Origin of the sequence: Aliidiomarina indica, assembly GCF_015354615.1 — a bacterium.
GTDB classification, from domain to species: domain Bacteria; phylum Pseudomonadota; class Gammaproteobacteria; order Enterobacterales; family Alteromonadaceae; genus Aliidiomarina; species Aliidiomarina indica.
In genome coordinates this window covers 749730-807400 of the sequence record NZ_JACAVQ010000001.1, presented here as the reverse complement: position 1 = coordinate 807400, position 57671 = coordinate 749730, and the positions used below count along the sequence as shown (strand labels likewise).

Below are 57671 nucleotides of genomic sequence, written 5' to 3'. Positions count from 1 at the left end.
CGCGCCAGAATTAGGAGCCACCGCCATTCGCGCTGCTGTGGCCTCCGCCGGAATTCAGGGTGACGATGTAAACGAAGTGATTATGGGCTGTGTATTACCAGCTGGACTGAAGCAAGCCCCTGCGCGCCAAGCGATGCTTGGCGCGGGCCTACCGCTCGGTACCGGTGCGACCACCATTAATAAAGTGTGTGGCTCAGGTTTAAAAACAGTAATGTTCGGTCACGATCTAATTAAAGCAGGTTCGGCTGATGTTGTGGTGGCAGGCGGCATGGAAAGCATGTCGAATGCTCCTTATTTGTTAGACAAGGCACGCAGCGGCTATCGGATGGGGCACGGCCAAGTCATTGACCACATGATGTATGATGGCCTGCAGGATGCCTATGAAGGCAAGGCAATGGGATGTTACGCTCAAGATACTGCAAATGAGTACGGGTTTACCCGAGAAGATATGGACGCTTTTGCGATTCGTTCATTGGAACGTGCTCAAAAAGCCATTACTGAGGGCTGGTTTGAGAAAGAAATCACAGCGGTCACTTATTCAGATCGTAAAGGCGACGTAACCGTTGCTGTGGATGAACAGCCGGGGAAAGCGCGTATCGACAAGATTCCTTCGCTGCGTTCTGCATTTGCCAAAGATGGCACAGTGACTGCCGCAAACTCGAGTTCTATTTCAGACGGTGCTGCAGCATTGGTATTGATGCGCGAGAGTGACGCTAAAGCACGCGGTTTAACGCCGTTGGCACGCATTACTGCCCATGCGACACATTCACAGAAACCTTCTGAATTTACCATGGCACCCGTGGGTGCGATGAATAAAGCGCTAGAAAAAGCCGGTTGGACAAAAGACGATGTTGATTTGTGGGAAATTAACGAAGCTTTCGCCATGGTGACTATGATTGCCTTGAAGGATATGAATCTGGATCCTGAAAAAGTAAATGTGAATGGTGGTGCTTGTGCTCTAGGTCATCCTATCGGTGCTTCAGGTGCGCGCTTGCTAGTCACGCTCATTCATGCACTAAAGCAGCGTCACTTGCACAAAGGAATGACGTCACTGTGTATTGGCGGTGGCGAGGCTGTAGCCCTAGCGGTTGAAGTTATTTAAGATTTCATTTCCGCGTCTATCCACATATTTTGGAGAAGCGAGGCATCGTTATGATGCCTCGCTTTTTTTATAAGTGAGCTATTTACTAAATTTAAGCGTATAAGTAACTGACACAAATGTTTGTGCGTCGAGCCCATGGGAAGTTTATGCAATTACACATTGATGAAAAGCAAGGACAAGGGTTTGCAGATGCTGCACGCGATGTTCTTAAATTTCTTCGGCATCGATTTGATTTTGCATTGTGGATGGTAACCCGTGTTGAGGGTGACGATTGGATTGTTCTTGATGTGGAAGATAGTCATTACGGTGTTGAGCCTGGCAATGTGATGCGCTGGGAGGATTCTTATTGTTCGCGTATGGTGCAAGGAAAGGGGCCTCAGGTTGCACCTGATGCTCGTAAAGTGCCAGCCTACGTCGAAGCGAAAATTAATGAGTTGATTCCTATTCGGGCCTATGTGGGTATTCCTTTGACCCATGAAGATGGAACTGTGTTTGGTACTTTATGTGCGGTAGACGCGCAACCGAAAGATCAAAGCCTAGAAAACGAAACAGAGATGGTGCAGATGTTTGCTCGATTGCTAAGTTCCATATTGCAATACGAACTGGCACTGGAAAAGCAGCAGCGGGAAAACGAGCGTTTGGAGTTTGAAGCACAAACGGATCTGATGACAGGTATTTTCAACCGCAATGCATGGGAAACAATGCTGGCAAGAGAGGAGAACCGATGTCGTCGATTTGGCCACGCCGCTGGAGTTTTGGTTATCGATTTAGATCGCCTGAAAGAAACTAACGATACCTATGGTCACAGTAAAGGGGATGAACTCCTAAAACGTACAGCCGAGGTATTGCAAGAGGTGAGCCGAAAAGCGGATGTAGTGGCGCGTCTTGGCGGTGATGAGTTCGGTATTATCGCGGTAGAAACTGATGCTAAGGGTTTAGACCGACTTGCTCAGCGTGTGCGGCGTAAGCTAAGTGATGCTGGCGTGTTTGCCTCCGTGGGTGTGGCGAAACGCGTGTCTGAGGTTAGAGGATTACAACATGCTTGGGACTTGGCGGATAAATATATGTATGAGGAAAAGCGGCAGAATCAAAAACGTACCGCCAGCTAATTGCGCTATCGCAGTTATTTGCGAGCGCGCTCATACAAAAAAGGCCTTAATGTGGGTTGGGACTCACAAAAAGGCCTTTTCATTGTTCGGTGTAGCGCCATCTTGTTACAACACGTATGCGTATAGATAGGCAGCTCCAACAAATACTCCAATGATCGACAAGATGCCGGGGACAATTACATTGGCTAATAAGTTTTTGCGGATTTCTTCATTCATGGCTCACTCCTTGCTCGCGCCTCTCTTGCAGCGAGCATTAATAAATAATATTAACTTGAACCAGAGCTCTGTTTTCTCTCAATCCCTTAAGGTGCGCTAATTATACCTAGACGCAATACTGAATTGGGAAAAATTCGCATGAAATCGTTTTATGGATAACCTGAGTTAGATTAGGGCAAAAATTAACCAATTTAAAAAGCGGCTCCGAAGGAGCCGCTTTTGTTTTTAGATATTCGCGGGTATTAGCGGGTGTTACATTCGGTACAGCGAAGGTAAATCCCTTGAGGATCATTGAATTCACTAAACAAAGACCAAGATGACAGGGCCTCATGCACTAATGTTTCAAGCTCCGTTGACGATGGACCGCGGCTATTAAAGAGTTGGTTAAGCAATTGATCGCGGAATGATAATTCTTGTTCTGGCCACAATACAGCATAGTTATCTAAACCGGCTTGTTCAGCGGCCCGGACAATGGCGGTGTCGATACCGGCAATTTCATCCACTAGCCCCAACTCGAACGCTTGGGCGCCAGACCATACTTGACCTTGAGCTACTGCATGTACTTGCTCAATAGTCATGCTGCGAGCGTCAGACACTAGTTCCAAGAACTCTGAATAGATTTTATCAACACCAGATTGCATCATTGATTTAAACGCAGGCGTTAATGGCTTAGTGATGGTCATAAATGGAAGTTCGGTAGTTTTCACGCCATCATAGTTAATTCCAATATCCGCCAATGCTTCATCGACGATGGGCAACATACCGAAGACGCCAATTGAACCGGTAATGGTGGTTGCCTCGGCGATAATTTTGTCAGCGCCTGCGGCAATCCAATAACCACCAGAGGCAGCAACAGAACTCATAGACGCCACCACGGGCTTGCCCGCTTCGCGCAGCAAGAGAATTTCTTGACGGATAATTTCAGATGCAAATGCGCTGCCACCGGGACTATCAATACGCAATACTACAGCTTTTACTTTGTCGTTGTGACGGGCTTCGCGAAGTTCTTGTGCGAGTCGGTCACCCCCAATTTCATGAACACTGCCGCGACCATCAACAATAACACCGGTAGCCTGAATGACAGCAACTTGGGTTGATTCCGTCAGGGTGGGTAAATTACGATTTTGCTCACGGGCAGGCAATGTCGATAGATAGTCTTTGTGACGAATACTACGGAAGCTATTGCTATCTTCGTCTAAACCGACAATATCAATTAAATATTGGGTCATTTCATGGCGATGTTTCAAGCCATCTACATAACCACCGTTGACCGCAAGCCGTGATAAGTTTTGATCACTTTCGGCAAATATATTAAGAAAATCTTGCTCAGTTCCCGATGCCACGCGCGCATCTAAGGTACGATTGCGCTGAACCGTATTTAAGTATTCTTGCCAAAGTTCTCCTAACCACAAGGAAAGGTTTTCCCGCGCTTCGTCAGACATGCCCTCAAGCATGTAGGGTTCTACTGCGGATTTGAAGTCGCCAACACGGAACACGTGAACATTAATATTGAGTTTATCGAGCAACCCTTTGTAATAGGGGCGTAGGCTTTCTAAACCGGTCGCATCGACCATGCCCAATGGGTTTAAGTATAGTTCCGACGCTTGGCTAGCTAACAAGTAAGGGCCTTGCATGTAAAAATCAGCGTAGGCGTATACCGGCTTACCCGAGGCTTTAAATGCGTCAATGGCATCGGCGACACGAATCAATTTGCTGACACCACCGCCGCCAAAATTACGTAAGTCGAGGTAGACACCGTGAATGCGATCGTCGGTTGCGGCATGCTGTAACACGCGCTCTAGCTCATGGACCGGCTGTTGGGTCGGAGGCGAACCAAAAAATAGGGTGTCTGGCAGTGAATCCAGCGGGTTGATACTCGCGGCTTCATCGACCAAAACACCGGTAGGAGCAAGTACAAGTAGGCCACCTTCAGGCACTTTTACTTTATCACTCGTAGAAAATATGGCTGTTAACACCAACACCAACACAATGATGGTTAACATATGAGCGGTGTATCGGCGAATAGCCGATAGGATAATTCCAATTCGACCAAATACTTTTTTTAGTAAGTCCATGACTAGCTCCAGAATTTAAACGCAGCGCATTTTATTATAATGAGCTCTAGTGTGCGTTAAAATTTTGTAACAAGCTATTTCATCTGTCTAGAAATATTCCGATGAAGCTACCATTTGCTGAGTTACTCGGGCTGTTTCCTATGCACATGCGAGCGCAATATTTCATGATCCTTGAACCAAAGCATGGCATGCTTACTCGAACCAACAGAAATCCCGTGAACAGCCATGGGCGAGGGTGTTTGAGCAGATGCAGCGATTTGGCAGTGTAGGAATGCAAACGATAGCCGTTGTTGGCGTTATTGCGCTTTTATTGGCGCTAAGCCTCGGTCAGGCGTATGTGTACTTAAATGCCATCGGGCTGCTATTTATTCTTAGCTTATTTGCGGTATTTGCCTTTGCTTACGTCAATGATATCCGCCTACTGCGCCGCCATGCACTGTTGGCCTATGTGTTCAGTTCCACGAGCAAAACTAAGCGCCTGCTATGGGACGGTTTCTTTACACAACTGATCCACGCCATTCTGGGTTGGGGGATCGCCCTGAGTGCCTTTATTTTAACCTTACGTCTGACGCTTTTTGAGTGGGCTGCGTTCGTCCTTACGGTACCGCTGTTTGTCTTTATTTTTAGACGATTGCGTCAGCGAGTAGGGAAGGAACTCCATGAGCGTTTTCAGATTACGCTGGTGAGCCGCGCCGCGCTTTGGTTAACGGTGTTATGCAGTGCAGCCATCCTTTCGTTGCTACAGGTGTTTTTCCTCGATGTAGCCGACACCCGCCACCTTCAATATAGTCAGATTGCATTGCAGCATTGGCAAGCGCGTCCAGACACGGCATTACCGTGGTTAGGCTATCTGGTGGCTGCACTCGATGTGATTTACGCAAGTCTATGGCACAGTTTGCAAGTCGCAAGTTCGCTTCCCACGGGATTAAATGCGGGTGGGCTATTCGCAATTTGGTTGGCCTTCTTGATTTTAAACGGACTGCAAATCGGCCTGATATTTACCTTGATCATGGGGCTTCTGGCTCTATTCAACCGCGCCCACCATATGCACGGGGCCAAAGCGCTGATGGGGGCGTGTAAACCAGGCATTGTCATCGGTGTATTGGGGCCTGCACTGCTGCTATGCGTGCTGCTTAATGTTGCACAGCGCCCAGCGTTATGGTCTGCAGCGGATCCCGTAAGCGATGAGACAGTCGCGCTCGATCCGTGTCAGATGCCCTCAGTACGAAGGGAGGTGGATACCTTAGAAGAGGCTGCCGAAGCGCGCCTAAGCGAGTACGCGATAGGCTTGGAAACGGCGATTGAACGTCGCTTGCGTGTCGGTTTGCAGCACGCTTTTATGCAAGCAGAGCCGGCCGTTGATCGATTTCTCGATTGGAATTACAGCATTCGTGGTCAGTATCAACAGCTCGCATTGTTGGCTGCTGCCAGTGTGAGCGAACAGGTATTCGCTGACGCCCTTGCGCAACGTTTGGAAAAGGATCTTGCGGAATTTTTGGAGCCTGCCTTGCTCACGCTTAATGAACAAGTGGATGCGGAAGTGGCGCTTGCATTACAGGGATTGCTAGCACAACAGCAGGGTTGGTTGGCCCAAGCGCAATCTCACATACGTTGTGAGATTGCGACGATAGATTTAACGCCGATTCGAGAGCAACTAAATCAGTCTGGCGTCGGGGCCGGTGCGGTTGGTGGTGTATTGGTTTGGCGCTTGGCTGCGGGCGCAGGAACTCGAGCCGCGTCAAGAACGGGAGTACGGCGTGCCTTTGCTGGGCTATTTTCACGGGCGGGTACTCGCGTTGCCGCCGCCAGCGGCAGCGCTGCTGCTGGCAGTTTCTGTGGACCCATGGCTTGGCTGTGTGTTCCCGTTTTAGTGGGAGGCTCATGGTTGGCGGTAGATTACACCATGGTTGAAATTGACGAGCGGATGCATCGTGACACCATGCGCGCCGCTATTTTAGATTCTCTGAACGAAGAACAAGAGCGTATTTATCAAGGCTTACGGCAACATTATCAGCAAGAACTCGATGCTGTACTGGCGCTTATTTCTCGCCAGCAGGGGGAGCAATTTAATATCTGGCGCGATGGCTTAGGCCGTGAGGCTAAGGATACACGGCCAAAAAATGATCGTCGTTAAGTTCGGATTCGCCTTGCCACCGATAGGCCGTCAATGGGCCATCGCGACCTGCGGAATAATCGACGCAGGCACAGTATTTCGACTGCGCTTGAGGCGTTCCCGTTAGCCAATAATGCCCAAAGAAAACCGGCTTATTGCCCTGATAAGAAAATTCTCGTAATACCCGTGGGTCGGCGCTTAGCTTTGCCAATGCAGCAAGGGCTTTCTGGTTTTTACTGGGATTAGGGATGTGCGCGATTGCCGCCAAAGACTCCGGTGCTGATTCCCACCAAGAAATTCGAACCTGGAAGCGTTCCTTTCCTTTGTGGTCAAAGAATGAAGTATTCTCGGGTAAATCTACTTCCACGCCTTTTAATACGGTTTCAGTGGCTTTAAAAAGCGGGTGCGACTCGGTAAACGCAGGCACCCACGCGTCTTCTCGCAAACTATGATCAGCATGAAGATAGGGCGAAAGCACGTCCATGGAAGGCTCGTGCCAACAGGCATGGACAACGCGAAATGGACCCAGATCCAGGAACAACGGCAAGGTTTTAAACCAATCAAGCCAATTTTGGCGTTCTTGTGGATCGGGGATTTCTTCTAGAAACTCAATGTGATGGGCACGGTTCTGCGCCGTGTGTTCGCGCAAAAAACCATCGCCATCGGGTTTGGGGATCGCCCAACCCACGGCGTTAAACTCGTGATTTCCCATAACAACGTGAGCATTGCCAGCTTCGTGCATGGCTTTCACTAGGGTCATCACTTCGCGATTACTGCGCCCGTTATCGATAAGATCGCCAACAAACACAGCCTTACGCTCGGGGTGTCGATATACGCCTTGTTCAGACGCGTAGCCAAGCGCATCCAAGAGTGCAATTAATTTGTCTGCGTGGCCATGAATATCGCCAATAATGTCGTATCCGGTGGGTAATCGCTTTCCCTGATTAGTATCTGTCATGCTCGCTCCATCGGTCATCAAGATAATGATTTTGGTACAGAATATCCTGATAAACCGATGACGGGCAAGGGCAATAGCGCCTTTAACAGCCTACGAGTAGGTTTTTGGCTTAGGTTTTTTGGGTCGCTTTGGTTTGGCAGGTGCTGGGGTTGCACGCGCTGGAAGCGACACTGGGGTAAAGCCTGGAAGTGTTTTCTCGATAATGGTCTGCTGAATCAAACGCTCAATGGCCTTGATTTGCTTTACATCTTCATCGGTGACGAGAGAAATGGCTAAACCACTGGCTCCCGCGCGCGCCGTGCGGCCGATTCGATGTACGTAATCTTCCGGCACTTGCGGTAAGTCGTAATTTAACACCAAGGGTAATTGGTTAATATCGAGACCGCGGGCAGCAATATCGGTTGCCACAAGAATTTGTACTCGACCCGATTTAAAATCATCCAATGCTTTGGTGCGTGCACCTTGGCTCTTATTGCCATGAATTGCAGCGGCCAAAAAGCCTACTTTATCCAACTGTTTCACGAGGCGGTTAGCCCCATGTTTGGTGCGCGAGAATACCAATGTTTGCGGAATATCATGCGCCCGAATCAAGGCCGCCAACATCGCTGGCTTTTCACCTTTTACTACGGTGTAGACATGTTGCTCGACGCGATCTGCGGTGGCGTTTGCAGGAGCGACAGAGATTTCAACGGGATTTACCACCAAGCCTTGGGCTAAGGCGCGAATCGGAGCTGAGAAAGTAGCAGAGAACAACAAATTCTGACGCTTGGCCGGAAGCAGTTTAAAAATGCGCTTAATATCGTGAATAAAGCCCATATCCAGCATACGGTCGGCTTCGTCAAGCACCAGAATTTCTAATTTCGGAAAGCGTATCGCTTTTTGCTGATGCAAATCGAGTAAGCGGCCTGGTGTTGCCACTAAGATATCGACCCCTTTGCGCAGCTTCATCATCTGTGGATTAATCTTCACACCGCCAAACACCACGGCATGGGACAGATTCATATTACGACTGTAGGTGGCAACACTTTCGGCGACTTGTGCGGCAAGCTCACGGGTGGGCGTAAGAATGAGAACGCGGGCCTCATTCGGTTGTGCACGCACACCATCTGCGAGGCGCTCTAAAATTGGTAAGGTAAAGCCGGCTGTTTTCCCTGTGCCGGTCTGGGCCGCAGCCATCACGTCTTTCCCGTCAAGAACAGCCGGTATTGCAGCTTCTTGAATAGGGGTTGGTTGGGTGTAACCCGTGTGGGCGATGGCGTCAAGTATGTCGGCACGAAGGCCAAGGTCGGCAAATGTCATGAACTAGCAGATACTCAGAGGGGAAAAGAGGGCGCAGCATACAGGAGTTACCTGCGCCCTGCAAATTCACAGCCGTTATGGCGTGCGTTGAAAGCGAGAGGCCAGCCACACCGAGAGAAGAATAATGACACCGCCGAGAAACAGATTCGGCCAATTTACATCTTGTCCCCAAAGTAAGAAATTCACCAACAATCCCGCCGGAATCAAGGCGTTATTCATAGTGGCTAATTGGGCAATATTGACGCGCTTGCTGGCTATACTCCAAAGCATGTATCCGACACCGGAGGCACCTAATCCTAGCCACACTAATATCGCCCATTGGGTGGTGCTATTGGGCAGGCGATTGAAGTCTGCGAACAACAGCATGCCGATGCCGCTGACGATACTGGCTCCAATAAAGAACATCGCATATTGCTGAACCTGAGCTCGGGCTGGACCTAGTGACAGGCGCTTGTAGGCTACCTGACCAAAGGCAAAGCAGAGGTTGGCTCCTTGAATGAGCAGAAAGCCGGTCCAAAATCCGCTGGATACACCTTGGTAGCGAATCAAACCCGCGCCAATGACGGATAGCAATGCCGCAAGCCACCAAATCAACGGCAGCACTTTGCGGTTAAGAACGCGCTCATCAAGCAGCGTAATGTACAGTGGCGTAAAGATAGTAAATAGGAGCACTTCGGCGACACTGATGTGTAAAAATGCGTGATACAGCAACAGATACATCAGACCGATTTGAATTGCGCCAATGCCCATGAGTTGCCATTGGCGTTGGCGCGGCATGCGGGTAACACGTAAAAATGGCAACAGCAATGCAGTAGCAAGCAGCATCCGAATAAAAACGGCGACATAGGCATCCACTTCAGGCGCCAGATAAACTCCAATCAAAGAAAAACTAAACGCCCAAATCAGGGTGATGGCAACTAAGATAAGCATAACGATTGGAACTCCAGCACGTGAGTGTAACGCAGCGCTCAAGTATACGGAGGTTTTCCCAGTGAGAGAAGTGCTTGCTGTAGACAGATTCAGGCGCGGCCTAGGCCGCACCTGAGATTTTTAAATTATGCTGGGCGACGACTGAGTGGGTGGCGTGCATGACGCCACACGCGACCCCAATAGGCGCGCCACGCCAGCAAGCGACTATAGGCATGCGGCACGAAATAAAGGCTCGTCACGGTTGAGACAATTAAGCCACTGATAATGGTAATCGCCATAGGAGCATAGGGAGGACCGTCGCCACCTATCTGAGTACTGCCAAGCGCCAATGGCAGCATGCCTAATACCGTGGTTGCTACTGTCATCAGAATTGGCCTTACCCGACGCGACGACGCTTCTAACAATGCCTCTTCTAAACTTTGCCCGGCATCCCGTTGCTGGTTTATGGCATCGACAAGTACGATGCCATTGTTCACCACAATTCCCATGAGAATAAGTAGGCCAATCAAGGCCATAATATCCAAACTGGTTCCGGTGAACATTAATCCCCAGAATGCACCTGCGATAGCCATCAGCAGCGAACCGATGACGGCAGAGGGTAGCAGTAACGACTCGAACAGAGCGGCCATCACCATATAAACCAAGGCAATAGCGAGCACCATATTTATCAGCATCAACTGATTTTGCTCTTGCTGGGCGCGAAAACCGCCATCAAGAGACCAACGCACGCCCGCTGGAAGTTCCAACGCGTTCATTAGTTCGGTGAGCTGGGTACGGGCTTCACCCATGGTAAGGTCTTCTAGGTTCGCGGTAATGCGCACAGCGGTTTGTCGATCAACGCGGCGAATCGTGCCAAGTTGCGGGATCCGCTCGATGGTAGCGACTTGATCAAGGGTGACCCATTGGCCGTTATGCTGGCCGATGATCATAGTGGCAAACTCTCGATAATCGCGCTGAATACTCTCTGGGAATGTCAGTTGAATGCGCATATCACCCTCAGGATGATGCCGAAATGATCGCAGATTTCGGCCCCGTAAGGCGACTGAGATTTGTTCCGCGACAGCTTGGCTATTTAAGCCAAAGCGCTCTGCTTGGACGCGATCAATAGTAACCCGCATTTCATCGAGCGCTTGGCGCGATGCTGTTTGCACATCAACGAGTCCGTCTACACGAGAAAGCACAGGAATTAACTGGTCAGCGACTTGTTCAAGCTCTGCTGTTGAACGTCCTTGCAGCGTCAATTGTACGCCACCGCTATTCCCACCGCGGAATCCAAAAACCGGACGCGAGCGAGCCAGAGGTGGCATGTCTTCCCGAATACGGCGTTGAATCTCAGCAACCGACAGTGTCCGTTCCGATTTCAACATTAGAATCGAGATGGCGTAGCCCGGTGTGTAATAGCTGTATACATGCTCAAGATCAAACTTGTCTTTATTCGCGTAAAGATAGTCCTCCATTGCCGTGACATCGCGTTCAACTTGTTCAAGTGTGTACTGCCCGGTGACAAAGTAATTAAGAAACAAGCGATCATTAAACGCGGTTTCTGTTTGATCGCCACTGACCTGTGAAAACGGAAAGGCAGTGCTTGCGACGATCGCGAGCATAATGAGCGTGGTCCACCGCGGATGACGATGACTCCAGCGCAATGAGCGTAAATAGCCACGGCGTAATATCCCCGGCTGACTGCCTTGCGGATTGGCCTTAGGTGTTAATTTACTCATCAGCAAGGGAATCAAGGTTTGCGCGATTAATAACGAAGTCAGCAATGAAATACAGATGGCAACGGCAACATGCTCAAGAAATATGGTGATTTCTTGTTTTTCCCCAAAAATATTGGGTAGGAACACGATTGCGGTAGTGAGGGTACCGGCAATAATTGCCAACGACACACGCCCAGCGCCTAATTCAATGGTTTTTTCTGTGGGGGCTTCGCCCCGTTCCATACAATCTTGTTGCTCTTGTTTAATACTCTCAGATACAACCACGGCATTATCGATGAGCATCCCGACCGCCAGCATAAGCCCCATCATGGATAGAATATTCAGGCTGTAGCCAAGCAGGTACATGACGCCCAAGGTTAGGAAGATTGCGATAGGCACTGATACCACGATGATGAGTGTGGCGCGCCAATCTCGGATAAATAAATAGAGCACGATGATGGATAATACCGCGCCAATTAATCCGGCAGAGAGGAGATCCCGTAGCGACGTGGTAACGCTTTCGGCCGTGTTGTCCATGGTCATTAGGTAAATGCCGGCAAATTCTGGGCTACCATCCGCCTGCGCGATTACAGTACTGGCAAGCCGCGCCACATCCACCAAATTGGCACTGCTATCTTTGAAAATATCAATACCAATGGCGTACGTTTGATTGAAATGGCGCCCTGCACGGGCCTCCGGCAATTCATACCCAACGCTGGCGATGTCCGCTAGCGTCAAGTATCGGGTTACCGGTAATCTGCGGATATCATCAAGACTGCGAAACTCACCCACGGGTTTTACCTGAATGCGGTCGCGTGCGCTTTCCACGTAACCTGCGCTCAAAGTAAAGTTTGCTTGATTTAGAATGTGTGTCACGGCACTGGCATTTAATTGTGCCGATGCCATTGCTTCGGGGTCGAGGCGAATCATAATTTCTGGTTGATCAACCCCATACAATTGCACCCGCGATACGCCTGGAACGCGTTCGAGGGGTTGCTTTAAATTACGGTTGATCAAATCGTAAGCCATCGACAAGTCGCGGTCACTGGAAATGCGGAGCTGCATCACCGCCATGTCATCGGTGTTGAATTGATAAACAAATACTCGCTCAACATCGCTCGGTAAGGTGTGGCGCACACTATCAATGGCCTCCCTCACTTCGATACCCCGTGCGGAAATTGAATCATTCCAATTAAAATCAAGGCTAATTTGAGCTTGATTATCACTGGAATCGGAGCGCATTTCGTTGAGGCCGCCGATGGTAGCAAGAGCCTCTTCTAATGGGCGAGTAATCAGTCGTTCCACTTCGGCTGGGGTGGCTCCCGGATAAGGAACAACCACAGCGATTTGAGGAATATCGATACCGGGAAACTTTTCCAGCGGGAGCAGCCGACTTGAAATTAACCCAAGTAACAAAAATGACAGAAAGATCATGCATACCGTTACCGGGCGACGAAGTGCAAAACGCGCGAGAGGCGCCGAGAAAGTAGCGACATTAAGCATCGGCCACCTCCACCTTAAACTGTTTGCGGTCGAACAACTGATATACCAAAGGGATAAACAGCAGGGTGAGTAAGGTGGCAAAGAGCAGTCCGCTGATGACCGCAATTGCCATGCTTGCGCTAAGTTCTGCGCCTTCACCAATACCCAGTGCCAAGGGGAGCAATCCGAGTACAGTGGTAAGCGTAGTCATCAGAATCGGGCGTAGCCGTTGGCTTGCCGCTGTACGAATTGCACGTGTTTTCTCCATGCCTTCGAGACGTAACTGGTTGATTCGGTCAACCAAGACAATGGCGTTATTTACGACAATACCGCACAACATAATTAAGCCGATGAAAACGACCACACTGAGCGGCGTATTGGTAAGCCAAAGCCCGACCACGGATCCAGCAACAGCTAAGGGGACTGAAAACATGATAAGCAGTGGGTGGCCAAAGCTTTCAAACTGAGACGCCATTACCAGGTACACCAAGAATACCGCCAGAGCGAGAGCAAGCATCATCGAAGAATAGCTTTCTTCTAACAACTCACTTTGACCACCGATGCGGGCACTCACTCCTGGTGGGAAGGTGCTGCTATCGATGAGCTGTAACAACTGCTGCTGTGCTTGACGAACATCGATACCGCTGGCGCGGGCACTGATTAAAGCAACGCGTTGCTGACCCAGGCGAGTAATCTCGCTTGGGCCGATGGCGCGATGAATTGTGGCAACGGCCGACAAGGGAATTTCGACTTCAGCCCCTGGGTTTACAATCAGATCGCCAAGGCGTTCTGGTTGTTGACGGGCTGCATCGGGTAGACGAACTCGGATATCGATTTGGCGATCCATCATGTTGTAACGGGTCGCTACTTGGCCCCCAATGTGGGTGCTCACCAAACGCGCAACATCGGGCGCTGATAAACCAGCCCAAGCAAGGCGAGCGTGGTCAAATTCGATTTCGAGTTCCGGTTGCCCAGCCGTCAGGCCATTGCGAATATCGGTAAAATTCTCGTGCTCTTCAAGTTGGCGCGCGACATGTTCGGCGGCAATTTGTAGCCGATCCAGATCGTAACCAACGAGCTCTACCATTAACGGCATATCTACCGTCACGAGTTCAGGATAATCGACACGGGCTTGAACATCTGGCTGACGGGATAAGTAATCACGACTTTCTTGAATTACTGCATCCCGTTCCACCGGACTTAACCCGTGCTTTAAGACAACGTGTATACGACCCCAAAAGTCACCGCCTTGATTTGCCTGCACTTGCATAAGGCTTCCGGTACCGGCCACTGAGTAGGTTTTTTCAACGCGCGCATCCGCCGCTAACATTTCCGCGAAATCAGCCATAAAGCGATCAGTACGGGTAATCGGTGTGCCCCGTGGTAGCTGCACATCAACGTAAAACTCGCGCTGTTCCATTTGTGGAATAAGTTCAGCACCAATACGAGGGAGCAAGCTAAAGCAGGCGAGGGTTACGGTGGCAAAAATAACGAAATACATGCCAGGGCTTTTCTGCATGCGGCCCAACACACGGTTATGTGTATTTGCCGTCGCTGTTAAACCACTTTCAAATCCTTTTAAAATAGGACGGCTGAGCCATTGCGCGGCACGAGATATGGCACGGCCTATCGCTCTTCCTCCGCCCAGAAGCATGACAGGCAGCCAGTAAAACAGGGCTAGGAATAGGGTTTTAAATGGCCAAGAAACCCAGTACCAGAAGCCTCGACGGGTTGGGGGCGTCGGGCTCTGGTCTGGGACTGAAAGACTGTCTTGGGCTTGAAATTGACGACTCGCCAGCATTGGAATCAGGGTTAGTGCAACCAATAGTGAGGCGATGAGGGCCACACTCACGGTAATGGCTTGGTCGGTAAATAACTGGCCAGCCATACCGCTGACGAAGATAAGCGGTACGAATACTGCCAAGGTGGTTAAGGTTGCCGCGGTGACAGCACCAGTCACTTCTTTCGTGCCCTGAATCGCAGCGTCAGGAATGGAATCCCCTTGCTCGCGGCGCCGAGATATATTTTCCAACACAACGATGGCGTTATCTACCAATAAGCCCACGGCGAGTGCGATGCCGCCCAGCGACATCATGTTTAAGCTCAGGTTACCCATGAACATAAAGAGAAAAGTAGCCACAATCGACACTGGAATGGCTACAGAGATAATTAATGTCGGCCGCAGATGACGCAGGAATAACAAAATGACTAACATGGCTAATACGCCGCCAATAAGCGCGTTTTGTTTTACTGCTTGGATGGCATTGCGAATAAACCCAGACTGGTCATTGAGCAATTGAAGCTGGTAGCCATCGGGAAGTTGCCGCGTGATCGACGGGATGCGACGACGTACTTCGTCGGCGACCTGTACGGTATTTGCATCACCTTCTCGGTATAGATTTAGTTCAATGGACTCGAGTCCGTTAACACGGCTCATCGAGGTACGATCACGGTAGCCGTGACGAATCTCCGCGATATCTTTCAGTTGAATCGGAGTGCCATTGCGGGTGGCTATATAAATAGCGCCGATGTCCTCTAGGCTTTGAAATTGGTTCACCGTGCGCACTAAAAACTCGAGTGTGCTGGTCTCGATGCGGCCACTGGCTTGGTTTACGTTTTCGGCGCGTAACCGTTGCACAATGGTTTGTACATCGATGTTCAGTTGGCTCGCCCGATGTTCATCGATAAGGACTTGGATTTCGTCTTCGAGGCCGCCACCTACACGTACCGCAGCGATACCCGGTATGCTTTCTAGTTGCCGTTTCAGTTCCTCGTCGGCATAGCGGCGCATATTCTGTAATTCAGCCGCACTAAGCGCCTGCTCGCGGTTGAGAGCAAAGCGCATAATGGGTTCCATATTGGGGTTGAAGCGGAGAATCACCGGCTTTTCGATATCTACTGGAAGCCAAACGGTATCAAGCTTCTCCCGTACTTCTAAGCCCGCCATATCCATGTTGGTGCCCCAAGCAAACTCAAGCACGATATCCGATTGACCTGCACGGGCGTAGGAGGTAATGGTACGGACACCGCGCACGGTGCCGAGGGATTCCTCAATAGGACGATTAATAAGTTGTTCAATCTCGGTGGGCGCAGCGCCAATATATGCGGTGCGCACAGTGAGGGTCGGGTAGCTTAAATCGGGGAGTAGATTCACCGGTAATCGACCAAGACTAACCATTCCAAACAGAATAATGGCAAGCGTGATCATTACGATGGTGACTGGGCGGCGCACTGCCAGCGCCGCGATTCCTTTATTATTTTTGTTTTTCATCACAGATCTCACAATGCAATAACTTCAACCAAGGCGTCTTCGCGCAGCGTGTTTTGTCCGGTAATCACTAAGGTTTCGCCGGAGTCGATGCCATCGACAATTTCGATCCATCCGTTTTCACGCAGGCCTAAGTGAACTTCTTTACGCACGGCTTTCTCATCTTTTACGACGTAGACATAAGCACTTTGATCGATTCGAATCAGCGCTTGGTGCGGAATACGCACAACGTTGTCTTTCTCTGCATAGTGCAGCAACACCCGTGAGAACATACCCGCGCGGTATCTGTGTTCCTGATTAGGAATGGTTAAAACAACCCGAAAGGTACCTGTGGTTGAGTCGACCGTAGGGCTAATGCGCGCCACTTGGGCAACGAGCTTTTGAATGTCTCCGGTACCTTGCAGCATGAGCTCAGCGTTCTGGCCCACAGCCACTTGCCGCAATGCCTGCTCTGGTAAGTTAAGCGTGGCCCGCAAGGTGGTATCGTTAACAATATGGAACAGCGCTTTCGACTGATAGGCTTGGATCATATTGCCTTGCTTCACAAAGCGATGGGCAATGTGGCCGCTGATGGGGGCGCGAATCACTGTTTCATGCAAATCTAGGTCGGCTAGTTTCAGTTGTGCCGTTAAGCTGTCATGGCGTGTCTGTAAGCGCTCAATCGTTTCTTGGCTCACCATCTGTTGCGTCGCTAAGCGCTGCATGCGCTCTAACTCTTGTTTAACGCCATTTAACTCAGCGGCGATTTGGTCTCGGCTGTATTGGTAGCGCGCCGATTCCATCCGAGCGAGTGCTTGACCTTGCTCCACGTAATCGCCTTCTTCGACCAATACCTGCTCAATTACTCCGCTAACACGGGCAATTACATCGGTTTCCTCTTCTGCTTCGAGCACGGTGCTCGCTTGGAAGCTAGCGCGCACTAAACCGCGCTCCACCGTTACCGCTTCCACTGGAATGCCGCGTTCCCGCGCTTCCGCTGAGCTTTCTACATGCGTTGCCGAGGAGTTACCACAACCACTGACAAGTAGTGCGGCGCAAAATCCAACGAGTAAAGATAGTTTTGTGTTCATAGCAAAGTCCCTGATAAACGGTCGAACCCAACAAAATAAAGATACTCAGATTAATGCTATATCCGTGCCAGAAATATTAACTAATTGAAAAACAAAGAAATTAGAGATAGTTGGAGCGAGAGTGTGGCGAAACAAACAGCAGTGTTGGTGAAACTCGCCACTTGCTTTGACAAATGCAGCCAAGAAATTAGCAAAATTATCAAAATCATATATAGACATTTAGACGTCTAAACGTTTAGAATTCCAGAAAAGTGTTGCGGATAATTATTCTGGAGGAAGACCCATGCGACTCGAATCACTAGCTTTACACCATGGCTATAGCGCCGAAGCGACGACGCGCGCGGCGGCTGTCCCTATCTATCAAACCACCTCGTTTACTTTCGAAAATACCCAGCATGGCGCTGATTTGTTCGACCTTAAGGTGGAGGGGAATATCTACTCGCGCATTATGAATCCAACTAACGCGGTGCTTGAGGAGCGTCTGGCGGCCATTGAGGGGGGAATTGCGGGGCTTGCGGTGGCGTCTGGCATGGCGGCGATTCATTACAGTATTCAAACGATAGCCGGTGTCGGCGATAACATTGTCAGTATTAGCCAGTTGTATGGGGGTACCTATAATTTGTTTGCCCATACCCTACCGCAACAAGGCATTGATGTGCGTTTTGCCGACGCCGACGATTTTGCTGGGCTAACGGCGCTAATCGATGACCGTACTAAACTTCTTTTCTGTGAATCCATTGGTAATCCCGCTGGCAATATCGTTGATATCGCGCGCCTTGCTGATATTGCTCATGCCCATGGTATTCCTCTAGTGGTCGACAATACCGTGGCGACACCGGTGTTATGCCGTCCGATTGACCTAGGTGCCGACATTGTTGTGCATTCCTTGACGAAATATATTGGCGGGCATGGCACAACCGTGGGTGGGCTTATTGTGGATAGTGGTAAGTTTGATTGGGCGGCACAGCCTGAGCGCTTCCCACAATTAAATACACCGGATCCGTCCTATCACGGTGTGGTGTACACAGAAGCCCTTGGTCCCGCTGCCTTTATTGGGCGTTGTCGGGTCGTTCCATTACGTAACACGGGGGCGGCATTATCGGCGCAAAGTGCATTTAACATTCTTCAGGGATTGGAAACCTTGTCGCTTCGGGTGGAACGCCACTGTGAAAACGCACTGAAGGTTGCAGAGTACTTGCAGCAACATCCCGATGTGGCCTGGGTTAAATATGCAGGGCTTCCCGGTGATAAGTATCATGGGCTGGCGCAGCGAGTGACCCAAGGACAAGGCTCGGGCATTTTAAGCTTTGGCATTCATGGAGGGAAAGAGGCTGCAGTACAGTTTATTGATGCACTGCAACTGTTCTTAAGGCTGGTTAACATCGGTGATGCCAAATCGTTAGCCTGTCATCCTGCGTCGACCACTCATCGTCAGCTATCGCCACTTGAGTTGGGCAAAGCAGGGGTGTCAGAAGATTTGGTGCGGCTATCGGTGGGTATCGAACATATCGATGATCTTATCGCTGATTTAGATCAGGCACTTGCGGCCGCACATCAGAAATTGCGAGTGGCTTCCTGATTTAAACCACCCAATGGTTTATCCAATTACGCAGAATGGCGACCCCATGGGATTGCCAATCTGGCGTAGGGAGTACCCCCGGCTGGTCATCTTGGTAATAAAATTCCGGCGGGGGTGTATCCGGATTGTTTTGCTTGTCTCGCTCAAATTCGTTGTGCAGCGTATCTGCTTCGTACTCTGGATGGCCGAGCAAAAACAAGCGCTTACGCACGGGGTCAATGGCGGCAAACGCACCTGCTTTGCGCGAGTCGACAAGCACTCTAAGTTCGGGATGGGCATAAAGTTGATTTTGTCGCGCTTCAGCATAGCGAGAGTGGGGAAAGCGTGCCTCTCGATGAATGGACTCGGTAATCGGATGTTTGCGCATAATGCGGTGTTCATAAACCCCGCTAATTTTTCGGCTTCGTTGTACCCGAGGAATCCCGTAATGATGATGTAAGGCGGCGTTTGCAGCCCAACACAGATAGAGCACGCTGTTGTAGTCTAATGTGGCGCTATCAAGAATATCGCGGAGCTCATACCAATAACCCACATCTTCATAATCCATGGTGCCTAGAGGAGCGCCGGTAATAATTAAACCATCAAGGTCAGTCAGGCTATCCCAGTCCTCGTAATAACGCTCCATGTGATCTTTTGAAGTGGTTTTAGACACCCAAGACTTTAAACGAAGAAGGTGGACTTCAATGTTGAGCCCGGTTTGCGCTAACAATCGCAGCCAATGACGTTCGGCGACGACCTTTTCAGGCATTAAATTTAAGAAGCCAAGCTTTATCGTGCCGCGTTCGCTAGGTGCGAAGCGAATATCCAAACCTTCATCCTGAAGTGCGGTAATCACGGGCAGTGGGCGATGTAAGATAAGGGCCATAGATAAATAGAGTGCGCGCTGGAAAAAGTTGTTTACGAAACAGTGTGTTGTTTTTCTGTTGGCATCATGACATTCCGCTTCTTTGAATACAATACCCACAAAAAAGCCGCCCTGAGAATGACGCTCTGGACGGCTTTCGTATTCTAGTGTTGGAACCTGCTTACTTTTTAATCGGCGAGAAGTCGCGTTGCGCTTCACCGGTATAAAGTTGGCGAGGACGCCCGATCTTCTGGCTGCTTTCACTGAGCATTTCGTGCCAGTGAGAGATCCAACCGACGGTACGTGACAATGCAAAAATCACGGTAAACATGTTGGTTGGAATGCCAATCGCTTTCAGAATAATACCCGAGTAGAAATCAACATTTGGGTACAGCTTCTTGGATACGAAATACTCGTCTTCCAATGCAATGCGCTCAAGTTCCATTGCCACGTCAAGCAATGGGTCGTTGATTTCAAGCTCACTTAATACTTCATGGCAGGTATCACGCATCACTTTCGCACGCGGATCGAAGTTCTTGTATACCCGGTGGCCAAAGCCCATCAGACGGAATGGGTCGTTTTTATCTTTGGCTTTCTCAATAAACTCAGGGATACGATCAACAGAACCAATTTCCGCCAACATTTTCAAACAGGCTTCATTGGCGCCACCATGCGCTGGGCCCCACAATGATGCAACACCTGCAGCGATACACGCATACGGATTGGCACCGGAGGATCCCGCTAAACGAACCGTTGAGGTTGATGCGTTTTGCTCGTGATCAGCATGAAGGGTAAAAATACGATCCATGGCTTTGGCAACCACTGGACGCACTTCATAATCTTCCGCTGGCACAGAGAACATCATGTTTAAGAAGTTTTCAGAGAAACTTAAACTGTTTTGCGGATAAACAAACGGTTGTCCCATGTTGTGCTTGTAACACATGGCGGCAATCGTTGGCATTTTTGCGATCAAACGATAGGCACTGCGTACCCGTTGTTTCGGATCGGCAATATTTAAGTCGTCGTGATAGAACGAAGAAAGCGCGCCGGTAACCGCACAGAGCATAGCCATAGGGTGCGCATCGCGACGGAAACCACCGAAGAACTCATGAATACCTTGATGAACCATGGTGTGCTTGGTAATGGTTTGCTTAAATTTTTGATACGCTTCGGCGCTTGGTGCTTCGCCGTGAATCAGCATATAACAAACTTCAAGGTAGTCCGCTTCGGTTGCTAATTGCTCAATCGGATAGCCGCGGTGCAAAAGCACACCGTTCTCACCATCAATATAGGTAATTTTAGACTCACAAGAGCCAGTAGCGAGGAAGCCTGGGTCGAACGTGAAGTAGCCGTGCTTGCCTAAGGTCCGTACATCAATTACATCGTGACCGGCGGTGCCTGAAAGCACCGGCAGCTCGATACTCTTGCCATCAATTTGAATAGTGGCTTTACGCTCAGCCATGGAAATCTCCTTGTCTTCTGTGCGTCATCGGTCAAAAAAGTGGGCTATTTGTACTTGATCTTGGGGTGATCTGTCAATTTAACGTAAACGGTAGGCGATTGGATGACTACTACTTTTCCGCTACTACTTTAGTCTAATTGTTATACTTCCGACAGAAATCGAAGCCACATTATTACAGGGATATAACCTAATTTACTGACTTAGGATTTGAACCGTATTTTGCGCATGTCAGTAATTGTAATTGTAAACCGTGCCCGATATACTTGGCGCACTGATTTCAACAGCGTTTTCAGATAAGGCAACAGTTGTGAAAAAACAAAGACCTGTTAACCTGGAGCTGACCACAATCAGCTTTCCACCTTCTGCAATCGCCTCCATTTTGCACCGCGTGTCGGGTGTTATTATGTTGGTTCTCGTCGGGCTTCTTGTCTGGCTTTTAGCTATTTCACTGCGTTCCTATGAAGGGTTCGTTCAGGCGCAAAACGTGCTTGCAAATCCGGTGATTAAATTCGTGATTTGGGGTTTCATGACAGCGCTTGGCTACCATATATTGGCTGGTTTACGCCACATGGTGATGGACCTTGGATTTTGGGAAGAGCTTGATTCGGGCAACACGAGTGCCGTGGTGACCGTTATCCTGGCCGTTGTTCTCTCCGTACTAGCAGGGATTTGGTTATGGTAAATATTGCTTCTACTTTTGGTCGTAGCGGAACGCACGACTTTATTCTGCTGCGCGCTAGTGCGCTGGTTCTCGCGTCTTATGCAGTGTTCATGATTGCTTGGTTAGTGTGCAATCCAGGCCTAAGCTATGAAACTTGGGTTGGCTTTTTTGGCCACGTTGGCGTGAAAGTTTATACGTTGTTAGCTCTGACGGGACTCCTAATCCACGCGTGGATTGGAATCTGGCAAGTGCTGACCGACTACGTTAAAGGCGCGTTATTACGCGGCCTCATTCAATATGTAGTGGTGCTAGCACTCATTGTCTACTGGTTCACCGGCTTATTTGTATTGTGGGGTGTCTAAGTGAGCAACATAAAAGAATTACAATTTGATGCAGTTGTTATCGGCGCCGGCGGCGCGGGTATGCGAGCAGCATTACAAATTTCTGAAAACGGCATGAGCTGTGCGCTTATGTCGAAAGTATTCCCAACCCGTTCACACACGGTATCGGCACAGGGCGGTATTACCGTTGCGTTAGGCAATGCCCACGAAGATAACTGGGAATGGCACATGTTTGATACGGTCAAGGGTTCCGACTACATCGGTGACCAAGACGCGATTGAATATATGTGTAAAACCGGACCAGAAGCCATTTTAGAGTTGGAAAATATGGGTTTACCTTTCTCTCGTTTTGAGAATGGTAAAGTTTATCAACGTCCATTTGGCGGTCAGTCCAAGAATTTCGGTGGCGAGCAAGCGGCGCGTACTGCTGCCGCGGCCGACCGTACCGGTCACGCTTTATTGCACCTTTTGTATCAGCAAAACGTAAAAAACAAGACCACCGTGTTATCAGAGTGGTATGCGCTTGATTTGGTGAAAAACCAAGACGGCGTGGTTACTGGTGTGACTGCACTGGAAATTGAAACCGGTGAGATTTATCACATTCGCGCCAAGGCCGTTGTGCTAGCAACCGGTGGCGCCGGGCGTATTTACGCTTCAACCACGAACGCGCACATTAATACCGGTGACGGCGTGGGTATGGCATTACGTGCAGGCGTGCCTGTGCAAGATATGGAAATGTGGCAATTCCACCCAACCGGCATTGCCGGCGCTGGTTCATTGGTAACCGAAGGCTGTCGTGGTGAAGGTGGATATCTACTGAACAAAGACGGCGAACGCTTTATGGAGCGCTACGCGCCGAACGCAAAAGATCTTGCGGGTCGTGATGTTGTGGCCCGTGCCATGATGACCGAAATTCGCGAAGGTCGTGGTTGCGAAGGCCCTTGGGGTACCCACATTAAGCTGAAGCTAGACCATTTGGGGCGCGAAACGTTAGAATCTCGCTTACCTGGCGTGTGCGATTTGGCCAAAACCTTTGCCCACGTAGATCCAGCAGAAGAGCCAATTCCAGTTATTCCAACCTGTCATTATATGATGGGTGGTATCCCAACTGACGTAAACGGTCAGTGTCTGCAAGTCGACAGCAAAGGGAACGTGCAACCGATTCAAGGCTTATTCGCTTGTGGCGAAATCGCCTGTGTATCCGTGCATGGTGCCAACCGCTTAGGGGGTAATTCATTACTCGATTTGGTGGTCTTTGGTCGGGCAACAGGCTTGCACTTAGGCGAAGCCTTGGCTGCTACGGCAGAATCGCGTGCAGCAAGCAGTAGCGATGTCGATGCGGCATTAGCACGCGTTAATCGTTGGAATGAAACGCCGAAAGGCGAAGACCCGTATCAAATTCGTAAAGACCTGCAGAAATGCATGCAGCTGAATTTCTCGGTTTTCCGGGAAGGCGAAGCGATGGAGCAGGGCTTAGGTGAGTTACGTGAAATTCGTGAGCGCCTGAATCATGCACGTCTTGACGATACCAGTAAAGATTTCAATACCGCACGTATTGAGTGTCTTGAGCTCGATAACCTGATGGAAACGGCTTACTCAACGGCGGTTTCTGCAAGCTTCCGTAAGGAAAGCCGCGGCGCTCATAGCCGTGCTGACTATCCAGAGCGGGACGATGATAACTGGCTGTGTCATACCGTGTATCGTCCAGTAGACGAAAGCATGACGACACGTACGGTTAACATGGCACCTAAATTGCGCGAGGCGTTCCCGCCGAAAGCGCGGACGTATTAAGGGGTTTGTAGGATGAAAAAATTAACGTTTTCGATCTATCGCTACAATCCAGACGTAGATACCAAGCCGCGGATGCAGGACTACACGCTGGAACTGGAAGATAACCAGGATCTCATGGTGCTGGAAGCGCTGATCAAAATTAAAGAAGAGCAGGATCCGAGCTTATCCTTCCGTCGTTCATGCCGGGAAGGGGTTTGTGGTTCGGATGGCTTGAATATGAACGGTAAAAACGGATTAGCTTGTATTACTAACTTGTCGTCGTTGAAGTCGAACAAAGTTGTGATTCGTCCCCTGCCTGGATTGCCAGTTATGCGCGACCTTATCGTCGACATGACTCAGTTCTATAAGCAATACGAAAAAGTGAAGCCGTTTTTGATCAATGATGATAAAACGCCACCTGCCCGTGAGCGTTTGCAAAGCCCAGAAGATCGGGCCAAGCTCGACGGCTTGTACGAGTGTATCTTGTGTGCGTGCTGTTCAACCTCGTGCCCTTCGTTTTGGTGGAATCCAGACAAGTTTGTCGGTCCAGCAGGCTTACTGCACGCGTACCGTTTCTTGGCGGATAGCCGCGATACGGCAACCGAAGAACGTTTGGATGATCTGGACGATGCGTTTAGCGTGTTCCGGTGCCACGGCATCATGAATTGCGTCAGCGTTTGTCCAAAAGGATTAAATCCAACGAAGGCTATTGGTCACATCAAGTCGATGCTGTTGAGCCGCGCTGTTTAGCGAAAACAGGCGGTTTCTGATATAGTATTGTTTTAGTTGTACAAATAGCCATCCCGCTACGGATGGCTATTTTTTTAAAAATAGACGCTAACCATTAACGCGTGCCTGCTGTTTTTCGCAGTCCGAACCAGTGAAAGGAAAAGCAATGCAAGAAGGCGCAATGCAAGCCTGGATTGAGTCCTCTCCATTTGCGGGAGGAAACGCAGCTTACATCGAAGAGCTGTTTGAGCTTTATCTCGACGACCCAACTGCTGTTCCAGCCGATTGGCGCGAGGTGTTTGATAGCCTGCCGAAAGGCGCGCTCGATGTTAAACACAGCGAAATTCGCGAACAGTTTCGAGAAGCTGCCAAACATAAACTGAAGCAAGCCGGTTCCGGCTCCTTAAATTCAGAGCTTGCTGAAAAGCAAGTTCGCGTGCTTCAGCTCATCAACGCCTACCGCTTCCGCGGTCACCAACATGCTTCACTTGACCCGCTTGGTTTATGGAAGCAAGAGACGGTGCCTGATCTCGACCCTGAGTTCCACGGTTTAAGCAAAGAGGATATGGGCCTTGAGTTTAACGTAGGCTCACTTGTGATCGGCAAAGAAACCGCGAAACTCAGCGACATACATAAAGCACTGGATGCCATTTACTGTGGTTCTATTGGTGCCGAGTATATGCATATTGTGTCTACCGATGAAAAGCGGTGGATTCAACAGCGTTTAGAATCCCAATTAGGCCAGCCTAAATTTGGTGCAGAAGACCGTAAACGCATGCTGAAAGAGCTGGTTGCCGCCGATGGTCTAGAAAAATATTTAGGCTCGAAGTTTCCTGGTGCGAAACGATTTTCACTGGAAGGGGGCGACGCTCTCGTACCTTTGATGAAATCTTTGATTCGCCGGGCAGGAAGCCAAGGTGCCAAAGAAGTGGTTATCGGCATGGCTCACCGTGGTCGCCTGAATCTATTAATCAACGTGCTCGGTAAACATCCGCAAGAGTTATTTGACGAGTTTGCTGGGAAGAACACCACGGATAAAGCAGGTGATGTGAAATATCACATGGGCTTTAGTTCCGATTTTGAAACCGAAGGCGGTAACGTTCACTTAGCCCTCGCGTTTAACCCATCACACCTTGAGATCGTTAACCCTGTAGTCATGGGCTCGGTGCGCGCGCGTATGGATCGCCGAGGCTGTAAAGACGGTAGTAAAGCGTTGCCGATTACCATTCATGGTGATGCCGCGATTGCCGGCCAAGGTGTGGTCCAAGAAACCTTTAACTTGTCGAAGACTCGCGCCTTTGGTGTGGGTGGTAGCGTTCGCGTCGTGGTCAATAACCAAGTTGGTTTCACCACATCAAAGCAGGAAGATGCGCGTTCGACGCAGTACTGTACCGATATCGCAAAAATGGTGCAGGCACCTATCTTCCATGTTAATGCCGACGATCCGGAAGCAGTATTGTTTGTGGCCCAGTTGGCCGTTGACTATCGCAATACCTTCAAGCGTGATGTAGTGATTGATCTGGTATGTTATCGCCGCCACGGCCATAACGAGGCCGATGAACCGAACGCAACGCAGCCGTTGATGTACCAAAAAATCAAAAAGCATCCAGTGCCGCGGGAAATTTACGCGAAGCGCTTAATTGATGAAGGCGTGGTTGATGAAGATACCGTCAAATCGCTGGTAGCAGATTATCGAGATGCCCTCGATAAAGGTGACTGCGTTGTGGACGAGTGGCGTCCGATGACGGCGCACTCGGTAGATTGGTCGCCCTATATTGATAAAGATTGGGATGTTGAGTACAACGCGTCTATTTCGGTGAAAGAACTGCAGGATTTGGGTGAAAAGCTCACGGCAATTCCACAGGGATTTAAGCTGAACGCGCGCGTGGCCAAAGTATATGAAGAACGCGTGAAGATGACTAAAGGCGAACGTTCTCTTGATTGGGGAATGGCAGAAACCTTAGCGTACGCGTCTTTGGTGAAGCACGGTTATCGCATTCGTATCACCGGACAAGATTGTGGGCGTGGCACCTTCTTCCATCGTCATGCGGTGCTGCATAACCAAAAAGATGCGGCAACCTTCCTGCCACTCACCAAAATTGATGAAAAACAGGCGCCGATCGAAATTTACGATTCGGTCTTGTCAGAAGAAGCCGTCATGGCATTTGAATACGGTTATGCCACAGCAGAGCCGAACACCATGGTGATTTGGGAAGCGCAGTTTGGTGATTTCGCCAACGGTGCGCAAGTGGTTATCGACCAATTCTTAAGTTCCGGTGAGCAAAAATGGGGCCGTTTGTGCGGATTAACCCTGTTGTTGCCACATGGTTACGAAGGGCAGGGGCCAGAACATAGCTCGGCACGCTTAGAGCGTTTCTTGCAGTTGTCTGCAGACCATAACTGGTCGGTCTGTATTCCTAGTACACCGGCACAGGTATTTAATATGATTCGTCGCCAACAATTACGGCCCGTTCGTCGGCCACTGATTGTGATGACGCCGAAATCATTGTTGCGACATGCGGATGCAGTTTCTACCCTTGAAGAGTTGGCAGAAGCCAAGTTCCATAATGTCATCGGAGAAATCGATAAGATTAATCCGAAAAAAGTAAAACGCGTGGTGTTCTGTAGTGGTAAAGTCTACTACGATTTGCTTTCGGCGCGCCGCGAGCAAGAAATGGATAACGTAGCGATAATTCGTATTGAGCAGTTGTATCCGTTCCCTCACGAAGAAATGGCCGAAGTGCTGAAGGAATATCAGCACGTGAAAGAGTTTGTCTGGTGTCAGGAAGAGCCGCAAAACCAAGGCGCTTGGTATTGCAGCCAGCACCACTTTCACGCGGCGATTCCGGACGGTGCGAAATTGACCTATGCAGGTCGCCCGGCATCAGCATCGCCGGCAGTGGGATATGCATCCGTGCATAAGGAACAACAAGAAAAACTCGTGCACGAAGCACTCAGTATTTAACAGGTGAGACTTAATCATGGCGATTGAAATCAAAGTACCCGAATTACCAGAATCCGTAGCGGACGGAACTATCGCAACTTGGCATGTGAAGGAAGGCGATACTGTAAGCCGTGACCAAAACCTGGTGGATATCGAAACCGATAAAGTTGTGCTTGAAGTCGTTGCTGAGGCAGACGGCGTGATTGGAAAAATCAGCGCGCAAGAAGGCGATACTGTGAAAAGCCAAGAAGTTATCGGTAGTATCGATGAAGGCGACGGTGGCTCTGAGAAAAAAGAGAAGAGCGACGATTCTGACAAGAAAGACAAGTCCGACAAAAAAGATAAGTCGGACAAAAAAGATAAGTCGGACAAGAAAGACGACTCGGATGACGATTCCGATGACAAAGACGATTCCGATGACAAAGACGATTCCGATGACAAAGACGATTCCGATGACAAAGACGACTCGGATGACAAAGACGATTCGGATAAGAAAGACTCGAAATCCAAAAAAGATGATAAAAAATCTGACGACAGTTCAGACGATTCGGGCGAGTCTATCGAAGTAAAAGTACCAGAACTTCCAGAATCGGTATCGGAAGCAACTATCGCGACCTGGCACGTAAAAGCGGGTGAAAAAGTAACTCGGGATCAAAACCTAGTTGATATCGAAACCGATAAAGTTGTTCTTGAAGTGGTTGCTGAGGCCGATGGCGTGTTGGCCGAAATCATTCATGACGAAGGCGCCAATGTTGGTGCGAAAGATGTGATTGGTAAAATTAGTAAAGGCGGTTCGCCGTCAGCTACGCCTAACGACGATGCAGACGATTCTGACGACTCTGACGATTCTAATGGTGACGACGATGGCGATGCAGATCGCGGTTCTGATGCAGTGAGCCCATCGGTGCGTCGTTTATTGGCAGAACACGATTTGTCGGCAAGCGCTGTAAAAGGCACGGGCAAAGATGGTCGTATTACCAAAGAAGATGTGGAGAAACACGTGAAGTCTGCCGGTGACAAAAAATCGGAAAGTAAAACAGAGAGCAAGTCGACAAGCAGCCAGCAAGCCGTATCCGGTGATCGCACTCAAAAACGTGTGCCTATGACCCGTTTGCGCAAAACCATTGCGAAGCGTCTGCTTGAAGCGAAAAACTCGACGGCCATGTTAACCACCTTCAATGAAGTGAACATGAAGCCGATTATGGATTTGCGTAAGACGTACCAAAAAGAATTCGAAGACCGTCATGGTATTCGTTTAGGCTTTATGTCGTTCTACGTGAAATCTGTTGTAGAAGCCTTAAAGCGTTTCCCTGAAGTGAATGCATCAATCGATGGCGATGACATCGTTTATCACAATTATTTTGACGTTAGCATTGCGGTATCGACACCTCGTGGTTTGGTAACTCCGGTGCTGCGTGATTGCGATAAATTGAGCTTGGCAGAAATTGAGCAAGGCATCAGAGATCTGGCGATTAAAGGCCGTGATGGTAAGTTAACCCTCGATGAAATGCAGGGCGGTAACTTCACTATTACCAACGGTGGGGTATTTGGTTCGTTGTTATCAACGCCTATTTTAAACCCACCACAAAGTGCCATCTTGGGCATGCATAAGATTCAAGATCGTCCTATGGCGGTTGATGGCAAAGTTGAAATCTTGCCAATGATGTATCTTGCGCTGTCCTACGATCACCGCATTGTCGACGGTAAAGAGTCGGTAGGCTTCTTGGTGACCGTGAAGAACTTGCTGGAAGATCCACAGCGTCTGTTGTTGGATATCTAATAGCACTAAAAGCGGCAGCCTATTACATGCTGCCGCTGTCATTTGCGCGGTAAAACACGTATAATCCCGCGCGAAAATTCGGGTAAGCAGCCGTCGGCTGCTTTCGTTTTGAATGAACAAACGGAAAAAGCATCATGAATTTGCATGAGTATCAAGCAAAACAGCTTTTCAGAGAGTTCGGCTTGCCAGTATCAGAAGGCTTCGCTGTAGACACTCCTGAAGAAGCTGTCGAAGCGGCCAAAAAGATTGGCGGCGACAAGTGGGTTGTTAAATGTCAGGTTCACGCTGGTGGCCGCGGTAAAGCGGGCGGCGTAAAGCTGGTGAGCAGCCACGATGAAGTACGTGCATTCGCTGAGCACTGGGTTGGTAAAAACTTAGTGACGTATCAAACAGACGCAAACGGTCAGCCAGTTGCTAAAATTTTAGTTGAGAGCTGCACTGATATCGCCCAAGAGCTTTATCTTGGTGCGGTTGTAGACCGTGCGACCCGTAAAATTGTATTCATGGCATCGACAGAAGGTGGTGTGGAGATCGAGAAAGTTGCGGAAGAAACGCCAGAGAAGATCTTGAAGGCGATTATCGACCCAACCGTTGGTCCACAACCTTTCCAAGGCCGTGATTTAGCATTCCAGTTGGGCTTAAACCCTGATCAAGTGAAGCAGTTCACTAAGATCTTCTTAGGCTTGGCAAAAATGTTCGAACAGTATGATTTCGCGCTGTTAGAAATTAACCCGTTGGTCATCACCGACGAAGGCAACTTGCATTGCTTGGATGGCAAAATCAATATCGATAGCAATGCTATGTACCGTCAGCCAAAAATCAAAGAAATGCACGATCCTTCACAAGAAGATGCCCGTGAAGCCCATGCTGCGAAGTTTGAGCTGAACTACGTTGCTCTAGATGGCAATATCGGCTGCATGGTGAATGGTGCTGGTTTGGCCATGGGTACCATGGACATCGTGAAGTTGAGCGGCGGTGAGCCAGCGAACTTCCTTGATGTAGGTGGTGGTGCGACCAAAGAGCGCGTATCTGAAGCATTTAAGATCATTTTGTCGGATGACAAAGTAAAAGCTGTATTCGTAAACATCTTCGGCGGTATCGTGCGTTGTGACATGATCGCAGAAGGGATTATCGGCGCAGTTGAAGAAGTAGGCGTGAAGGTTCCTGTGGTGGTTCGCCTCGAAGGTAACAACGCTGAATTGGGTACGCAGAAATTGGCTGAAAGTGGCTTGAACATTGAAGCGGCTACCAGTTTGACTGACGCAGCACAGAAAGTTGTTGCTGCAGCGGGAGGTCAATAATGTCTATTTTGATCGATAAGAATACAAAAGTTATCTGCCAAGGTTTTACGGGTGGACAAGGTACCTTCCATTCTGAGCAAGCCATTGCTTATGGTACGCAGATGGTCGGTGGTGTAACCCCTGGTAAAGGTGGTCAAACACACTTAGGTTTACCGGTATTCAACACGGTAAAAGAAGCGGTTGCGAAAACAGGTGCAACAGCATCAGTTATTTACGTACCAGCACCTTTCTGTAAAGACTCAATCATTGAAGCTGCCGATGCTGGCATCGAACTGATTGTGTGCATTACCGAAGGTATTCCTACCTTAGATATGCTGTATGTGAAAGAGTACCTGACGCACAAAGGTGTGCGCATGATTGGTCCAAACTGCCCAGGTGTTATCACCCCGGGTGAGTGTAAGATTGGTATCATGCCAGGTCATATTCACAAGCCAGGTCGCGTAGGTATCGTTTCACGTTCAGGTACTCTAACCTATGAAGCTGTGAAGCAAACTACCGACGAAGGTTTTGGTCAGTCTACTTGTGTAGGTATCGGCGGCGATCCAATTCCTGGTTCAAACTTTATCGATATCCTTGAGATGTTCGAGAAAGATCCGAAGACTGAAGCCATCGTGATGATCGGCGAAATCGGCGGTACTGCAGAAGAAGAAGCGGCTGAGTTCATCAAGAACAATGTCACTAAGCCTGTGGTTTCTTACATTGCGGGCGTAACGGCTCCTCCAGGGAAGCGTATGGGCCACGCCGGTGCCATTATCTCTGGCGGTAAAGGAACTGCAGACGAGAAATTTGCAGCTCTGGAAGCAGCTGGTGTGAAAACCGTACGTAGCCTTGCTGATATCGGCGCTGCGTTGCGTGAAAAGACAGGTTGGTAGTCACCAGCTAGATTGTCTTAAGCATATAAAAACGGCCCTCTTATAGGGCCGTTTTTTTGTGTAATATTCTCGATAGAGTCTATTGCCAAACCTTGCTCGTTTAACGCAACCCTGCCTAACGCACCGCGTTGGTATCGAGAAACCACCCCCGATGCGCTGATAGCACGTAACCAACGCAATGCGTTGGTATCGAGAAACCACCTGCGATGCGCTGATAGCACGTAACCAACGCAATGCGTTGGCTACTCGCGAATCGTTGAGAAATCATTAATGCCACCCGCGCCCCGACGGGGATTTGCATTGCTTGAGACTGATTCGGTGTGCAAGTAGGCTTCATTTTGTAACAGCAATTCCACGCCCCTGCGATATACCTGATTAATCGCTTGCTGATCCTGAGAGCTAATGCCACAACTGCGGTAGAAATGGCCGAGGGTAGTACTGAAGTATTCATCCAGCATATGAACCTGAGCGCCATGGCGGACAAAGATCTCTTGGAACCAAGTTTCTTCAGCTAAGCGGGGCAGATCATTGGCGAGTGTCCACGCATGAGCGGTGGCCATCCGCGGTGGGCATTCAGCGATGGTGTCGGGCAATTCCATATGTTCGGTGTAGACGAATACAGGAAAGCCATCCGCTTGTCGCTCAAACGGATGAATAAAAGCAACGTGCATATACGCCGGCGCATAATCTTGATGTCGCGCTTCCAGTAAATAGCCCTCACGATAGGTGCCGCCAACTGTGGGCAAGCGCCAATCGGTGCGCTCTTCCTCCCATAATGGAATCAAAAACGGGCCAACCGACTCACTTAAAATCGGCGTGTCTGGATAAATTTTGCTTTCCCGTAAATGTGCTTGTAGCGCGATGTTACCGAGCGGTTGTCCGGTTTCTGCGGCCCACACCGAGCCCGTAGTCTGCGGCACAATCACCACATTTTGACGCACAGGAATACAGGCGCTCATGAAGAACGCTACCGAAGCGACCAGTGCCAAACGCAGCGTCGTTGAGACTGACTGAGATATCACCATTGCTCTTAACCCATTCTCGTGGATGATTTTTAACCAACATTGACAGTATAGAACAACTCTTACGCTGAAAGCACCAGAATGGACGACCAATTGTTAAAATTATTATTTGTTATTTAATATGTTATCTTATAACATTACTGCATTCGATAATGCTATGTCGATTCACCGGCAAATATGATGAAGAACTAGGGAAGCGATGAATATGAAGTTAACGACTTTACCGGCAATCAAAATGAGTGCACTCGCGGTAGCAGCCGCACTCACACTCTCGGCTTGTGGCGAGAATCTTTCAGTCGAGTTAACCAACCCACCGGTCGGTGGAGGTGACGGCCATGACCATGGTGATGATCACGATCGTTCGGGACGTTTGGTATTCACTTCACATGACTCGGATCATGCATATGTATTGGATCTGCACGACGAAGTCATTATTGCGGATTTCCATCTTACCGGTCCGGCGGCGCGTATCTATCCAAGCCCGGGCTACCGTTATGCTATCGCCATTGAGCGTAGCGCAGGCGTGGTCAGCTTTATTGATAGTGGGTTTGAAACAGAAGCGCATGGTGATCATGGTCACTATCACGAACATGATCCATCACTGATTGATTTCCAACTCTTCGGTGAATTACCGACCCACTATGATTGGTTTGAAACTCGCGGTGCTGTGTTCTTTGATGGTGTTTCTGGCGTGCCTGCAAAAGTTGACGCGTTAAGTGACCACAGCTTGAGTGAAGGTCGCGTGTTGGCGTCTCTTGAGCTAGAGCGCAATCAGCATGGAGCAGCAGAGATTCGTGGTAATGATTTGTTTGTAAGCTATCGCAGCGCTGACGTTGATGGTGTGCTGCCAGATTTCGTAGAAGTTTATGAGCGTCACAGCGATCACTTTGATTTTGTTCAGCGTTTTGAAGAGCCCTGTCTTGGTTTGCACGGAAGTGCGGTAACAAGTGTATATGTCACTTTTGGCTGCCGTGATGGCGTGTTAGTCATTACTGAAGATGATGCTGGCTTTACCGCTGCAAAATTGGCAAACCCAGCATCAATAACCGAAGCGAATAGCCGCGTAGGTACCATTTATGCGCACGACAACACTCAGAACTTTGTCGGCCGTGCGGGTCACGAATTGTATTGGTTACATTTAGATGATGGTGACATGCATCATATCGAATGGCGCGGGGAAGAAAATGCTGATGCGCACATCCATGCTGCTGGCTTTAATTATAGTGGTAACCGCTTTGCCATTTTAGATAGCACAGGCCATCTCACCATCGTTCGTTTCCGAACGGACCATTACGAAATTCAAAGTGAAATGCATGTGATTGATGAAATGGGCGAGCATGCCCCGACGATGGCCTTTAGCCCAATTAGCCATGACGCATTTATTACCGATCCACTTGCGCAAGAAGTGATTATTGTGGATTTGCATGATGGTCTGGTGGAAGACCGAATTTCTCTGGAATTTTCGCCTGCCGGTGTCAGCTGGCATGGATTCCTCGAAGAAGACGACCACAATCACTAAGTGACCTTGTTGTGTGACTAAGCAGCGCGACTAGCGGTGTTTGGTGTGTGTGTAGCCGCGGCTCTCTCATGGAGGGGGTCGCGGTTTTTTATTGGCTGCTAGTGCGTTGGTTACTCACTTGCTAGAACATCGTGTACGCGTTGGAATAGCCATTGTAAGGCCGGATCTGTGGCATGGGCGTCATGCCAATACATTTGCAAGCGGGTGGCGACTTGAATCTCCACCGGCATCTCCCACAAACGAACTGAAAATTGCGTCACTAAGCGTTCGGCGATGCGTCGTGGCAAGGTGAGATAATGTCCGCTAATGGAAACCAAATGACCAGCGGTTTGATAGCTTTGCACGCGCATAGCTAAACGCCGCTCAACACCTAACTCACGCAGCAAATAGTCTTCAAGTACAGTGCCTTTTGCCCGCGCTGACACAGCGATATGCTGGGCCGCCAAATACCGATCTTTAGTAAGAAGCTGTTTGTTATCACGTTTGCCCAATACAACAAAATCTTCCGCATACAAAGGCCGTTGGTGCACTGGTGCTGCAAGAGGAAGCGGCACGTCAATGGCAAGATCCGCCTGCCGGTTTAATAGGAAATCGCCGAGTTGGGCGTGGGGTATAGCGATACTCTCAACCCGAGCATGGGGAGCAAAACGGATGATTTCACGAAAAATCCGAGGAAATATTTCGGCTTCGATAGCCTCAGGAATGCCTAATCGAAAACTACGCCGGGTATCCGCTGGATTAAAATGACGACCACTTTCAATGACCCCTTGCATGCGCATTAGGAGTTCATGCACGTCGGGGGCAATTTTATCGCACAGCGCGGTGGGGCGTAACACGCGACCATGGCGCACAAATAATGGATCATCAAATTGTTCACGCAATCGTCGCAATGCATGACTAATCGCCGAAGGGGTGAGAGAGAGTTCCACGGCAGCGCGGCTTAACTGACGCTCGCGATAAATAGCCGCCAATACCCGCAATAGGTTTAGGTCTGTTTTAAGATGAATTAGATTCATGTTAGTCCGTTAATAAAATTCACTTCATTCATGTTAAGAAACTTCGTAGGATGAGCCAACCTATTTCTCTATCTTTTTGCACAGGAATTCCTATGTTCGGACGTTCAGAGTTGTCGCAACAGTATCTAAGCCGTGTAAAAGCCTTTATGGCAGAGCACATCGAGCCGGTCGAAGCTGAGATTATGCAGCGCATCCTGCGCGATCAGGGGCACGGCAATTGGCGGGAATGGTCAGTTCCTGAGGACATTCTCGCCTTAAAAGAGAAAGCCAAGGGCGAGGGATTGTGGAATTTGTTTTTGCCTGACGCACGACTCGGGCAGGGCTTAAGTACTTTAGATTACGCACCATTAGCTGAACATATGGGCCGCTCATTTATTGCGCCTGAGATTTTTAATTGTAATGCACCAGATACCGGCAATATGGAAGTGCTTTACCATTACGGCAGTGATGCACAGCGAAAAACCTGGTTGCAGCCCTTGTTACAGGGCGAAATTCGTTCCGTTTTTGCAATGACCGAACCGCAAGTGGCTAGTTCCGATGCAACCAACATGGAAACGCGTATAACCGCCGATGGTGACGACGTTGTGATTCACGGGCGCAAATGGTGGACTACAGGTTTAGGACATCCGGATGCGAAAATTGCCATTGTGATGGGATTAACGGATCCCGATGCTGAGCGCCATAAACGTCATACCATGGTGTTGGTCCCCCTTGATGCCCCCGGGGTTACTATTGAACGTATGTTGCCAGTTTTTGGTGACTACGATGCTCCTTATGGGCATGGGGAGGTGAGTTTCAATCAGGTGCGGGTTCCGAAATCTAATGTTATTGGCGGTCTCGGATACGGGTTTGCGATTGCCCAAGGGCGTTTGGGTCCGGGGCGAATCCATCATTGCATGCGGGCCTTAGGTGCCGCCGAACGTTGTTTGGAATTAATGATACAACGTGGCATGCAGCGGGTGGCGTTTGGGCAGCCTTTACTTAAACTTGGTGATAACGGTACGCGTATTGCAAAACATCGAATGGCGATCGACCAAGCGCGCCTCTACACTTTGTATACTGCAGGCGTGATTGATAACCAAGGCGTGCGCGCTGCGGCCAGTGAAATCGCTGGGATTAAAGCGGTGGTACCGACCGTGTTACAGAACGTGGTCGACGATGCCATTCAAATGTATGGCGGAGGTGGTTTGAGTCATGATCACCCACTTACAGGCTTCTATGCTATTGCGCGAGCCTTACGACTCGCTGATGGTCCCGATGAAGTGCATCAAGCGATGGTATTACGCCAGGAGTTGCGTAAATACCGAACCAAAGGTGATGGTTCATGAGCAATAAGAAAGCGAGTGCAGTAATTGACCGCGGCGTGGAGGTACGTGCCGAGGAACAATTTGATCTCGATGCTGTTGATCAATGGATTAAACAACGTCGACCTGACATTACAGGTCAGCCTGAGTTAACCCAGTTTCCCGGCGGTGCCTCGAATTGGACTTATCGTTTAGCCTATACCAACGCTGATTTAATTCTGCGACGGCCTCCAGCGGGCACGAAAGCAAAGTCGGCGCACAATATGCAGCGAGAGCACGACTTGCAATTGATGTTGAAAAAGCACTATCCAGTGGTCCCTAAAATGGTGGGTTACTGCGAGGATACATCATTAATTGGGGTCGATTTTTATGTGATGGAGCGGATAGAGGGGATTATTCCGCGCAAGAATATGCCGCGTGAACTCAATCTCAGCGAAGCTCAAGTTCGCCAGTTGTGTACCGCCATGATTGACCAGTTAATTGCGCTTCATCAGGTGAACTATGTTGCCGCAGGCTTGGAAAGTATGGGCAAAGGCGGCGGCTACATTGAGCGCCAAGTAGAAGGCTGGATTGGCCGTTATGACAAAGCAAAAACATGGAATGTACCCAGTGCCAAAGGCATTAAACGATGGCTACGCGAGAACAAACCGACCCAAGAACGTTTGTGTTTAACCCATAATGATTTTCGCTTCGATAACCTAATCCTTAATCCAGAAGATCCCACAGAAATTCTGGCTGTGTTAGATTGGGAACTGGCGACGATAGGTGATCCCTTGGTGGAACTGGGTAATATGCTTGCTTATTGGGTGCAAGCCGACGACGATCGAATTGCGCAGGCGACTCGGCGTCAGCCGACCCATTTAAAAGGGATGTTCAGCCGCCAAGAAGTGATTGATTATTACTGCGAGCAGATGGGTATTAAGAATGTTGATATGACATTCTACGAAGTGTTTGGCTTATTTCGATTATCTGTTATTGCCCAACAAATTTACTATCGCTATCACCACAAGCAAACGCGCAATCCGGCGTTCAAAAATTTTTGGTTGATAGTGCATTATTTACATTGGCGCTGTAAGCGCCTGATAAAACAACGAAGACGGGAGCGTTAATGGCTTTAGTGACCTTGGTTCGACATGGTCAGGCATCATTTGGAACCGCGGATTACGATAACCTTTCTGACATCGGCTACCAGCAGTTGCAGCAGTTAGGCGCGCAACTCGCAGCGCAGGAAGAAAGCTTCGATATCTTGGTGCGGGGAACCTTAAAGCGTCATCAACAGTCATTAGATGCCCTCGTGGACGGCTATGGCGATGATTTGCGAGAGGTAAATGTTATTTCCGATCCCACCTGGAACGAGTTTGATCATCGCGCCATTATGCGCACCTTAGGCAATGCCCAACCGGAACTGCAAAAACTCTTTGCCAGTGATGGTACGCCGCAAATTAGTCCCGATGATGTGATGACTATTTTTCTGCAATCGGTGCGACGTTGGCAAAGCGGGGCCCACGACGATGAATACCCCGAATCTTGGCCGCAATTTGTAGCCCGTGTCGAACTAGCCTGGCAGCGTTTGAGAGATTGGCTTTCCCATAAGCGTATTTTGGTGATGACCTCAGGCGGGCCCATCGCGCTCTCTGCCGCGGGTGCTATGGGCTTACCCATCCCCAATATGATGACAATTAACGCCCAGTTGGTAAACAGTGGGTTTTCACGCTTTCTATGTAAAGCGAAAGGCTCCGGTGATGTGGACCGCAAGCTAATTAGTTTAAACGAGCATACGCATGTGAGTGGGCGCAATAAGCATTTACTCACCTACCGTTAAGTAAGGTTATCCCCATGAGAAAAACAATTGTAATTACCGGCGCAAGTTCCGGCTTAGGTGCCGAGATGGCCCGTCAGTTTGCGGCGTTAGGGCGTAATTTAGGCTTGTGCGCACGGCGTACCGAGCGTCTTGAGTCGCTCAAGCAAGAACTAGAAACGCAATATCCGAACATTCAGGTGTCGTTAAAAGCCCTCGATGTGAACGATCACGATGCCGTGTTTCGAGTATTTGCAGAATTTAAGCAAGAGTTTGGCAGTATCGACCGTATTATTGTAAATGCAGGTATGGGTAAAGGTGGCCCGCTGGGAACCGGCTTGTTTAAGTACAATAAGATGACGGCAGAAACGAACTACATTGCGGCGTTAGCCCAATGTGAGGCTGCTTTGGAGATCTTCTACGAACAGAAATCAGGCCATTTAGTTACCATCGCCTCAATTAGTGCGTTGCGCGGAATGCCCCGAGCGCTCACTGCTTATGCGTCAAGCAAAGCCGCTTTGGTGAACTTAACCGAAGGGATTCGCGCCGATTTAATGCGCCAAAATAGCCCCATTAAAACCAGTTGTATTTTACCTGGATTCATTCGTTCTGAAATTAATGAAAAAGTGAAGAACACGCCTTTTATGTGCGATACGGTACCCGGCGTGCGCAGTATGGTGCGCGCTATTGAGAAAGAAAAAGTGCAGGCATACGTGCCCGGCTGGCCGTGGGTCCTGGTCGCTTTCTTGCTCAAGCGGTTGCCACTAAAACAGACATTAAAGCTAGGGTAGAGGTCGCAGTTTCTCTCTGAGTGCATGATATTCGGCTCATTTTTGCGACAATTTACAGTAGCATTTGCTAGGCTATAGCCAAACAATCATGGCGTTTAGAGGGATATATGGATATTAAGCTTTATCAAGTTGATGCGTTTACTGATCGTGTGTTTGGTGGCAATCCTGCGGCCGTGTGCCCATTGGGTGCGTGGCCAGAAGATGGGTTGTTACAAGCCATTGCGGACGAGAATAACCTTTCTGAAACGGCCTTCTTTGTGCCTGAGGGAGCCGGCTTTCGGCTGCGTTGGTTTACCCCGGAAGCGGAAGTGGATTTGTGTGGCCACGCAACGCTTGCGACAGCCCATGTTATTTTCTCCCATTTAAACTATCCCGAGCAGGAAATTTGCTTCTATACCCGCAGTGGCGAGCTTCGCGTGCAACGCCATGACGGCGGCTATTCTATGGATTTCCCCGCGTCTATGCCAGAGACTGTGGATCCGCCCCAAGCCTTAATGCAAGGATTAGGTGTTGTTCCAAAAGCGGTCTATGCTTCATACGATTACGTCGTGGTGCTGGAATCTGAAGAGGCGGTACGGGCGGTGAAGCCGAATTTTACCACCTTATGTGAACTTGATGGCCGCGGCGTTCTCATTACGGCACCGGGCAATGACTGTGATTTTGTCAGTCGCTGCTTTTTCCCTAAATTACGGGTCAATGAAGATCCTGTCACCGGTTCAGCACATTGTGAGTTGGCGCCGTTTTGGGCTGCTCAATTGGATAAAACCAGCTTAACCGCCAAGCAGTTATCGCGTCGAGGCGGACAGTTACGATGTGAAGTGTTTACCAGCGACAAGAACAGCCAACGAGTCCACTTGATGGGGCAGGTCGCTGATTTTTGTGAAGGAATGCTCAATATTCCTGATGAGATTGTGTTTTAGTAAGGCGCTTGCCGCTTAGTGAAGGCTAAGCAACGTTCTACCGAGTTCATTGCCGACGCATACCAAAGCAGGGTACACCGTACCTTGCTCTATAAGGATCGATACGCATGAGAGTTTTACGCTGGTTTGGTTTTTCCATCATCGCTCTGCTAATTGCGGTGGTGATTTTTGTGTTCTATTCCCATTTTAAGCACTTCGACGAGTCGTATACGCTCAATAGCGAACGTCGTGCGGAAGCCCCCGGTCAGTTTGTTGAACTCAGCCAAGGTTATACCCATTACCATGTGAGCGGCCCCTCGGATGGTCCGGTAGTGGTGCTGATTCACGGTTTTAGTATCCCCTCAGAAGTATGGGGCGATACCGATGATGCTCTGGCGGAAGCAGGGTTTCGAGTGATTCGCTACGACTTATTTGGGCGCGGCTATTCGGATCGTCCTCGTGTGCGCTACACCCACGCGATTTTTGTCGATCAGCTCATCGAGTTACTTGATGCCCTTGCTATTAATGAGCCGGTGCAAGTGGTTGGCTTATCCATGGGCGGCGCCGTTACCATGCACGCGGCAGCCTTGCATCCGGATCGGATTAAAGCGGCAGCACTGATTGCGCCTTTACATCAGCCGTTGCAGCCACCACCGATGCCGGAACGGATGGGGCATTATATGATTTCCGGATTTTATGTACCGGGGTTAAGAGCAAGTTTAGAGGCGGATTATCTACGTCCGGAACAACAGGCTAGTTTGCAGGCAGCCTATGCGGCGCAAATGAAGTTTAGGGGGTTCACGCGGGCACTGACCTCGTCGTTTTACGCATTTACCACCGAAGATCATCCAAGCCGGTATCGGCAGACCAAAGCTAACGGAATGCCGGTGATGTTAGTGTGGGGGACCCAGGATACGATCGTGCCCTATCGGCAGCATGAAGCTGTGATTGAAGATGCTCATATTGTGAACTTCTTAACGGTTGACGGGGCAGGTCATACACCCCATTTAGAGCAACCTGACGCGGTGAATTACGCACTAGTTCGCTTTTTAGGACGAGTACTCTAACGTATTTACTCGCCCTAAAAAGCGCTATATTTCCGAGCTAATCCCAGCTCGGACTGCGCAAGCGGGCGGGGCCACTGCCGTACTGGGTATATTGGGTGACCGTCCCAAAGCGTTCATCTTCAAGATTCCATTCTCGCGCTGCTTGCTTCAGTGTGTCTTCATCCATCGCCACGAAGTTCCAAAACATTTTTACTGGTTGTGCAAAGGGCTTGCCGCCGATAATAAACAGCTTGCCCGCCCCTGAAAAAGCGACAGACGTTTGTCCCGGACCGACAACATAACCTTCTTGGGTCTGTATGGTATCTTCTTTTACCGACACAGAGCCTTTTCCCGCGTATATCAGGTATTCGAATTCAGGGTTGAGGGGCAGCTCGCAGTTACCTTCGCCATCAAGCTCAAACGCAACCGCAGGGGAACGTGTTGGTACTGCCGAATGGTGTTGATCGAGCTCGCCTAAAATAAGTGTTCCCTGAAAGTCGCCAAAGCGAATGCTAGGAAGGTCAGCAACATGCTCAAATTCGGGCTCGCAATCCATTTGGTCGGGAGGCAGCGCAAGCCACAGTTGAATACCGTGCAAGGAATCATTGGACTGGCGACCTGCTGGAATCACTTCGGCGTGGCATAAACCTTTACCGGAAGTCATTAAATTTACCTCACCGGGGCGTAGCCATTGTTCATACCCTAAACTATCAAGGTGGAGAATAGTTCCTGACCACAGCCAAGAAAGGGTTTGCAGTCCGATATGAGGGTGAGGGGGAATATCGAATTCGACCGTTTTATCCGGCTCGGTGGGGCCAAAATGATCGAAAAAGCAAAATGGCCCAATCATTCGCTGTTGCCGTTGAGGCAGAATGCGGGCCACGCTGAGCTCTGGAGTCAGTTGGCTTTCCTTGCTGGCGAGGTGGCGTCCCCGGCTTTCTTCGGGCGCACAGGTAGCGTGTTTATCCTGAGTACTCATGATTCCTCCGGCTGCAGGTTTTAGCGCAGATTTGCCCTTAAAATTGTAGAGCAAAAACTACGACATTGGTCTGGTTTCTTTCCCATTGGGTATCTGGCATCATCATGGGTGATTTTTCATGAAATTGGAATGAATTATGGCAAAGAATGAACAGCCTGGACAGTCGTTACGACCACACATACAACGTGTTATTGCGTTGGTGACCGCTCCGGTCGGACTTATCTTTTTACTGTCCGATGAACAAAGTTTATTGGCGTTTATTCGGGCGACGGAGCTGAGTTGGTATGCTGTTTTTGCACCCGTAGCCTGGGGCATTATGCTCGGTGCTTTAGCGGGTTTATTGCGCCTCGACTGGGTACAAAAAGTGTCTGAATACGGGGTGTGGGTGAGTACCGCGTTGATGACCTTTGGTGCCATAGGCTCTCTGGCTATCTATTTTGAACACCGAGTGTGGTATCTGGCATGGCCTACCATGTGGCTAGCGGTGTTGGGGTTAGGGATTTTTGCGTTCTTTGCCATGCAGGTGCGTTTTTCGAGTAAAGTTGAAGCGTCCGCAAAGGGGAAAGCAGACAAATGAGCAAATCCTTGCGCTTAAATTGTGATTTAGGGGAAAGCTTCGGTGCATGGTCGATGGGCAATGACGCTGAAATGATGCCTTTGATCGATTGCGCAAATATTGCCTGTGGATTCCATGGCGGCGACCCGATGGTGATGGCACGGACTGTGGCATTAGCGGCACAGCACCACGTCTGGATTGGGGCGCATCCTAGCTATCCCGATTTGGTCGGCTTTGGCCGCCGTTCTATGGCATTGAGTCCGGCCGAAGTGACCGCGACCGTGCTTTATCAATTAGGCGCGCTGTCAGCCTTTTGCCGGCAACACAACACCCAGATTCGTTACGTAAAGCCCCACGGGGCGCTGTATCACGATATGTTGAAAAACGACCAAACTTTTGCAGCCGTTTTAGCAGCGGTGAATCACTTTGATAGTCAATTGCCGTTAGTCATGCTCGCTCATCCTAAGCCTTCCCATTGGCAGGATATGGCCGATGCAGCCGGTATTACCTTGTGGTTCGAAGCATTTGCGGATCGCGCCTATCGTGCCGATGGTGCATTGGTGCCCCGTTCACAGCCCGGAGCGGTGTTGGCAAGCGCTGATGCAATGAGCAAGCAAGCATTACAAATTGCCCAAGAAGGTTCGGTAACAAGCGTTGATGGTACCGTGATTTCACTGAATGCCCATACGCTATGCGTGCATGGGGATACGCCTTCGGCGCTAGCCGCCGTGCGGAAAATCAGACAGTATTTAGACGAACATCAACAAGCAACATCAGGAGGGCCGTTATGAGTTCTGAATCGAGCCCTTTAACCGACCGCCCAGAATTAACCTTTGCCGCTGCTGGTGTCGATGCGCTTTTGATGCAGTTTGGGCAAACCATGGATCCCTGCTTACCGGGATTTTTAGCACAATTAAGGCAACGTATTTTGAGCGAATTGGCCGACGTTGTGCATGAGGTGGTTCCCGCATACTCCAGTTTGCTGGTGTATTATGAACCCCGCGCCGTGCGTACTTTTGATTTGGAGCAGGCGTTGGAGCAGTTAAGTCAGGATGTGCCTTGGTTGTGTAGCCCTTGGTCGACTGATGCCGATACCCCAGGACAATTGGTGAAGGTGCCGGTTTGCTACGACCCACGCTGTGCTCCAGACCTTGAGTCGGTGATGGCCCTTACCAAGCTTTCGGCTGAGGACATCATTGCCTTACACAGTGACAAAGATTATCAGGTGTATGCCCTTGGCTTCGCGCCAGGCTTTGCCTATCTAGGGGCGCTAGATGAACAGCTGCAAGTACCGCGAATGAAGAATCCACGAACCCATGTGCCGGCAGGGGCTGTTGGTATTGCCGGGCAACAAACGGCGGTATACCCATTAGAATCCCCTGGCGGCTGGCATTTAATCGGTGCCAGCCCGTTTGTCTGGTTTCGTGCCGACCGCGAGCCAATGACACCGGTGCAAGTGGGTGATCGCATACGTTTTTACGCGATTGATTATGCAACCTATGAAGATCTGTTAGCAGAGAACGAGAAGGCCAGATCGGGGGCGCAGCAATGACAGGGTTTCGGGTTCTTAAAAGCGGTATTTTAGCCTTGGTGCAAGACACCGGTCGGCTTGGTTATCAGCACCTTGGGGTGACACGCGGCGGACCATTAGACGCGCGTTCAGCGTACTGGGCAAACCGGCTGTTGGATAACGAAGCAAATGCCGCGGTGCTGGAAATTACCGCAGGTGGTTTGGAAATGGAAGCGCAAACCCAAACCATGGTAGCGCTTGCCGGTGGCGATCTTAACCTGACTGTGAACGGCGAACCGCAAGTGCCTTGGCGCAGCTTCTGGGTACGCCAAGGGGATCGTTTAAAATTCGGGACGCCACGCTATGGGTTTCGTGCTTATCTCGCCGTAAGCGGCGGTTTTACCACGCAACCGATTCTCGGCAGTCGTGCCACAGTGATGCGGGACCGGCTTGGCGGGGTGCATGGGCAAGGCCGCCCGTTGCAAGATGATGACTATTTACCCTGTAAGCATTTGTCGGAAGAGGGGATTTCCCGGCAAATTCCACAGAATTATCTGCCCCAGTTAGGCAAACAAATTATCTTGCATTTATTGCCCGGCTACCAACAGCACGAATTCTCGAAAGAGGCATGGAAGCAGGTATTTCAGCAGGAGTTTACGCTATCCAACGATAGTAATCGGATGGGCGCGCGCTTAACCGGTGAGCCGATTGCGGTGCCTGAACGTGAATTTCTGTCGGAAGGTATTAGTTATGGGGCAGTGCAGGTACCCGCAAATGGCCAACCGATTATTATGCTCGACGATCGACAAACCTTAGGTGGTTACCCCAAGCTTGGAAATATCCTACCGCTCGATGGTTTTCAGCTGGCTCAATGTGCCCCTGGCGCTAAAATTCGTTTTAAGCCGATTCATCTTGCAGAAGCTCAGCAACAGATGCGACGTTATCTTCGCTTTTTCGGCTTGTAAGCAACGCGTATAATTGCGATCATAGCGCTCATTTTGCAGCATAGACATTTACGGAGAGCATGTTAATGGCCGAAAGCGCCTCGCGTCCGACCAATTTTATTCGCAAGATCATCGATCAAGATTTGCACTCGGGTAAACATCAGAGCGTTCACACGCGCTTTCCACCCGAGCCTAATGGCTATCTGCATATTGGTCATGCGAAGTCGATTGTATTGAACTTTGGCATTGCCGATGATTATCAGGGCACCTGTAATCTTCGTTTTGACGATACCAACCCCCTTAAAGAGAGCCAAGAATACGTCAGTGCCATTAAAGAAGATGTGCGCTGGTTAGGTTACGAGTGGGGTGGTAAAGAGCGCTATTCATCAGATTACTTCGCAGCCTTGCATGGCTTCGCCATTGAATTGATTGAAAAAGGCCTCGCCTATGTCGATTTCAATTCTCAGGACGATATTCGTGCGTTACGGGGGACCTTAACGGAACCTGGAGTGAATAGTCCTTATCGGGATACCGACGTAGCGACCAACTTGGACGAATTTGCGAAAATGACCGCGGGTGAATATCCGGAAGGTCACTGTTCATTGCGCGCAAAAATCGATATGGCGTCGCCCTTTATGTGCATGCGGGATCCGGTGATTTATCGGATACGCCACGTTCACCACCATCAAACCGGTGATCAGTGGTGTGTGTACCCGATGTACGATTTTACCCATTGTATTTCCGATGCCCTCGAAGGTATTACGCACTCATTGTGTACCTTAGAGTTCCAAGATAACCGTCGTTTGTACGATTGGATTTTGGATAACATCACGATTCCATGCCATCCACAGCAAATTGAGTTTTCGCGTCTAAACCTAGAATACACGGTGATGAGTAAGCGAAAGTTAAACCTGTTGGTGACGGAAGGTCATGTAAACGGTTGGGATGACCCGCGTATGCCTACCATTGCAGGGCTGCGTCGTCGTGGCTACACCCCGGCGTCGATCCGTGAGTTTGCGCATCGCATCGGTGTAACGAAAATGGATAACATGGTGGAAATGGGGATTTTAGAATCCTGTATCCGCGATGACTTAAATGAAAATGCTCCCCGCGCTATGGCGGTATTAGATCCAGTGAAGTTGGTGATAGAAAATTACCCTACAGGCGAGAGTGAAATTCTACAATCCCCAAATCATCCAAACCGTGAAGAACTTGGAACCCGCGACGTTCCCTTTAGTGGCGAGTTATATATTGAACGGGAAGATTTCAAAGAAGAAGCGAACAAGAAGTTCAAGCGTTTGGTTCTCGGCAAGGAAGTGCGTTTACGCAACGCCTATGTGGTGAAAGCCGAGCGTGTTGAAAAAGATAGTAACGGTGAGATTACCACTATCTATTGCAGTTATGACGCGGATACCTTAGGTAAAGATCCCGCCGATGGTCGCAAGGTAAAAGGTGTGATTCACTGGGTATCGGCAGCACATGCTCTCCCTGCAGAAATTCGGTTGTATGATCGCTTGTTTAATATCCCGAATCCAGGTGCGGCAGAAACCTTAGATGAGGCGATTAATCCGGAGTCGTTAGTTGTAAAACAAGGCTTTGTGGAGCCTTCGTTGGCAGCTGCGAAGCCTGAGCAGGGTTTTCAGTTTGAGCGAACAGGTTATTTCTGTTTGGATAATCGCGATAGCACGCCAGAGCGGTTGGTATTTAATCGTACGGTGGGCTTACGTGACTCTTGGGCGAAAATAAGCGGCGACGATTAATTACCTAGAAACCCGCTTGGTTCACCGTAATCATTAAAAAACGCGATGCATGGCATCGCGTTTTTTTATAATAAATCCAATTGTGAAGGACCTTGATTCTCTTCTTGTTCTTGTTTGGCTTGCTGCCGCAAAAAGGCTTCCTTGCGTTTTTGACGGTCTGCGAGTAGTCGCAAGATACGGGCACGCTCCGCCTCTGGCTTTTCATGCCAATTAAAGCGCTCGTCTCGAGAGCGCAAACAGCCACGGCAATAGCCCCGGGGCCCTGATTCGCACACGCCGATACAAGGATTAGGCAGGTCAAACATTTCAAGTTGATTGATCGCCATAATCAGTTAAGCCCTTCCCGATAGTGCTGTGGTGATAACCCCACGACCTTCTTAAACAACCGAGAAAAATAGTAGGGGTCGTCGAAGCCAAAGGCTAACGCAACTTGGCGAACGCTGTGTTGAGTTTCCTCGAGCATCTTTCGTGCCGCCTGCATTTTCATCTCATTAAAGTAGCGTATAGGGGGTGTCCCTGTCAGTTCCCGAAAACGCTTACTGAAATAATAGCGGGAAAGGCCCGTAAATGCTGCAAAATCATCGAGTTCTAATTGCCGGTGACTATTGTCACGCATAAACCGATCAAGGGTCGTTAAATTAAATCCTGTGTCACTTTTATCCGGATCGGTACTCAACAACGGCAGTTGCGTGATTAGCTTACGGAGCAAGGAGGCGGCGAGCATAGCCCGTTCGAAGGTGAGGCGTTGATGCTGTAAATTGAGCAGCTCGGTCACATCCGGCAACAAGGCTTGCCAGCGCCGCAGAGAGATGACCGGCGCTTGCTGCATATTAGGGCGAATCCCAATATAGTCCATGAAACGCTCGGTTTGCTCACCGGCAAAGTGAGTCCAGTAGATACTCCATGGTTGCGCCGGATCACTGTGATAGCTATGGGATACTCCTTTTGGCAGAAATAGCACTTGGCCCGCACTAATCACCCCTTGATGATGCTCAGTGCGATAGAAACCGCGGCCAGCGTGGCAAAAAATTAAGAGATGATCGGTGTGAATGGTTCGTCGTACCCGATGGTCTCGAGCATCTAAATAATGTCCGTAGGAAATCGGATATAATTCCTGACTGAGGGGGTGTTCAGCGAGCTGTCGTGTTATATTACGTGGGAGCAGCAGGCGTGAACTGCCAGCCGGTAACGGCCAATTTGACGGTTGACTCATAAACCATGACGCTCATCGTAGAAAGCAATATTGTCCATTATACAGGCAATTTTATCGATTCTAAAGTGCAGCAAGCTTTGCTCTAATGCAGTGCAGCATAAAACAACCGCATTTTATGAGAACTGGTGCCCGCAAGATTGCGTATTTGATGCAGCGGGCTGGGCACGGGTTTTGTTAATTTGATTGAATAACCGGGGCCCATTGCATAACGGCTCCTTGAGAGGAAGTAATGAGCAAGAATTTGAAAGTAAAACTGTTTATCGATGGTGAGTTTGTACAATCAGAAGCCACCAAATATATTCCGGTCACGAATCCAGCGACCCAAGAAGTGATTGCAGAAGCGCCATGTGCGACGCCTGCTGAGATTGATCGTGCGATTGCTAGCGCCAAAGAAGCGTTCAAAACATGGCGTGAAGTGCCTGTGTCTGAGCGGGCGCGTCTGATGATGCGCTATCAAGCTTTGTTGAAAAAGCACCATGACGAATTGGCGACAATTTTGGCAAAAGAAACCGGCAAAACTTTTGATGATGCAAAAGGTGACGTGTGGCGCGGTATCGAAGTTGTTGAGCAAGCAGCCAATATTCCAGCATTGATGATGGGTGAAACCGCGGAAAACGTCGCACGCGGCATTGATACGTATAGCTACGTTCAGCCTTTGGGCGTTTGTGCAGGTATTACCCCGTTTAACTTCCCAGCCATGATTCCGTTGTGGATGTTCCCCATGGCGATAGCCTGCGGTAACACCTTTATTTTGAAGCCGTCTGAGCAGGATCCGCTCACACCAACCCGTTTGGTTGAATTATTTGAAGAAGCGGGCGCTCCGAAAGGCGTATTACAGATGATTCACGGTGGCAAAGAGCAAGTTGATGTATTGCTTCGTGACCCAGAAGTAAAAGCATTATCATTCGTGGGCTCTGTGCCAGTAGCTGAGTACATCTACCGTACCGGTACTGAACACCTAAAACGGGTGCAAGCATTTGCTGGCGCGAAAAACCACAGTGTGATTATGCCTGATTCTAATAAGCAAACTGTGATTAACAACTTGGTGGGTGCTTCTGTAGGCGCTGCAGGCCAACGTTGTATGGCTATTTCAGTGGCTGTGTTTGTGGGCAAATCGAAAGAGTGGATTCCAGAATTGGCTGAGCAGCTGGCCAAAGTGAAGCCAGGTGCTTGGGACAACAAAGATGCAGCCTATGGACCTTTGATCAGTCCACAAGCTAAGCAACGGGTTGTTTCCATGATCGAACAAGGCAAGAAAGAAGGCGCCGAGTGTTTGGTTGATGGTACCAACTGCGTGGTTGAAGGTTACCCAGACGGAAACTGGGTAGGCCCGACGTTCTTTAGTAAAGTGACTGCAGACATGAGCATTTACCAGCAGGAGATTTTTGGTCCTGTGTTGTGTGCTGTTGAAGTAGAAACCCTTGAGGAAGCGATTGCCTTGGTGAATGCAAACCCATTTGGTAACGGTACCTCTATCTTTACCGCCAATGGTGCCGCAGCGCGTAAATACCAGCACGAAGTGGAAGTAGGTCAGGTGGGCATTAACATTCCAATTCCTGTGCCATTGCCTTTCTTCTCGTTCACCGGTTGGAAGAACTCGTTCTTTGGTGATTTGCACGCCTATGGTAAGCAAGCGATTCGTTTCTACACAGAAACCAAAACCATTACTGCACGTTGGCCAGAAAGTGAAATCGATAACGGCCCGAACATGACTATTAAGCTGCAGTAACAGCAGGAGATTCGTTGTGAATTTTAACTTAACTGATGATCAACAAGCCTTTGTTGATACAGCTCGTGCCTTTGCTGAGAAGGAAATGGCACCCTATGCGGCAAAGTGGGATGCAGAGCACCATTTCCCTGTTGAGGTGTTTCGTAAGGCCGGTGAAATGGGCTTTATGGGAATGTATACCCCAGAAAGCGCGGGTGGTTTTGGCATGTCTCGGCTTGATTCAGCGCTCATTTTTGAGCAGTTAGCCATGGGCTGTACAGCAACTACCGCAATGATGACCATTCACAACATGGTCACTTGGATGATTGGATCCTTCGCTAAGCCAGACATGATTGATCAGTGGGTTCCTGAGCTGGTGGCCGGTGAAAAGCTTGGCTCTTACTGCTTAACCGAGCCAGGTTCAGGTTCTGACGCGGCAAGTTTGCGCACCAGTGCTAAGAAAGACGGTGACGACTATGTGCTCAACGGCGCAAAAATGTTTATTTCCGGTGCTGGTGAAACCGACGTATTGGTCGTGATGGCACGTACTGGTGGGGAAGGCGCGCGTGGAATCTCTGCGTTTATCGTGCCTGCCGATGCCGCCGGGGTAAGCTATGGAAAAGCGGAAGAGAAAATGGGTTGGAATGCACAGCCCACGCGTCTTGTCACCTTTGAAGACGTGCGTATTCCGGCCAATCATTTACTTGGCGAAGAAGGCGAAGGCTTTAAGTTTGCCATGATGGGACTGGATGGCGGTCGTATTAACATTGCAGTGTGTTCGGTTGGAACCGCGCAAGCGGCGTTAAACACAGCCCGTGACTATATGCATGAGCGCAGTCAATTTGGTAAACCACTGGCAGCATTCCAAGCCATGCAGTTTAAGTTAGCGGATATGGCGACTGAGCTGGTGGCGGCGCGACAAATGGTGCGTATGGCGGCGTTTAAAGTAGATGAGAACGACGCTGATAAGACCGCTTACTGTGCGATGGCCAAACGTTTTGCGACGGATATTGGCTTCCAAGTCTGTAACGAAGCGTTGCAAATTCATGGTGGGTACGGCTATATCAAGGAATATCCATTGGAGCGTCATGTGCGTGATGTACGTGTGCACCAAATCTTGGAAGGCACCAATGAGATTATGCGCCTGATCATAGCGCGTCGTTTGTTAGCCGATGGCGCAGCTGAGCTACTGTAACACCCGAGAGCAACCATAATTAAGGAGTGATCATGGCACAACCGCAGCAATTTGATCTTGATGCAGTAAATAATCCTGACGCGGTTTTATTCTCTGAGATGGATACCGTGAGCGGCAAGAAAATCGGGGTAGCCTGTTTAAACGCAGAGCGTTCGCTGAACGCGCTTAGCCTCGATATGATTAACTTACTCCATCCACAGTTGATGGCGTGGCAGGATGATCCGGATATTGCCTGCGTGTGGCTTGAAGGCGCTGGCGAGAAAGCATTTTGTGCCGGTGGCGATATTGTTGCCATGTATCAGGCCATGAAGGCCATGCCGAATAGCGCTGTTCCTGAAGTTGTTGGCTTCTTCAGTAAGGAATATCAACTCGACTATCTTATCCAAACCTACCGTAAACCTATGGTGGTGTGGGCCGATGGTTTTGTGATGGGCGGTGGCATGGGGCTTATGAATGGCGCTTCTCATCGTGTGGTTACGGAACGTTCGCGGTTGGCCATGCCGGAAATTAGCATTGGCCTCTATCCGGATGTGGGTGCGACTTATTTTCTCGGGCGCTTGCCAGATCACATGGGATTGTTTCTCGGATTAACGGCAGCTCAAGTGAATGCCGCAGATGCGCTGTATCTCGGGATGGCGGACTATGCCCTCCCGAGTAGTGGTCGCGACGGCATGAAACATGCTTTGGTCAACGCAAGCTGGACTGACGATTTGGATCTGAACCTAGCAACCTTAAGCGATGCTTTGACCTCGCGTTCGCTAGCGACAGACGATTTGCCAGACGCGGAATTGGCCGCGCGCAAAGATGAGATTTCCAAGCTTATGACCGGCGATAGCATTACGGCGGTAAGCGAACAGTTTTTAGCGTACAACACTGAGGATGCATTACTCAGCAGAGCGCAGAAAACCCTCCAGCGTGGTTGTCCGATGACGGCGCACATTGTGTGGCAACAATTACAGTTTGGCACCGATTTAAGCCTTGAGGATGCATTTCGCTTGGAATTAACCCTGTCAGTGAATTGCGCTGTGAAAGGTGATTTTGCTGAAGGCGTTCGGGCCTTGCTGATTGATAAAGATCGGAACCCGCAGTGGTCGCACGACACTATCGCAGCGGTTACACAAGAAGAACTCGATGACATGTTCACTGCCCCTTGGGCTGAAGGTGCTCATCCACTTGAGAATTTAAACTAAGGAGCGACAAATGGCGCGGATTGGTTTTATTGGATTAGGCAATATGGGTGGCCCGATGGCGACCAACTTGGTGAAAGCCGGCCATGATGTTCAAGTTTTTGATTTATCTGAAGACGCATTGAAGCGCCTGCAAGCAGCCGGTGCACAGGTTGCAACAAGCGCTGCCGATGCGGTGAAGAATGTAGATGTTGTGGTGTCGATGCTGCCTGCGGATAAGCATGTTAAGTCGCTTTATTTGGGCGATTCGGGCATTGCCGCAACTATTGCAAAGGGCACGCTGATTATTGATTCAAGTACGATTTCTGCGGAAATGGCGCGAGAATTGGCAGCCGCGCTTACCGCACAAGGACTTCGTTTTATTGATGCCCCTGTATCTGGTGGCGTGGGTGGCGCGAAAGCGGGCACGTTAACCTTTATATGCGGCGGTGATGCGGCAGATATTGAAGAAGCACGCCCCATTCTTGATGATATGGGTAAAAACGTATTTCGTGCGGGTGAGCATGGCGCGGGTCAAGTTGCGAAGATTTGCAATAATATGCTGCTCGCAGTACTTATGGCGGGAACCTCCGAGGCATTGGCGCTCGGCAGAGCGCAAGGTTTGGATCCGGCGGTATTGTCGAACATTATGCTACAAAGCTCAGGTCGCAACTGGACCTTGGAAGTGTATAATCCGTGCCCAGGCGTGATGGAAGGGGTGCCTTCGAGCAATAATTATGACGGCGGCTTCTTAGTGGACCTGATGATTAAAGATTTGGGCTTGGCGCAGAGTACCGCAGCCAATACCCAATCCGCCACGCCGATGGGAAATCTTGCCACCGAACTTTTCCGCCAACACAGTGAACATGGCCACGGCGCTAAAGATTTTTCTAGTATCTTCAAGTTATTTGAACAGAAAGGAAACTAAACTCGATGCAAATTCAAGATTCAGTCGTGGTGATTACGGGGGGCGCACAAGGCCTCGGACGTTCTATGGCGGAAGATTTTGCGGCCCGTGGAGCGCGCTTAGCGTTGATCGACATGAACGATGAGATGTTGCACGACGCGGCGGCTCAGTGTCAGTCACTGGGTGCAGCAGATGTGCAAACATACAACGTGAATGTAACCGATGAAGCAGCCGTTGAAGCGGCATTTGCCGGAATTGATAGCTACTTTGGTGGCTTGGATGTGCTGATTAACAATGCTGGAATTCTTCGCGATGGCATGCTGATTAAGTGCAAAAACGGTGAAGTAACCCACAAAATGCCATTACAGCAGTGGCAATCGGTAATCGACGTAAACCTGACGGGTACCTTTTTGTGCGGTCGTGAAGCTTCCGCTGTTATGGCTAAGCGTGAGCGCAAAGGTGTGATTATCAACATCTCCAGTGTCGCCCGTGCCGGTAATATAGGCCAAACCAACTACGCGGCAACGAAAGCGGGAGTGGTGGCAATGACAGTGACCTGGGCACGCGAATTGGGTCGCTTTGGTATTCGCTGCGGTGCAATTGCACCTGGCTTTATTGAAACTCCTATGACGGCGCAAATGAAACCGGAAGCCATTGAACGAGCACTTTCAATGGTGCCATTGCGGCGCTGGGGCCAGCCATCTGAAGTGGCAGATTCAGCGCGTTTTATCATTGAAAACGACTTTTTCAGTGGCCGCGTGATTGAAATTGATGGTGGCGTTCGCCTCTAAAATGAGCAAGCACCGGCATTTAACTATTGTTCTATGCCGGTGCTTCTGATATTTCTGTTTTATGCTGTAGATAAATGGGAAAACGTCAGTGATGAAACAGATTGTTCAATTGAATAGATTTATCCAGTGTCGTCTTCTAATACCCTGTCTGTTCGGTATGCTGGCACTTTCTGGTTGTGCGACTACCGCAATTGATGATTCTTCCGATTACGTTGCCTACGATGGCGTAAGTCAAGTTGAAGCCCTCCTAGAATTTCGAGATCAAAATGCCCTTGAAGAACTGTGTTGGGATCTTCCATGTCGCGAAGATTTTGATTTACTGGTTCGCTTTGAAGATGGCACCCTCGATACCCGTTTGCCCTTGTATTGGCCTCAGATACAAAAAGAGACGGTGAGTGTGATGCCCAATGAAACCTTGTATGTCGAATTGGTGGAGTCGGGGGACTTTCTTGTGCCTATCGCGGTGCATAAGCAGCAAGATGAATATAAAAGTTATATGCGCGTGCGTATGTCGCAGGGGGAAAGTGGGACAGGGACGATGATTACCCTATCCAATCCGTTCGAGCAAACCTTGAAAATACATGCCCACGTCGTTGATGCTAGTGGGCAGGTTTTTCCAATACGTAGTTGCAGCGTGGTGCCGAGCAGCTCTTCATATAACTCAATGCCGCATCCTATTACCGAATACTTTATTACCCATATTCGCTTGCTCCCGATGAACGCAATTTTCTGCGCGTATTAGGGCTTACGAACCCATTCGCCATCTACTTCAATGTAATGGCCAGTCTGGGTTCGCTGGATAGCGCGCTGCCCAGCTAATGCCTCAATCTCAGCAACAGGCACATTATTTTCTTTTGCTAATCGAATATATTCTTCACGGCGTACTTCATTGATTAAGCGTGCAACCTCTTCAGCATGTTCTTGCGCGCGAACCACGCCAACATAACCTGTTCGGGTTTCGCCGATATAGCCGCGATCTTTGTATTCACGAATTAAATTTGCTGCGTCTTGCATTGTAATGCTGCTTGCAACAAAGGCGGAACTGGTCACAGATACGTGCGCAGGGGTGAACGCAGCGCTTGGCTGGGCAATGGCGTGGCTACTAAGCAAGGCGCTTGCACATAGGCTCATAAGACCGATTCGCACTGCAGTGGGGAATAAAGTCATAACTGGCATCCTTGATTAAAATAGACCGCTTGATTCACTGAACATCTCATCAAGTTCGCGGGCAACGCGAATATAGATTTCATGCTCAATTTTTACGTTCAAATTGATAGTGATAGGTTCGGGTGTTGCAACTTGCACTGTCGGTGTACAACCAACGGTGCCGAGACTGAACACAGCAAACCCAAGAGCTGCAAGCATACTGACGCGCACACCCGTGGTGCGGGAGCGGCGGCGAGCCTGATTCAGTTGGCGACGGACAGGTTCCATAAATCCTCACTGGTTTTGCGATGTCTTCGCATGCGTGACTATCGCAATGATTCCAAAAACTTCTGTTGTACCCGTTGATGAATAATGTCATTCACTTTATTGGATAATTGTAAGCCAGTTATAAGTGCTGGCAAGTTTTCTTCGAGTCTTAAGTTCAAATGAATGGGCCGACTGCCAAGCATCTGTGGATTTTGACCATGCAATCGCAGGACAAGTTCCAAGGCCCCATCTTCTTGATAAATAACCTCACCGTCGAGGCGCTCATATTCGAAGTGATCGAACGCATCAGTAAGGATGCGCATGGCCGGATTCGAGCGCCCCAGAGCAGCAGCCCGCTCAGAGCGATAATTTAAAACACCGCCGGGCGGAATTGCTGAAATAATACCTCGTTCAATACTCACGCCGTGGGCTGATACGCGCAGCGGCAACGTACCAGAAAATCGCCCCGTGCCCGTCAGATCGGGGGCGGGGTATTGAGTGAGCACTTGGCTTAAATCAAGCTCGAGTAGTTCGATAGGAATGGTAAAGGCTTCTCCCACCAACGAGAAATGGGCGTTCTGAACCCGCGCGTAGCCGCCAAATAGACCCAGCGCTAACTCGTCAACATATAACTCACCGTGGGGCAGAAGGTTATCCTCAATTAGCATTGCTTGCAGTTGCGGGTAGGTGCCTTGATAGCTACCCCGCAAGGCAAAGGGGCCTAGTTCGATACCCTGATTTATCCGCAGCACCCGCAGATTGTCGGTGAGCAGTCCCACACCACTATTATCGAGCTGCAGTTGCACCTCGCCATTGAGTCCGCCAAAGCTCGTGGTGTCGTAAACGCCAACAACGTCCATAAAATTCAGTGTCGCGTTTAGGTTAAATGCGGGTGCCGATGTCTGAAAGCTTCCGCTGACCTGTCCGGACGCGCCCATGCGCCCGCGTTGCAGCTGGAGTAACTCGGGCCAATCCGCCCACGTCCGCACGATCGGGTTGCCGGCTAGAAAGAATATATCCGTCATATTCCAGTCGACCAACCATCCTTGCTCATCCATACGTCCATGATGTTGCACACGCAAGCCATGGCTATTACTTAACTCTGCGCGTTCAAACCTAAATTGGAATGGAGCTGACTGTAGTTGCGTATTGGCTTGCCAACGCCACGTTTGAGCAAGCAACGGGTCGAAGGCCAAATTAGGCAGTGCAAGCTCACTACGACCATCGCTCTCAATGCCTTGCTCGCCCCAAAAAATAGAATCCGTTCGATAGTTAAATGTAAAAGGAGTGCGAAGTAAGGGCGTCTCGTCGCCAGCAAAAACAACATGACCGCTCAGTTGCAGTGGTTCGTTGAGGCTTAACTGCCATCCAGCTTGCCGCGGCTGTATGGCCCCTGAGAGGCTTAACCTCGGTGATTCGAGGCTCAGGCTAGGGTCTAAATCAATACGCTCTTGGCGCCACACTAAGCGTATATCCGACTGTTCGAAACGGATCCAATGTTGCACAGGGTTTAGGTTATCGGTCTGGTTCTCACTGAGTGTGGGGTTTAGGGTAAATTGAAAAGGCATTTCGAGCTCAAGATGAGAGGCGGCATCTGTCGTCTCGATAGAGCCTGCGTTCAGCTGTCCTTGCCATTGCGACGCCTCAGACAGGCTGTCAGATGCAACTAACGGGAAAGACAAAGCAGATGTGTTTGCTATCGACAGTGACCAATTCAGCGATGAAAACGGCCAGTGCAACGGCTGTTGCTGTTGCACAATGCGCATATCGGTCATTTGGCCGTTGGCATCCATTCGAGCCTGAGTAATGACGTTATCACGCAGACTCAGGGTGGTGGCTAGGGAGGCGTTGGTACATCCATAATCGGGTAGCGCAATAGTGAAAGGGGCGTCGGTGTGACTGTGAATTGTGCCATTCCAACTCGCGCTATCTTGTTGCCAATCGAGTTGCCAATTGGCTGTTAGCAACGAAGGAACGTCAATATTGTCTTCATCAATGTGCGGCTCACGGTCATCTAATCTTTCAGGTAACAGGTGAGCAATCGCCGGCCAGCGCGCTCTTAGTTGGGCTAACGTAAGATGAGCTTCGCTCTCTTGCGCCACCGTAAATTGCCCTTGCAACTGGGCGTGTTGGTCAACGGGCGTTAAGGTGTTTTGGATAGAAAAATGGCCTATTGGGGTATCCCGTAGCATGATCTGGAGGGAACCCTGAGTTGATTGTGGCCATTGTCTTAACGGGCTGTGTATGTGTGAGGTTAGCTCGGCGTGTAAGCTAAATTCGCTGTTCTCAGAGCTTGGGAAATCATGCAGCAATTGGGCTATATCAGCAAAAAGCGGATAGGTTTCACTGAGTGCGGCCACGGACATCGTTACATCGTTCACTTGTAAATGAGTGTCTAGCTGAAATGCAATGGTGTCTAAAGGAGCCTGCGTGCTGTTTTGGTAGTTGAGATCGATTCTAAAATCAAATGGAAGGGATGGGTTGCCGAGCTCAACCTGATGGGTAGATGTGACTTGTGCGCCGCTCGCG

At 49.6% G+C, this 57671-nt stretch carries 47 protein-coding genes (2 of these 47 cut by a window edge); 30 read left to right on the top strand and 17 right to left on the bottom strand.

Annotated elements, in window-relative coordinates:
• Both HXZ99_RS03665 and HXZ99_RS03660 read left to right on the top strand, forming a co-directional pair.
• Nucleotides 1-1102, top strand: the 3' portion of a protein-coding gene (locus tag HXZ99_RS03665) for an acetyl-CoA C-acyltransferase (RefSeq protein WP_194755899.1). The gene continues 80 nt to the left of window position 1, outside the view; 1102 of the gene's 1182 nt are visible here — the last part of the coding sequence; its start codon lies off the left edge, out of view; its stop codon occupies nt 1100-1102.
• Nucleotides 1103-1248: 146 nt separating this feature from the next.
• Nucleotides 1249-2211, top strand: a complete 963-nt coding sequence (locus HXZ99_RS03660) for a sensor domain-containing diguanylate cyclase (RefSeq protein WP_194755898.1) — start codon at nt 1249-1251, stop codon at nt 2209-2211.
• A 458-nt stretch (nt 2212-2669) separates the two neighbouring features.
• On the opposite strand, the gene sppA is transcribed toward HXZ99_RS03660, so the two are convergent.
• On the bottom strand, nt 2670-4502 hold the full coding sequence (sppA, locus tag HXZ99_RS03655; RefSeq protein WP_194755897.1) for a signal peptide peptidase SppA: 1833 nt from the start codon (nt 4500-4502) through the stop codon (nt 2670-2672).
• A gap of 247 nt (nt 4503-4749) precedes the next feature.
• Between sppA and HXZ99_RS03650 the strand changes: the two genes are divergently transcribed.
• On the top strand, nt 4750-6636 hold the full coding sequence (locus tag HXZ99_RS03650; RefSeq protein WP_194755896.1) for a hypothetical protein: 1887 nt from the start codon (nt 4750-4752) through the stop codon (nt 6634-6636).
• On the opposite strand, the gene HXZ99_RS03645 is transcribed toward HXZ99_RS03650, so the two are convergent.
• The 6 genes from HXZ99_RS03645 to HXZ99_RS03620 all read right to left on the bottom strand — a co-directional run bounded on the left by HXZ99_RS03645 (nt 6602) and on the right by HXZ99_RS03620 (nt 17322).
• Nucleotides 6602-7573: a metallophosphoesterase gene (locus tag HXZ99_RS03645; RefSeq protein ID WP_194755895.1), complete on the bottom strand. Its 972-nt coding sequence runs from the start codon at nt 7571-7573 to the stop codon at nt 6602-6604. The genes HXZ99_RS03650 and HXZ99_RS03645 overlap by 35 nt on opposite strands.
• 90 nt (nt 7574-7663) lie before the next feature.
• Complete coding sequence (locus HXZ99_RS03640) at nt 7664-8872, bottom strand: DEAD/DEAH box helicase (protein WP_194755894.1); 1209 nt, start codon at nt 8870-8872, stop codon at nt 7664-7666.
• A gap of 75 nt (nt 8873-8947) precedes the next feature.
• Nucleotides 8948-9802, bottom strand: coding sequence for an EamA family transporter (locus HXZ99_RS03635; protein WP_194755893.1), 855 nt, complete (start codon nt 9800-9802; stop codon nt 8948-8950).
• A gap of 125 nt (nt 9803-9927) precedes the next feature.
• Entirely contained in the window at nt 9928-13005 is a 3078-nt protein-coding gene (locus tag HXZ99_RS03630) for an efflux RND transporter permease subunit (protein ID WP_194755892.1), read from the bottom strand.
• A complete protein-coding gene (locus tag HXZ99_RS03625; RefSeq protein WP_194755891.1) occupies nt 12998-16255 on the bottom strand; it encodes an efflux RND transporter permease subunit in 3258 nt (1085 codons plus the stop codon). Before HXZ99_RS03625 ends, HXZ99_RS03630 begins: the two co-directional genes overlap by 8 nt.
• 8 nt (nt 16256-16263) lie before the next feature.
• Nucleotides 16264-17322 (bottom strand): efflux RND transporter periplasmic adaptor subunit, encoded by a 1059-nt coding sequence (locus tag HXZ99_RS03620; protein ID WP_194755890.1) that lies wholly within the window; start codon nt 17320-17322, stop codon nt 16264-16266.
• 283 nt (nt 17323-17605) lie between these two features.
• On the opposite strand from HXZ99_RS03620, the gene HXZ99_RS03615 reads away from it, so the two are divergent.
• Entirely contained in the window at nt 17606-18901 is a 1296-nt protein-coding gene (locus tag HXZ99_RS03615; RefSeq protein WP_194755889.1) for an O-acetylhomoserine aminocarboxypropyltransferase/cysteine synthase family protein, read from the top strand.
• Nucleotide 18902: 1 nt separating this feature from the next.
• On the opposite strand, the gene HXZ99_RS03610 is transcribed toward HXZ99_RS03615, so the two are convergent.
• Both HXZ99_RS03610 and HXZ99_RS03605 read right to left on the bottom strand, forming a co-directional pair.
• On the bottom strand, nt 18903-19865 hold the full coding sequence (locus HXZ99_RS03610; protein WP_194755888.1) for a homoserine O-acetyltransferase/O-succinyltransferase family protein: 963 nt from the start codon (nt 19863-19865) through the stop codon (nt 18903-18905).
• A 61-nt stretch (nt 19866-19926) separates the two neighbouring features.
• Nucleotides 19927-21207 carry a citrate synthase gene (locus HXZ99_RS03605; RefSeq protein ID WP_194755887.1) on the bottom strand — a complete coding sequence of 427 codons (1281 nt, stop codon included), beginning with the start codon at nt 21205-21207 and terminating at the stop codon, nt 19927-19929.
• A 307-nt stretch (nt 21208-21514) separates the two neighbouring features.
• On the opposite strand from HXZ99_RS03605, the gene sdhC reads away from it, so the two are divergent.
• The 8 genes from sdhC to sucD all read left to right on the top strand — a co-directional run bounded on the left by sdhC (nt 21515) and on the right by sucD (nt 31605).
• Nucleotides 21515-21889: a succinate dehydrogenase, cytochrome b556 subunit gene (gene sdhC, locus HXZ99_RS03600; protein ID WP_194755886.1), complete on the top strand. Its 375-nt coding sequence runs from the start codon at nt 21515-21517 to the stop codon at nt 21887-21889.
• On the top strand, nt 21883-22230 hold the full coding sequence (gene sdhD, locus HXZ99_RS03595) for a succinate dehydrogenase, hydrophobic membrane anchor protein (protein WP_194755885.1): 348 nt from the start codon (nt 21883-21885) through the stop codon (nt 22228-22230). The genes sdhC and sdhD overlap by 7 nt, the downstream gene beginning before the upstream one ends.
• 9 nt (nt 22231-22239) lie before the next feature.
• The gene (gene sdhA, locus HXZ99_RS03590) at nt 22240-24000 is read left to right on the top strand and encodes a succinate dehydrogenase flavoprotein subunit (RefSeq protein ID WP_194756058.1); all 1761 of its coding nucleotides are present in this window, start codon (nt 22240-22242) and stop codon (nt 23998-24000) included.
• A gap of 12 nt (nt 24001-24012) precedes the next feature.
• Nucleotides 24013-24729 carry a succinate dehydrogenase iron-sulfur subunit gene (locus HXZ99_RS03585; RefSeq protein WP_194755884.1) on the top strand — a complete coding sequence of 239 codons (717 nt, stop codon included), beginning with the start codon at nt 24013-24015 and terminating at the stop codon, nt 24727-24729.
• Nucleotides 24730-24874: 145 nt separating this feature from the next.
• On the top strand, nt 24875-27673 hold the full coding sequence (locus tag HXZ99_RS03580; protein ID WP_194755883.1) for a 2-oxoglutarate dehydrogenase E1 component: 2799 nt from the start codon (nt 24875-24877) through the stop codon (nt 27671-27673).
• A gap of 16 nt (nt 27674-27689) precedes the next feature.
• Entirely contained in the window at nt 27690-29432 is a 1743-nt protein-coding gene (gene odhB, locus HXZ99_RS03575) for a 2-oxoglutarate dehydrogenase complex dihydrolipoyllysine-residue succinyltransferase (RefSeq protein ID WP_194755882.1), read from the top strand.
• A 134-nt stretch (nt 29433-29566) separates the two neighbouring features.
• A complete protein-coding gene (gene sucC / locus HXZ99_RS03570; protein WP_194755881.1) occupies nt 29567-30733 on the top strand; it encodes an ADP-forming succinate--CoA ligase subunit beta in 1167 nt (388 codons plus the stop codon).
• Nucleotides 30733-31605 (top strand): succinate--CoA ligase subunit alpha, encoded by an 873-nt coding sequence (gene sucD, locus HXZ99_RS03565; protein ID WP_194755880.1) that lies wholly within the window; start codon nt 30733-30735, stop codon nt 31603-31605. Before sucC ends, sucD begins: the two co-directional genes overlap by 1 nt.
• A 242-nt stretch (nt 31606-31847) precedes the next feature.
• Here sucD and HXZ99_RS03560 read toward each other — a convergent pair whose 3' ends face one another.
• Entirely contained in the window at nt 31848-32630 is a 783-nt protein-coding gene (locus tag HXZ99_RS03560) for a hypothetical protein (protein WP_194755879.1), read from the bottom strand.
• Between the two features lie 202 nt (nt 32631-32832).
• Here HXZ99_RS03560 and HXZ99_RS03555 point away from each other — a divergent pair, with 202 nt between their 5' ends.
• Complete coding sequence (locus HXZ99_RS03555) at nt 32833-34146, top strand: YncE family protein (protein ID WP_194755878.1); 1314 nt, start codon at nt 32833-32835, stop codon at nt 34144-34146.
• Nucleotides 34147-34256: 110 nt separating this feature from the next.
• Here HXZ99_RS03555 and HXZ99_RS03550 read toward each other — a convergent pair whose 3' ends face one another.
• Nucleotides 34257-35162, bottom strand: a complete 906-nt coding sequence (locus HXZ99_RS03550; protein ID WP_194755877.1) for a LysR family transcriptional regulator — start codon at nt 35160-35162, stop codon at nt 34257-34259.
• Nucleotides 35163-35254: 92 nt separating this feature from the next.
• Here HXZ99_RS03550 and HXZ99_RS03545 point away from each other — a divergent pair, with 92 nt between their 5' ends.
• The 6 genes from HXZ99_RS03545 to HXZ99_RS03520 all read left to right on the top strand — a co-directional run bounded on the left by HXZ99_RS03545 (nt 35255) and on the right by HXZ99_RS03520 (nt 41021).
• Nucleotides 35255-36490 carry an acyl-CoA dehydrogenase family protein gene (locus tag HXZ99_RS03545; protein ID WP_194755876.1) on the top strand — a complete coding sequence of 412 codons (1236 nt, stop codon included), beginning with the start codon at nt 35255-35257 and terminating at the stop codon, nt 36488-36490.
• Nucleotides 36487-37575 carry a phosphotransferase family protein gene (locus HXZ99_RS03540; RefSeq protein WP_194755875.1) on the top strand — a complete coding sequence of 363 codons (1089 nt, stop codon included), beginning with the start codon at nt 36487-36489 and terminating at the stop codon, nt 37573-37575. The genes HXZ99_RS03545 and HXZ99_RS03540 overlap by 4 nt, the downstream gene beginning before the upstream one ends.
• A complete protein-coding gene (locus HXZ99_RS03535; protein ID WP_194755874.1) occupies nt 37575-38288 on the top strand; it encodes a histidine phosphatase family protein in 714 nt (237 codons plus the stop codon). The genes HXZ99_RS03540 and HXZ99_RS03535 overlap by 1 nt, the downstream gene beginning before the upstream one ends.
• Before the next feature lie 14 nt (nt 38289-38302).
• Nucleotides 38303-39055: an SDR family oxidoreductase gene (locus HXZ99_RS03530; protein ID WP_194755873.1), complete on the top strand. Its 753-nt coding sequence runs from the start codon at nt 38303-38305 to the stop codon at nt 39053-39055.
• Between the two features lie 107 nt (nt 39056-39162).
• Nucleotides 39163-39975: a PhzF family phenazine biosynthesis protein gene (locus HXZ99_RS03525; protein ID WP_194755872.1), complete on the top strand. Its 813-nt coding sequence runs from the start codon at nt 39163-39165 to the stop codon at nt 39973-39975.
• A gap of 107 nt (nt 39976-40082) precedes the next feature.
• Nucleotides 40083-41021: an alpha/beta fold hydrolase gene (locus HXZ99_RS03520; protein ID WP_194755871.1), complete on the top strand. Its 939-nt coding sequence runs from the start codon at nt 40083-40085 to the stop codon at nt 41019-41021.
• Between the two features lie 37 nt (nt 41022-41058).
• Here HXZ99_RS03520 and HXZ99_RS03515 read toward each other — a convergent pair whose 3' ends face one another.
• Entirely contained in the window at nt 41059-41979 is a 921-nt protein-coding gene (locus HXZ99_RS03515) for a pirin family protein (RefSeq protein ID WP_194755870.1), read from the bottom strand.
• A gap of 136 nt (nt 41980-42115) precedes the next feature.
• Here HXZ99_RS03515 and HXZ99_RS03510 point away from each other — a divergent pair, with 136 nt between their 5' ends.
• From HXZ99_RS03510 to glnS, 5 genes are all read left to right on the top strand, one after another.
• Nucleotides 42116-42556, top strand: a complete 441-nt coding sequence (locus tag HXZ99_RS03510) for a hypothetical protein (RefSeq protein WP_194755869.1) — start codon at nt 42116-42118, stop codon at nt 42554-42556.
• Nucleotides 42553-43326 carry a 5-oxoprolinase subunit PxpA gene (locus HXZ99_RS03505; RefSeq protein ID WP_194755868.1) on the top strand — a complete coding sequence of 258 codons (774 nt, stop codon included), beginning with the start codon at nt 42553-42555 and terminating at the stop codon, nt 43324-43326. Before HXZ99_RS03510 ends, HXZ99_RS03505 begins: the two co-directional genes overlap by 4 nt.
• Nucleotides 43323-44087: a 5-oxoprolinase subunit PxpB gene (pxpB, locus tag HXZ99_RS03500; RefSeq protein WP_194755867.1), complete on the top strand. Its 765-nt coding sequence runs from the start codon at nt 43323-43325 to the stop codon at nt 44085-44087. Before HXZ99_RS03505 ends, pxpB begins: the two co-directional genes overlap by 4 nt.
• On the top strand, nt 44084-45010 hold the full coding sequence (locus tag HXZ99_RS03495; RefSeq protein ID WP_194755866.1) for a 5-oxoprolinase subunit C family protein: 927 nt from the start codon (nt 44084-44086) through the stop codon (nt 45008-45010). Before pxpB ends, HXZ99_RS03495 begins: the two co-directional genes overlap by 4 nt.
• A gap of 65 nt (nt 45011-45075) precedes the next feature.
• Nucleotides 45076-46749: a glutamine--tRNA ligase gene (gene glnS, locus HXZ99_RS03490; RefSeq protein WP_194755865.1), complete on the top strand. Its 1674-nt coding sequence runs from the start codon at nt 45076-45078 to the stop codon at nt 46747-46749.
• Between the two features lie 65 nt (nt 46750-46814).
• On the opposite strand, the gene HXZ99_RS03485 is transcribed toward glnS, so the two are convergent.
• On the bottom strand, nt 46815-47069 hold the full coding sequence (locus HXZ99_RS03485) for a DUF1289 domain-containing protein (RefSeq protein WP_194756057.1): 255 nt from the start codon (nt 47067-47069) through the stop codon (nt 46815-46817).
• An 8-nt stretch (nt 47070-47077) separates the two neighbouring features.
• Nucleotides 47078-47962 carry a helix-turn-helix transcriptional regulator gene (locus HXZ99_RS03480; RefSeq protein WP_194755864.1) on the bottom strand — a complete coding sequence of 295 codons (885 nt, stop codon included), beginning with the start codon at nt 47960-47962 and terminating at the stop codon, nt 47078-47080.
• Nucleotides 47963-48191: 229 nt separating this feature from the next.
• Between HXZ99_RS03480 and HXZ99_RS03475 the strand changes: the two genes are divergently transcribed.
• The 6 genes from HXZ99_RS03475 to HXZ99_RS03450 all read left to right on the top strand — a co-directional run bounded on the left by HXZ99_RS03475 (nt 48192) and on the right by HXZ99_RS03450 (nt 54471).
• Nucleotides 48192-49691: a CoA-acylating methylmalonate-semialdehyde dehydrogenase gene (locus tag HXZ99_RS03475; protein ID WP_194755863.1), complete on the top strand. Its 1500-nt coding sequence runs from the start codon at nt 48192-48194 to the stop codon at nt 49689-49691.
• A gap of 16 nt (nt 49692-49707) precedes the next feature.
• On the top strand, nt 49708-50865 hold the full coding sequence (locus tag HXZ99_RS03470; RefSeq protein ID WP_194755862.1) for an acyl-CoA dehydrogenase family protein: 1158 nt from the start codon (nt 49708-49710) through the stop codon (nt 50863-50865).
• Nucleotides 50866-50897: 32 nt separating this feature from the next.
• A complete protein-coding gene (locus tag HXZ99_RS03465; protein ID WP_194755861.1) occupies nt 50898-52055 on the top strand; it encodes an enoyl-CoA hydratase/isomerase family protein in 1158 nt (385 codons plus the stop codon).
• A gap of 10 nt (nt 52056-52065) precedes the next feature.
• Complete coding sequence (mmsB, locus tag HXZ99_RS03460; RefSeq protein ID WP_194755860.1) at nt 52066-52959, top strand: 3-hydroxyisobutyrate dehydrogenase; 894 nt, start codon at nt 52066-52068, stop codon at nt 52957-52959.
• Between the two features lie 5 nt (nt 52960-52964).
• Nucleotides 52965-53729 carry an SDR family oxidoreductase gene (locus tag HXZ99_RS03455; protein WP_194755859.1) on the top strand — a complete coding sequence of 255 codons (765 nt, stop codon included), beginning with the start codon at nt 52965-52967 and terminating at the stop codon, nt 53727-53729.
• A 91-nt stretch (nt 53730-53820) separates the two neighbouring features.
• Nucleotides 53821-54471: a hypothetical protein gene (locus tag HXZ99_RS03450; protein ID WP_194755858.1), complete on the top strand. Its 651-nt coding sequence runs from the start codon at nt 53821-53823 to the stop codon at nt 54469-54471.
• Here the strand turns inward: HXZ99_RS03450 and HXZ99_RS03445 are convergent.
• From HXZ99_RS03445 to HXZ99_RS03435, 3 genes are all read right to left on the bottom strand, one after another.
• The gene (locus tag HXZ99_RS03445) at nt 54468-54896 is read right to left on the bottom strand and encodes a YdbL family protein (RefSeq protein WP_194755857.1); all 429 of its coding nucleotides are present in this window, start codon (nt 54894-54896) and stop codon (nt 54468-54470) included. The genes HXZ99_RS03450 and HXZ99_RS03445 overlap by 4 nt on opposite strands.
• A gap of 15 nt (nt 54897-54911) precedes the next feature.
• Nucleotides 54912-55094: a YnbE family lipoprotein gene (locus HXZ99_RS03440; protein ID WP_194756056.1), complete on the bottom strand. Its 183-nt coding sequence runs from the start codon at nt 55092-55094 to the stop codon at nt 54912-54914.
• A gap of 107 nt (nt 55095-55201) precedes the next feature.
• A protein-coding gene (locus HXZ99_RS03435) for a YdbH domain-containing protein (protein WP_194755856.1) crosses the window boundary here: on the bottom strand, nt 55202-57671 show its 3' portion. 662 nt of this gene lie beyond the right edge of the window; the window shows 2470 of its 3132 coding nt (coding positions 663-3132); its start codon lies beyond the right edge, outside the window — the gene reads right to left on this strand; its stop codon occupies nt 55202-55204.

Coding starts and splice junctions, on each gene's coding strand:
- HXZ99_RS03660 (WP_194755898.1), top strand. CDS start 1,249: ATGCAATTACACATTGATGAAAAGCAAGGACAAGGGTTTGCAGATGCT.
- sppA (WP_194755897.1), bottom strand. CDS start 4,502: ATGGACTTACTAAAAAAAGTATTTGGTCGAATTGGAATTATCCTATCG.
- HXZ99_RS03650 (WP_194755896.1), top strand. CDS start 4,750: ATGCAGCGATTTGGCAGTGTAGGAATGCAAACGATAGCCGTTGTTGGC.
- HXZ99_RS03645 (WP_194755895.1), bottom strand. CDS start 7,573: ATGACAGATACTAATCAGGGAAAGCGATTACCCACCGGATACGACATT.
- HXZ99_RS03640 (WP_194755894.1), bottom strand. CDS start 8,872: ATGACATTTGCCGACCTTGGCCTTCGTGCCGACATACTTGACGCCATC.
- HXZ99_RS03635 (WP_194755893.1), bottom strand. CDS start 9,802: ATGCTTATCTTAGTTGCCATCACCCTGATTTGGGCGTTTAGTTTTTCT.
- HXZ99_RS03630 (WP_194755892.1), bottom strand. CDS start 13,005: ATGCTTAATGTCGCTACTTTCTCGGCGCCTCTCGCGCGTTTTGCACTT.
- HXZ99_RS03625 (WP_194755891.1), bottom strand. CDS start 16,255: ATGAAAAACAAAAATAATAAAGGAATCGCGGCGCTGGCAGTGCGCCGC.
- HXZ99_RS03620 (WP_194755890.1), bottom strand. CDS start 17,322: ATGAACACAAAACTATCTTTACTCGTTGGATTTTGCGCCGCACTACTT.
- HXZ99_RS03615 (WP_194755889.1), top strand. CDS start 17,606: ATGCGACTCGAATCACTAGCTTTACACCATGGCTATAGCGCCGAAGCG.
- HXZ99_RS03605 (WP_194755887.1), bottom strand. CDS start 21,207: ATGGCTGAGCGTAAAGCCACTATTCAAATTGATGGCAAGAGTATCGAG.
- sdhD (WP_194755885.1), top strand. CDS start 21,883: ATGGTAAATATTGCTTCTACTTTTGGTCGTAGCGGAACGCACGACTTT.
- HXZ99_RS03585 (WP_194755884.1), top strand. CDS start 24,013: ATGAAAAAATTAACGTTTTCGATCTATCGCTACAATCCAGACGTAGAT.
- HXZ99_RS03580 (WP_194755883.1), top strand. CDS start 24,875: ATGCAAGAAGGCGCAATGCAAGCCTGGATTGAGTCCTCTCCATTTGCG.
- odhB (WP_194755882.1), top strand. CDS start 27,690: ATGGCGATTGAAATCAAAGTACCCGAATTACCAGAATCCGTAGCGGAC.
- sucC (WP_194755881.1), top strand. CDS start 29,567: ATGAATTTGCATGAGTATCAAGCAAAACAGCTTTTCAGAGAGTTCGGC.
- sucD (WP_194755880.1), top strand. CDS start 30,733: ATGTCTATTTTGATCGATAAGAATACAAAAGTTATCTGCCAAGGTTTT.
- HXZ99_RS03560 (WP_194755879.1), bottom strand. CDS start 32,630: ATGGTGATATCTCAGTCAGTCTCAACGACGCTGCGTTTGGCACTGGTC.
- HXZ99_RS03555 (WP_194755878.1), top strand. CDS start 32,833: ATGAAGTTAACGACTTTACCGGCAATCAAAATGAGTGCACTCGCGGTA.
- HXZ99_RS03550 (WP_194755877.1), bottom strand. CDS start 35,162: ATGAATCTAATTCATCTTAAAACAGACCTAAACCTATTGCGGGTATTG.
- HXZ99_RS03545 (WP_194755876.1), top strand. CDS start 35,255: ATGTTCGGACGTTCAGAGTTGTCGCAACAGTATCTAAGCCGTGTAAAA.
- HXZ99_RS03540 (WP_194755875.1), top strand. CDS start 36,487: ATGAGCAATAAGAAAGCGAGTGCAGTAATTGACCGCGGCGTGGAGGTA.
- HXZ99_RS03535 (WP_194755874.1), top strand. CDS start 37,575: ATGGCTTTAGTGACCTTGGTTCGACATGGTCAGGCATCATTTGGAACC.
- HXZ99_RS03530 (WP_194755873.1), top strand. CDS start 38,303: ATGAGAAAAACAATTGTAATTACCGGCGCAAGTTCCGGCTTAGGTGCC.
- HXZ99_RS03525 (WP_194755872.1), top strand. CDS start 39,163: ATGGATATTAAGCTTTATCAAGTTGATGCGTTTACTGATCGTGTGTTT.
- HXZ99_RS03520 (WP_194755871.1), top strand. CDS start 40,083: ATGAGAGTTTTACGCTGGTTTGGTTTTTCCATCATCGCTCTGCTAATT.
- HXZ99_RS03515 (WP_194755870.1), bottom strand. CDS start 41,979: ATGAGTACTCAGGATAAACACGCTACCTGTGCGCCCGAAGAAAGCCGG.
- HXZ99_RS03510 (WP_194755869.1), top strand. CDS start 42,116: ATGGCAAAGAATGAACAGCCTGGACAGTCGTTACGACCACACATACAA.
- HXZ99_RS03505 (WP_194755868.1), top strand. CDS start 42,553: ATGAGCAAATCCTTGCGCTTAAATTGTGATTTAGGGGAAAGCTTCGGT.
- pxpB (WP_194755867.1), top strand. CDS start 43,323: ATGAGTTCTGAATCGAGCCCTTTAACCGACCGCCCAGAATTAACCTTT.
- HXZ99_RS03495 (WP_194755866.1), top strand. CDS start 44,084: ATGACAGGGTTTCGGGTTCTTAAAAGCGGTATTTTAGCCTTGGTGCAA.
- glnS (WP_194755865.1), top strand. CDS start 45,076: ATGGCCGAAAGCGCCTCGCGTCCGACCAATTTTATTCGCAAGATCATC.
- HXZ99_RS03480 (WP_194755864.1), bottom strand. CDS start 47,962: ATGAGTCAACCGTCAAATTGGCCGTTACCGGCTGGCAGTTCACGCCTG.
- HXZ99_RS03475 (WP_194755863.1), top strand. CDS start 48,192: ATGAGCAAGAATTTGAAAGTAAAACTGTTTATCGATGGTGAGTTTGTA.
- HXZ99_RS03465 (WP_194755861.1), top strand. CDS start 50,898: ATGGCACAACCGCAGCAATTTGATCTTGATGCAGTAAATAATCCTGAC.
- mmsB (WP_194755860.1), top strand. CDS start 52,066: ATGGCGCGGATTGGTTTTATTGGATTAGGCAATATGGGTGGCCCGATG.
- HXZ99_RS03455 (WP_194755859.1), top strand. CDS start 52,965: ATGCAAATTCAAGATTCAGTCGTGGTGATTACGGGGGGCGCACAAGGC.
- HXZ99_RS03450 (WP_194755858.1), top strand. CDS start 53,821: ATGAAACAGATTGTTCAATTGAATAGATTTATCCAGTGTCGTCTTCTA.
- HXZ99_RS03445 (WP_194755857.1), bottom strand. CDS start 54,896: ATGACTTTATTCCCCACTGCAGTGCGAATCGGTCTTATGAGCCTATGT.
- HXZ99_RS03440 (WP_194756056.1), bottom strand. CDS start 55,094: ATGCTTGCAGCTCTTGGGTTTGCTGTGTTCAGTCTCGGCACCGTTGGT.